This is a genomic window from Desulfobacterium sp. N47, from assembly GCF_051233685.1.
In the GTDB taxonomy this organism is placed as follows: domain Bacteria; phylum Desulfobacterota; class Desulfobacteria; order Desulfobacterales; family RPRI01; genus RPRI01.
Map to the genome: position 1 here is coordinate 1 of NZ_JBAMMY010000285.1, position 56844 is coordinate 56844.

A 56844-nucleotide genomic window follows, 5' to 3' on the forward strand; every position below is an offset into this window, starting at 1 on the left:
TAAGTTGGGCAAGGCCGTTATCGTTACCGGTTTAATGATCAGGGAGATGTTCGTAATCCCTGAACTGGCAAGACTCAGAACCGCTTGCCAATAAATTCTTTTGCCATTTTTGCAAGAACTTTACAATTAAGGGACTAAATATAAATAATGGGAAAATCATCTCAACAGGCATTGTGAATAAGGATACACCGTTTGAGGCGAAAAAGGTAATTGAGATCAATTTTGTTGGTTCGCCTCATAGTCCTGTTAAACGGCATCTTTTAGATACATTTGATGATGCGAATCTTCCGAATTGGGATAAAGACACCCAGATAGGCACACATGAAGTTTCCCCTGACAATGCGTTGCATGTGAAAACTTCAGCTTCTGCTTTTGGTTCAGGGACATGGGGTTTTCTGCAATTAAATACGGATTCCGGTGCTGTAAACATAGACCTCACTTCAGCCTGGAAGAATGCCGGGTACTGTCTCGCTTATGATTTGCAGGTAAAGATCAGTAATAGTGAGCCGCTTTATATGGCAGGATTGACTTTCAAAGTTGCAGGTAGTGGGGATGATAGAGAATTTTACGGGATATCATACTTAAAGACAAAGCAGAGAAAGTTGGGTGTGTTAGGACCATGGGAGCAAGCAGATGGTATCCCATCGGGGGTAGTGCCCGATAATGTGTTTATGGATCCGCCAATATGGGAAGGTTCCTGGCCGATATTATATCAGGTTCAATATTCGAAACCAGCGATTGTACTGTGGAAAAGATATCTTGACACTAATACGGGTGTATATGCTTTTACATGGCTTGCCTATAAACTTCTTGCAAGTACTGATTTTATAGTTGGCGAATCTGGGAATCTTATCCCATGGTCCAATCTTCAGATTCGTCTTATTGAAGCATATCCTCTTAATTTCACTACCGCAGGCACTTCAAACACCTCTCCTTTGTTGAGTGGCGCAATCGTTGTTGGACCCAACGGAAGTGCACGGATTAGCGGGACACCTGTCATAACATCCGGTAGCTGGGCAAGCAGTAATGTTATTGGAATTCTGACTTTAACAAATATCAGTGGAACATTTTCAAGCGGTGAAAATCTGAAGGTTAACGGAACAGTTCTTGCCAAAGCATCCGGGACTTTGGGAGGGAAGTCGAATTTTATAAGAGCTTATTATGGAGATGCGAACGCGACTAATCCTGACACATCAGATATTATTCCTAATATTCCTACGGATAACAACAGGAAAAGAAGCCTTCGCACTGAAATTCACTGGCCTGTGGACAATGTTAGTGACTGGAAGGCTGAAAATGACTATATGACTCTTGTGCAGTGGGACGGTGTGCAAGCGCCAGCTTTAAGGCTCGGAGGCAGTGGCGGTGATGCAAAAGAGGGTAGGGCCATAATTGAAGACGGCTCTCTGCTGACTCCAGACAGTGGTGTAATTGACTATTCAGGAATTGCACTCCACGCAACAGGCAGCTCAGCCGATTCCACGTATTTCGATGATTTTGCTGTTCAGTACTAAACAAACACTTTAAATGTGATTTTCGAATTGTTAAGCGTCTATTTACCCATCAATTGTTAATGATTCTATATAGTTAATAAATTCTCCCGGGCCGAATACCGGAAGTTTCGATTCTTTAAAATCTGATAAATTTCTAGTCACAATATATTTAGCTCCGGCATGACAAGCTGCTTCATGGAGGACAGCATCTTCGAAATCTTTAAATTTTGAGGCTACAGCATTTTCAAGCACCAGACGATTTACAGGAGCTATGACGAAAAGGGAGAGAGAGATCGTATATGACCGGAAGCAGCTTGAGCGCCAAGTGCTTTGGCGGCAAGATAATGAATAGTAGTAATAGTGGTAGCGCAGATATACCCTATAATTTCAGAATTTTCTACTTTGGATAACAAAAAAGACGCATCGTCGGAAAACGGCTCTCTGTCCAAAAGAACATCCAGAATGACGTTAGTGTCAAATAGGGTTTTCATAAATATTTTTCTTCTAAATATTTTTTATATTCTTTCTCCTCTACTTGCTTTCCCTTAAGCGAACCTTTGAGAGTTCTTACAGTTGGCGTGAGCGGATATTCCCTTTTTAGTTTTTCATTTTTGATGATTTCAAATAAATCGGCAACGATACGTGAAACGGATTTACCTGTTTTTGCGGAGTATTCTTTTGCTGACTCAATTAAGTTATCATCCATTCGCAGTGTCAATTTTGTATTCATAATCACCTCCTGAAACATTGACGTATTGTATATAAATATCAATACGCCACCAATACAGGAATGTCAACCCTTGCATAATAAATTTTAACTATGAACGTCTATAATACGCCGACAACATTATAGATAGAACCTTCCCCTTCCATGCTTTTAATATTCAAGCCTTCTATCAATTCAAACTTAAATGAATCTTTAACGGCTTGATATGTTTCATGGCAGATAAGAATTTGATCCTCTTTGGCGGTATGTTCAAGGTGTGCAGCAAAATTTACTGTTTGCCCTAGTGCGGTATATTCTTTCCTGATGGTCGATCCGAAAATTCCAACCATAGTTTCACCGGTGCTGATTCCGTAGCCAACAGGTATTCTCAGATTTTTATTATTTATTTTATTATTTATTTCAGCCATTTTATCCCGCATCTTAATTGCGCAGGAAACAGCTCTGTAGGCGTCATCTTCGTGAGATATCGGCGCTCCGAATATTCCCATAATACTGTCTCCGATGTGCTTATCAAGAGTGCCGTTATATTCGAAAATGATATTATCAAGAGGGTGAAAATAATGCATATTTAAGAGCTCAGATAGCTCAAGCGTGCTTATTCTTTTGGATAATCCGGAGAAATCCCTGATATCGGTAAAAATAACAGATACTTTCCGGTTTTGAGGGTTTAAGCCGTTGCCATACTTCTGAAGTTCTTCAAGCACTTGAAATGGCACAAATTGTTTTAATCTTTTTTTTATGTGGAATTCCTTGATTTTCATCTTGAGTATATTATTGTCAAAAGGTTTTGTCAGAAACCCGTCTATATCGGAATTAACGCTTTCAATAGCCCGCTCCAGAGTGGCATATCCGGTTAGGATTATTCTGGTAATCTCAGGATTTATTCTGCCGATTTGCTGAAGAGTCTCCAGGCCGTCTAATCCGGGCATTTTAAAATCCGATATTACAGTTTCTATTTCGTTGATTTGTTTTTTGACAATATCAATTCCTTCTGCTCCGCTTTCTGCCAAAAAAACTTCATAGCCATCTTTTTTCAGGACTTTCTGCAAAGCGATTCTTATACCCTCTTCATCATCAACGACCAAAATATTAATCATCTTTTCTTTCTCCTCTGGCCGGAAGTGCTATTACAAAGGTTGAGCCTTTACCTTTATTGCTGCTTACGGAGATAAGGCCCCCATGTTTTTTAATAATTTCGTGGGATATGTATAATCCTAACCCCGATCCCTTACCAACATCCTTTGTCGTAAAAAACGGTTTGAATATATCTTTGATAATTTCATTTGGAATTCCTTCTCCGGTATCACGGCACTCTATCTCGATACAATTTGTTTCTTTGTTATATCGTGTTTTCAGGTATATGAATCCTTTATCATCCGGCAGCGCCTGAAGGGCATTTTTTATTACATTAATAAATACCTGCCCAAGGTTTGCAAAATTGCCGTTAATTTCCGGTAAATTTTCATCAAAATCTTTTACAATTTCTATATTGCTTGAACTGTATTGATTGTGCAGAACTCTTAATGCATCATCAAGTATTTTATTGATATTGACATTTTCAGCATATGTCTGAGTCTGGCGGGACAGTCCTAAAACGCTTTTAACTATTGTTTCGGCCCGGTTCATCTCCCTGAGCGAAAATCTGAGGTCAGCAAGTATTTCATGATCAATATCTCTTTTATCTTTTATTTCATTAATTAGTTCGATATCGCTTTGAATAAGGCTTGCCGTACTTGAGAGGGGATTATTTAACTCATGCGCAATGCCTGCCACAAGCTGGCCGATTGCCGCAAGGCTTTCTGACTGTATCAATTGCTGCTGACTTTTTTCTTTTTCTTCAAGAGCTGCTTTACGGGTATTAATCAATGTCTGTGTAAAAAAACCGTATATAATAACAAAACTTACTATAAGTATTCGTGTAAATAAAAGACCGGATGCAAGAGAGTCAATAACCCAGTATAAAATTACCATCGCAAATGCAATTAATACCAATCCGTTTTTTTCTATTTGCGGAGATATGGTGTTTTTAAAATTCATTTTATTCATCTGCGATTAGATTAAAACTATGGTTACAGTAATGAATTACTGCAATCAATAGAATGGAAGGTACCAATGATATTCTCTATTTCTTATAAATGTTATAATTTCGAATAGCAACATAAAAAAATAATGTCACTTCCAATTCCCGGATTTTCAGGAATTCCTGATAAATTACTTCTTGATAATGTTTCCGGTATCTGATAAGTAACACAGTTAATAAATTAAAATGTAATTATCTATAATTTGTTTCTATCTTTAGTCTGCTATATATCTCATGAAATAGTTAAATTCGTTCGATTATAGCAGATAACTATATATTAATTTTATAAAAGGAATGGTATCAGTATCTACAACTAACTCAGCTTAACGAAGGACTCTTATCTAATAAAAACGTCTAATCAAACAAACATTTATCTGCCACCAGTTTGACCCGGCTTTTGATATACACGGTGTTTCTCAGTTCGTTTAATTTGGGGCTTCAGTGTTTTGGTTTTAATTCGTTCTGGCATTATGAAAAACAGCTTGAAATACTGATTTATGATATTACCTATAGATTTTGAAGTGTGAAATAGATTCATAGCTGATTACAAAATAATGTGTAAAACTCATAGCGCTGACTGTATTGACTACAGTTCAAATTAGGAAATGTGAAAGATATTTATGACTATAGCAGTTTCTCAAACCGGCAGAAAACAGACAATAAATACAAAATGGGCCGCAGCATTTATCTCTCTTTTGCTTATAGGTATTGTCAATTCCGGGTATCTTACATACCATCATCATTATATTAATATTATACAACCTACCACTAAAAGTTTCTGTGCAATAAATGAGACTTTTGACTGTGATAAGGTCGCCAAAAGCGATGCATCCCGATTTATGGGTATACCCGTTGCTACACTGGGTCTTTTTGCGCATCTGTTTGTTTTATTGTTTTTGCTTAATGCCCATATTTTTCGTATTAAGGCCTTAAAAGCAGCATATACATATATATCGCTTATGCTATTTATTATGGCTTTGTTTTGTGCCTATGAAGCTATTATATCGTTTGTGGTGCTCAAAGCTATATGCATAATGTGCTCAATATTATATATTATTGATGCTATTGTCCTGTATTTATGTGTTTATATTCTAAAAAAAAATAACGTTTTGATACTTAAAGAATTTTTTGGGAAAACCTCTCCGTTATTAGCCTGGAGAGTTTTAAAAACCTGGATAGTAGCGATATTTATGTCACTCTTTATAGCAGCTTATACTTCATTCGCTTTTGATTTCGGTACGCAAAAAAGATTCACAAATATGCGAAATAAGCAGATTATGGAGCGGATGATAAATGAAGATACGACAGATACATCATCTCACAGGATAGATTAATGATTGACGGTTTTTACAAAACTCCCAAGTCTGTCATTTTCTCAACATGTCCGGGTAAAAATCCGGTTTATAACTGCATTAAATCATAGTTCAATAGCTGCTATCGTATTTCGCTGTTTGATAAACGGCCTGTAAAATTTCGCTGTCTGAATACTTCATACATTGCCACAGCTCCGGCGGCAGAAGCATTAAGCGAACTGACTTCGCCCTTCTGTGGAATTGAGACCAGAAAATCACAATTTGCTTTAACCAGCTGGCGGATGCCTTTGCCTTCGCTTCCTATTACCAAAGCAATCGGGCCTTTCAGATCACAGCTAAAAACAGGCATATCCGCCATAGCATCCATTCCCACAACCCAGATGCCCCTGTCCTTCATTTCTTTTATAGAGCTGACCATATTTGTAACTTTTGAAAGAAAAATATGCTCAAGCGCACCTGCTGATGCTTTGGATACGGCCGGAGTAGGGGAGGCGGATCTGTCTTTTGTGATTACAATTCCGGATACTCCTGCGCATAAAGCGGTTCTTGCAAGAGCACCGAGATTTTGGGGATCAACCACTGTATCAAGCAATAAAAGAAAATCATAATTTTTCTGTGTTATGCTGTTTAAAATATCCTCAAACGCAATAAGGGGGTATTCGCTTACCTTAGCTGCGATATTCTGCTGGAAATCTGATCCTGTAATTTTTGTCAGATGGTCGGGTTTAACGGATATTAAGGGGATTTTTGCCGGTTCTGCAAGTTTGGATATATTTCTTAACAGTGTTGAATCTTTTTGCTTTGCAATATAGATTTCATATACTTTTCTTCTGCCTGCCCTGACGGCTTCAAATACAGGATGAATTCCATATAGAATTTCGCTTTTGTCCATTTCCAATCGGCTCTTCTCTAAACTCTTAAAGTTGCGATCAATCTTTTAGGATGCAAAAGAAGCTCAAGCGCTGATATTACGGATTTGCAGATAATATCGGCTGCTAAAACAGTTTGAGTGCATACTCCTTCTTCCTGAGCTACAGCTATACCCAAACCGGCTTCTTTTAACATCAGTTTATCATTTCTTCCGTTTCCTATACAGATGCAATTTTCTTTTCCAAGCTTTATAACATATTCCAGCTTTTGTTTATCCTGTTGATCAGAAGTAAGTATATGAAGATTTACGGGCAGATCTTTTATCTGTTGCTTTACGTTTCCGAATGTATCCGCAGTTAGAACATGAATTTTTATCAGATCGGATAATTCCGGCAAAACCGTTTTAACACTGTCATATAAGATGCCGTCAAAAGCAATGGTGCCGTTATAATCCAGAACGAGATGTTTTAATATTAAATCTTCAGAACCTGGAATTGATATCCGGATCAAACATACCTCCAAAACAATTTAAATATTTTTATATGAGCTTCAGCTCTCTTATTATATTTATAACCTCGGCGGGTTTTTCAGCAGTTCTCACAGCTTCTTTGTCAGCGTTTTGCCCTGCTCCTACCCCTACGATAAACCTGCGCATAAAAATTTACTCCGGCTTTTGATATATTCCATTGAGCCTGTTTATTTTATTGACTCATGCCTGACGGATTATGCATGAAAGAACTTCTTTTTCAATCACATCTTTTATCTGTGAAACAGGCGCAAGCAAAGTGCTTTTTGCTGCATCTGCAAGAAAACGTTTAAATAATTCTACCAGATAATCGTTTGTTTTAACAAGCTCGATATTTCTTGCGCCTTCTTTTTCGCATAAACGCCAATAAATGGAAGAATCCGGTCTCTCCATATTTTCCAGCACAAAAAGGCAAGCATGAACCATAAGATCGGACACCCATTTGACCCTTATATCCTGATAAGCTACTTCACCTTCAAAACCAAGCACCCCTGCTTTTTTCAGTCTGCCCTGTTTTTCAAACATCTGGTAGCCCGATGTCCCCATCAGCACCAACTGGCGATGCGAAAGCAGGTTTGCTGTTCTTTCCAGGCGATCAAGCAGATTATTTTTTTGCAGAAATTCAAAATTGTGTCTAAGGTCCTCAAGAGTGCTGTCCGGCACGAACATAAGAAATCCTACTTCAGGTTCAATTCCTGCATCACGGCATAATTTTATTGCCTTTTCGCCTGAATTGATGGATGCGCCCTTGTTTAGGTTTGTCAGCACAGAGCTTGAACCGCTTTCAATGCCGAGAAGAAGCGTCTTAAACCCGGAAGAAACCAGGCTTTCAAGTATATTCGGGTCAAGATCATTCGGCCTTGTTTCCATACCGAAACTTATATTTAAAGGCCGGATAAGCTCCATCAGCTTATTAATGCGCTCTTTTCCTTTCTTTCCGGGACCGATAAAATTAGGATCAACAAAATAAAAATCTCTGCATCCTTTGTCTGCAAGTGCGGATATTTCCTGATAAATATTTTCCGGATATCTTCCTCTCCACAACGCTCCGTCATTATAAAACGACGGCACAAGACAAAAGGCGCAGTGATTGTAGCATCCCCGGCTTGCAAGTATAGGGACGGTCTGATCATCCGTATTTGTTCTTTCAGGAAAATAAAATTTATCTATATTCTGTTCCGGGATGCGTTGCTTTGAAATTGTAATGCCGTGTTCAGTCCTAAGACAAAGCCCTGCTATACCGGCAAGGTTTTTATCTTTTGAAAGTGAGTCTGCAAGTTCTGTAAGAGTATTTTCACATTCACAGACTACCACAGAATCCACGGAAGCAATATTTTCAAGAATGGCTGCATGCGCCAGCGTTGGAAAAAAGCCGAACAGGGTAATATGGCCACAAAAACCGTCTTTCTTGAGATTAGCCAAAAGATCAAAAACCAGGCCTGTGTTTTCCCAGAAATATACGGCATTCACACAAAGCATATCAAAAGAAAGTTTTAGAATTTCCAGCCTTGTTTTTTCAAAATCCCACCCTGTTACGGTAGTATCCATTAAAACCACATCGTGTCCGGCTTTTCTTAAGCCGGAAGCAGCGTAGCCCCCCATAAGACATGACCACAAAGGAGTGCTGGCAATATCGTTAAATCTTTCTTTTGAACGGACTCTTGGATGCTCAAGAACGCATATATTCATTAAAACAATACCTTTTTTTTATCAATCTTTAATCTCGATAAAACACCTGCCTCATGGCATTTTGCTTCAAGCTCATGAAGCACATAGGAAGTATTTTGAGGGTTATGGTAAACAGGATACAAAAGGTCGATATCAGGATCAAGGAGACCGCTTTCTATAAGTTTGTTTGTCAGCCTTGCTCCGGGATATAAGCGTATAGTATTTAAAATCACGGCTCCAAGATTTTCGCAACCGGCATGTATATCAAGAATCTCATCCATCATTTCTTCCGCTTCCTCAATATGCTCTTTTGTCTCAAAAGGAAGGTTTACAAGAAAATGGCACATTGCAAGGATATTGTATTTTACTGTAATTTTTGATGCCCGAAGTATATCATCTTTTGTAAGCGCCTTTCCCAGAAGAGTTAAACCGTGAGATGTAAGTGCATCTGCTGAAAAATAACAGGCAACAAGTCCGGCTTTTTGCGCAAGATCTGCATTGTATTCGGTAAATGTGTCTTCTCTGAAAAAGCCGGTCCAGCTCGCGTCAAGGTTTCGCTTAATAACTTCTTTGCAGATGGCCTCAAAATGATCTGCCGGCCGGTTTAAAACAGGATCCGTGAAATGAAAAAGATTTATTCCAAATTCCTTATTAAGTCTTTCCATTTCATCTGCAATTATATCAGGACTGCGCAGCCTCATCCTGACCCCGCCTAAACGCGGATACAGGCAATAGCCGCATTTTAAGTCGCAGCCACGTTTGCCTTCAATCCCCATGGCCGCAACATAAAGATTGCCTTTTGTATAATCATTGGGGCAAAAACTTTTTGCATCAATATGAGGAATTTCATCCATTGATATAAAAGGCCCGTTCGGGTTTTGTATGATTTCTATTCCGTTTCGCCGGACAATTCCAGGTACGGATTGAATATCAGGAAAGCCTGACAATATTTTTGCAAAAGAAAGCTCACCTTCACCGCATAAACCAAAATCGATCTCAGGTATTTCTTCCATCAGGCGCTTTGCAAAAAGTGTGAAAGCAGGACCGCCTGCAATGATAACGGCACCTGGCACAATCAAACGGGCAAGTATGGCGGAAGTTTTAAGAGAAGAAAGATAAGATGTTTGCTGGCCTGCAAGAGGATCAATGTTTCTGAAAGACAAGGCAACGATATCAGGCTGTATTTTTTCAAGTTTTTCTTTTAATTCGGGCCAGGGATCGGCATACAGATTCATATCAAGGGCCGATTTATCAAAACCGGAAGGCACAAGGGCGGCCAGTCTTGAAATGCCAAGAGGATAAACACGTTCCTTTGCGCCAAGATGTGAAGTGGGAACCTGTACGAATAGTATTTTCACTGTAATTACTCCAGAAGCAAAAGGCCGATATATTTTACATAACGCCCTTTTTCCGATACCGGTTTAAGACGGATTCCTGCTGCTTTGCAAATTTCATATACATCTATTCCGGAAGCTTCCATGGAAGGGCGGGCCTTATCAGGATGACGGCAGATATTATCTTCGGGGCATTTTTTACAAACAGTACAAGGGCCTGCTCCGAATGAAAAAGCTTTATGGAATCCCGCCAGAAAAAGCCTTTTTTCAAGATTTAATAGTTTTTTATGAAATTTATTTCCGGGCGGCATATCTTCCACCAGCATGCACCATGAATAAGATTTAAGCATTTCTTCCGTTTCACTATAGTTGATACTATACGGCGGGCATTGCAGTTTTTTCCCGTATTCACTGCATCCGAACCTGCATTTTTGTCTTACCCATGAACCTGTTGCAATCTCTACTGCAGGAAGAATAACAGCGTTTTTAAATCCTTCATCAAAAGCTGCATATACCCATTCATTATGATTTGTCTTCTCATTTATATCAATGGCCGAATTGTATTGAAATTGATCTTGTGCAGCTAAAATAACTGAAGTATCTGTGCCAAGATCAATAACCTTAACATTGCAGAAACCGGCTTCTTCAAGCCAAACCTTTATGGTTGAGCTTTCATGGCAGGTTCCATTATAAGTGTTTAACATCATATTAAGATCATATAATGTCCCTTTTTGTGGGGAGCGTCCGCGCCGATCCGGAAAATAATCATGAATAAGTATAATACCTTCTGCTTCAAGAAGGCTTGCGGCTTTTTGGAATACTTCATGAGCCTCTTTATGACCATAAGCATGAAGAAAATTGCTCATCACAATAAGGCCAAATTTCTTGTCTCTGTCTAATTCATGAAGCCTGAAATCTCCCTCCATGGTTTCAAAATACTGCCAACTATCCTTACCGGGATAAAGTTTTCCTGCTGCTTTGATAACTTCAGGCAAATCAAATAGCACCGAAACCGGAAATTCATCCGGTTGCTTTTTTTTATCATTAATTTTTGAGTTAATTAATGCGCGACCCAGCGAACCTGCGCCGCCTCCGATATCAAGAAGAGGCAGACGCCACGAATAAGGATTAAGAAGACTTACGATTTCCTTGCTTTTTTGCTGTATCAACACATCGGCAGTCATAACATAATTAAGATTTCTTAATTCATACTCATCTTCTTCGGAAATAATCTCATTATCGTTTCCGATATTTTCACAATCTTTATTAACTGAAACTTTTTTCACAAGAGACTGCCACTGCGGCTGCATATATTTTCTATACAGAAAATAATCTCCCATATAGGAAGGTTTCCCTGGCACAAGAAACATACTTGCTGTCTGACTGTTAAACCATAAGCTCTTATCATGACATACAAGCGCCAGCTTTTCCATGGCTTTTAGCAAGCGTCGCAGTTCTTCTTTGCCACACGATGCGGCCATGGCAAGATTATCAAGAGATGAAATTCCTTTTTCAAGAAAATCAAACAGACCAAGCTTTATTGCCGCAAAAAGTATTTCGGAATACCAGTAGGCAGTAGACAGATCTTCAAGATACTGAAAATCCTCATAAGCAAAGTCGGCATTTAAAAACGGCAAATCAGGCTTTTTTTCAGAACTTTTATATCTGGGCATTTTTTATTGCAACTTCTTCAAAGGTCTTTATATCTGCCAGAATGCGGGTTGAAGCATCGAGTAATTCCATTGCAGCAGCAGCGCCGGTTCCTTCACCCAGACGAAATTTTAAATCAAGCAAAGGTTCTATGCCAAGGATTTCATGCATATAACCATGCCCTGCCTCAACAGAACGGTGGCTTGCAAAAAGATATTCTTTTGCCAAAGGAGCAAGACTGCATGCAATCAAAGCTCCGGCTGTTGATATTAAACCGTCACACACTATAGGTATGCCCCTGGCGGCAGCACCAAGAACAAGACCGGCAAGACCGCCGATTTCAAAACCGCCCACTTTACAAAGTATATCAATGGCGTCTTTGGGATCAGGCTTGTTTACTTTTATTGCTCTTTTGATGACTTCTATCTTGTTTTTAAGAGCCTTATCATCAATTCCGGTTCCCCGGCCTGTAAGCTTTTCCACATCAATACCTGAAATAGCAGCAATAACGGCAGTAGAAGGAGTGGTATTTCCTATGCCCATATCGCCGGTACCCAGAATATCAACAGTGCCTTCTTTGAAAAGCTCATCTACCATATCAATACCGGCTTCAATGGAACTAACTGCCTCCTGTCTTGACATTGCAGGGCCAACAGCTATGTTCGATGTGCCTTTTCGGATTTTTTTATGAAAAATGGGAAGGTCACTCTCAAAATCATGGTTAACTCCAAGATCAGCAACCTTTACCTCTGCGCCGGCATGACGGGCCAAAACATTGATTGAAGCGCCTCCGTTAACAAAATTATACACCATCTGAGGTGTAACTTCCTGAGGAAAAAGGCTAACACCTTCCGCCACAACTCCATGATCTCCGGCACATGTAACTATTACTTTTCTTTTCAATCTTACATCAATTGTCTTTGCAATGCCTGCAAGCCTTGCCGATAAATTTTCCAGAACACCAAGACTTCCTGCCGGACGGGCCTGTTGAGCCAGGCGCTCAAGAGCAGTTTCGTAAAATGGTGCGTCCGGAGGAAAAATAGCGTTTATTGTTTTATCGAGTTTGTCCATAGCATTATGCCTTTTGGTTGTTTCGAAAAAGGGTTCAAGGGTTCAAGGACTCCAGGGTTCAAGTGTTTATTAAGAATCTTGCTTGAATCCTCTAACCATCATACAATGTTAAACTAATTTGTATATTATTCCAAAATTATTTTCCTGCGCATGAAATCTTATCGCCGCCGATATCACCTGAAAAAACTTCCATACCCTTTTTCATGGCGCAGAAATCTCCGCACATGGAGCAGGTTTGTGTATTTTCAGGCGCTCTGCTCTGACGGACCTCTCTTGCCTTATCGGGAAACATAAGCAATTTTTCAAGATCATCCCAGCGCATATCACGTCTGGCCATCGCGGCTTCTTTTTCTCTTTCGCGCCTGTCGGGATATTTGGATATATCGCCGATACGAACAGCAAGCCGTGTTGCCCTGACACCTTCCCGCACATCTTGTTCATTGGGAAGCGCAAGGTGTTCGGCAGGTGTGATGTAGCATACCAGATCAGCACCGAAACGGGCTGAATTGGCGGCTCCGATAGCTGATACGATATGATCATATCCTGCACCTGTATCCAATGGAAGAGGTCCTAAAACATAGTAAGGTGCATTTCCGCTCATTCTCTTTTCCAGCATTATGTTTCCTTCGATTTCATCCAGGGGCACATGCCCGGGACCTTCCACCATCATCTGGCATCCCATTTCACGCCCCAACTCGGCGAGTTCGCAGTTTATGATCATTTCCGCCATCTGCGCCCTGTCATGGCTGTCGTGAATGGCTCCGGCTCTGATGCCGTTTCCAAGAGAAAGTACTGCGTCATATTTTTTCATCAAAGCGCAGACGCGATCAAATTGCTCGTATAACGGGTTTTCCTTTTTGTTTATATCCATCCATGCAACCATGTACGTCCCACCCTTTGAAACAAGACCCCCGTAACGGTAACCCTGTTTTCTTAAGCGTTCTATGGTATACCGGTTTATACCGCAATGGATAGCCATAAAACTGATTCCGTCATCAAGCTGTTTTTCTATAAGGTCAAACAGGTATTCGGGATCAAGTTTTCCCGGATTTGCATATTTTGCCGTGGTTTCCTTGAATGCCTGATACAAGGGCACATTTCCAACCGGCAAAGCAGTATTTGCAAGCACGGCCCGGCGGATTGCATCAAGATCTCCTCCTGCAGAAAGCTCCATAAGCGTATCAGCGCCTTCTTCCCCTGCTGCCATAGCCTTTCTGACTTCAGCATCAATATCACATATGTCCGAAGATGTTCCGATTGAAGCGTTGACCTTTGTTCTCAAGCCTTTGCCTATTCCTACTATTTTCTGATCTTTACGTTTCGGGTGGCTTGAAATTACTATTTCTCCCAAAGCCACTCTTTGTCTTACGATTTCATCGGACAAACCTTCATTCAATGCAACCTTTTTAATTTCTTCAGTAATAATTCCTTCTCTTGCTTTTTCAATCTGGGTCTTCATATCCTCACCTTTATACAATGAATTTACCCCGCCGGAAATAAAAAAAGGGCTCCGACAGGCGATATTGCCTACCAGAACCCTTTGCCATCAAGCTCTTTGGATCATAAGATATTCAGCTCGTCTTCTGACTCCCCCGCCCTTGAAGCCGCCTTCCCATCATGATAAACCTCTCCGGTCTGTCAAAACAGTGGCATAGCAATGCTAAAAGGGTTCCGCTAATGCAGCGGCAGGGTTACAGCGGCGGGACCGTTACGGATTCAAACCGTATTCCGTGCGCCGAACATCCTCAAATACAATTTTTTATAGAACATATCTAAATTGCAACGGAAATGTCAATAGGAAAAAAACGGTTTATCAATATTTTCCATTTTTTTCCAGAATTTTTTATTATAGCGTAAGTACCCATACCCAATCGGAACAGATTTATGACAATTGCTTAAGCTATAAAAACATCTCTTATGCTTTCTTCTTCTTGCCAAAGGTTTCGATCAGGTTGAGATATAAAAATAATTGCATGATCAAGACCTTGAAAACCAAAAGAGGGCTAACCCAGTTTTGGGTTAACCCTCTTCTTATTATAGATGGTGCCGAAGGCGGGATTTGAACCCGCACGCCCGTGGGACACTACCCCCTCAATGTAAAGTAAGAGCATTTTAGAGGGTCATAGGGATATGCCGGGTAAGATGGATTGTCTTTTGATTGTAGATACTTATATTAATCAGGAAGCAAAGGGCCGTTAGGGGAAACAGAAGGCTATTTTCTGCAATGTGTTGACCAAGTGTTGACCAAAAAATCATATTTTTTAGCAAAGCAATTATTTTCTATTTTAATCTTTGTCTCGAACAAGATGGCGGGGACAGTTAAAGCTGAACCCCGCTGTTTCCTATCTTAACCCGATATCGATAATATAACAATATAATAATAACAGTATATTATCATACCATAATACCGAAATCCTGCTTTAATTATCCATATCCGCTTCTTTCCACTTTATTTTCAAATTTAATCAACAATTCGTAAGACACTCAAAAATTAATAAATTGGCATAGTATGGGTGCCTGTAAAAGACGGGGTACTTGTATGCTAACATATTAAATATATTAATAATATTATTTTAGGCATCATTTATTGGACTGTTTTCTTGTATAAATCCCAATCGATATTTTGTGTCAATGTCTCAGGATATTCGTCCCATATCATTCCTTCTAAAAATGCTTCCTTTATATTATGCGTTTTACCTGGCCAATGTTTAAACATAAAAGGAAGTCCTGCTTTTTTAACTTGTTCTCTTATATCTACAACCCACTCTTCTTTAATTTCTCTGAATTTCATTTTGCTGTTGGTTTCGCCACCGACAACAACCCAATCAATTCCTTTCAAATCCAGTTTTGGCATTGGACTTAAAAGTGGTTCAAGCATTAAAAATTTGTTAACATCTGATGGAAGTTTTTTTAGATGGTCTATTCTATCAATATATTTATCTGCCTCAACCGTTACTCCCGCCCAAATCCAAGGTTTCCAAGGCAAAAGAGGACCAAGCTCACCAAGACGTTCGGCTCTTTTGGTAAGTACATAGAAGCGATGTTGCGGAACCTTTAGCATCGTTTCAAATACCTTGAAAATAAAATCGTCTGGCACTTTCTTATGAAAGAGGTCTCCCATATCTGTAACAAAACTTTTTACTGGTTTTTTAGGTTTTTTTGCCATCTTGTTTATCGGCGTGTACAATCTATCATAATGTATTGTTAAGTTAAAGCCATTATCCTTATACACCTGCTGTCCCATTCCTTTAAGCCATTCAACTAAATCTTCTGCATAGCAATTCTGACATCCGTCGCTGTATTTGTCGCAACCTGTAACGACATTCCAGTTTTCACCTCCATCACTCATTTCAGGATTTTTGAATTCCTTTTTCATTCTTTGTACCCCTCTATAATAAATAATTGATGTCTATTGGTGTTCTCTTTTAATGCTATCTGCTTTCCATGTCATATTTACTTATTTCATTATCGGAAGGAAAGAACATGACTTTAGTAAAAAGAAGAAATTATGAAAATGTATTAGTCTGAAACATACTTTCATACATTTAGGCTATTCGATATTCGTTTTTATGATTTAGTTAAAATTAAAACAATTAGGAGGCATACATGAAATTTATTAAGTTTATATTGTTAGCTGTAGGCGCATTCGTGGTGCTCGTAGGCATGCTGTGGGTAGTAATCAATTTATGGTGGCTCGTTCTTGCTGGAGTGGCACTTTTTATTGCTTATGAGATTACGTGTGAGGCTAAGGAGGAAGAGACTATATCCGAACAGCCTGAGAAAAAACCTAATACATCTAACAATCGATAACTAAGACTACACAGAAAAGACATTTTTATTTATTCCTTAAAAAAGTATTAAAGTCTTGCCAGAACTTGCCGATAAAAATAAAGACATACGATAATTATCCATTATTTTATCAACATAGACAAATCGTTTGTCTTATTTCATCACAGCACCACCATGCATTTTAAGAAGTCATAATAGCATTTTAACTACAACATATTGCTATAATATATCATATCAAACACAATATGTTGTAGTAATTATGTGTTAAGTATTTCGGCGATATCTGTCTAATTAACTTATTACTTTTATACAGCGAGGTGTTATGCCACAACAAAAAAAGAAATTAAAAGAAAAAGATATTGAAGTGCTTAAGGGCGACAAAAATCCAAACATTATTCTCATTGCTCCGCACGGCGTAGATGGGGATGATGACAACGCTGGAAAATTAGCGAGAGCGGTCAGGAAAAAGCTTGGATGCCACGCCATAATCAATGAGGCTTTCAAAAGACCCATTGAGGACGAAAAAACAAAGAAAATTCAGGAGAGTAATATTGAAGAAAGGATAGCGGATTTAAATTCAAAGACCGACGCAGAAAAACATCCTACCTTCATCAAAATGATAAAAGACAATATCGCTGACCCTGGAAAAACATATGTTTTCTGGCTTCACGGCATTGATGATGACAATCTGAAAAAAGAAGTCAATAAATTAAAAAAACCAGAAGTCAAATGCCTTATTGGTTATGGTCAGCCCGATGAAGCAAGTTATTCTATGCCGAAAGAGCAAGCCTTAGACCTCGCTAAGTTTTTGAGTGATAATGGACTTTCTGCCGAACCAGCCCATAAATCAAGCGACTATCGGGGTGTATCACCAGAAAAGATGAACCAGTATTTCAAACAAACTGGCGGCGATTTCTCCGCTGTTAAATCGGTACAACTCGAATTTGGGAAAGAAGGTATTAGAGATGGAAAGAATATAGCCAAATCAGGCAACAAAATAGCATTGGCAATATCCGAATTAACTGGATGTGAAACCTTCGATACCAAAGAAGAAACAGTAGATGAGGCGTTGGTGAAAGAAGCAACCGAAAAGGTTATCGAATTTATTAAGGCAAATCATACAAACAGTATCGCTGTAGGTCGATATCTTATTGAAAAATTCTACGACAATAATTATGACAATGCTCGTGCGGGTAAGAACCACAAAGGGAAATCATTGAATGCGATGTATGATAAGTTGGAAAAAACGAGCGATGCTCCTTCGAGGTCATGGTTTTACAATGCGTTAAATCTGGCTGTTGATGACAAAGATTTTGAGAATGATGCAGATTACGAGAAATTGAACCTCAGCCAGAAAATCTATCTGACATACTTAAACAAGAATGCTGAATATCGCACTGCCAAATTAGGGTTGATAAAGGAAATAGCCACTGCTAAGGATGGAATGCGGATAGGTGATTTGCTGAAAAAAATAGCAAAGATAAAAGGAAAGCCTATAATTCAAAAGATAGAACAAACAGACGATGAAATGCCATCCATAGATGAACTTCCAAAATTGGAACTTCAAAAAGTTGAGGAATTCAAGAAAACTGCTGAAGATAAAGCAGAGGCAATTAAACGAGACATTGAAGACCTTCAAAATAAGTTAAAAGAGCATGAGGTTTTTATTGAAGCTGCTAAGAAACGTTTGGAGCCCCCTCCCAAGATGGCAGCGTAAAAGTATATTTTCAAATTTCCAAAATTTGGAAATTTGTTTCAACAGGAAAAAACAAGGGTGGCATCAATGTGAATTCGGAAGCTGATTTTTGTCTGGCCAAAAAATCATTACACCGCTAACTTGTAAAACGAAGATACCCGGCACATTGTATAATTACACAAAACGCAAAAAAGTGTCATAATGGCAAAGCAAACTCCGTGTGTGAGTGTAATTTCCACCCTTGGGCACTGTAAAAGTACAATAACAATAATGTCATGATAGTATTCCGATATCCTGCCTTAGCATATAACTTGCTTTTTGTCCTACTCTCCCCTATCTCTTTTCAAAATAGTAATAAAGCACAAAGAAAATACGATAAAAGGCAGTATAGCAGGGAAGGAATTGTATTAATAAAGGTGAGATGATTGGAGATAATAGGGAAAGACGGGATAGTGGTATGATAACAGATTAAAGATAATAGTATTACAATTATTATACAAAGTCTGGACAGTGAATACTTTTTGCAATATGTGTACTTTCCGTAAGAAGCATCCTTACATATGCCTTCGTTCTTCAAGACTACATTTAGTAATTAACACAAATGAAACCGATTGTACAAAATTCTGTATTATACGGAATACGTGTTACCAGATAATAATAAGTAATTGAAGAATATTTTACTAAAATTTTGACAAAAACACTAAATTCCTTTATAAATTAATAACTTTTTATACAGATTTTATACCAAACATATAGTAAAATGTATTACGTGTATTTATTGTTATAGTAAATAATATTTATAGATGCCAGAAAGGGAGGCGCTCAAGCTTCCCCATCACCCTTTTGCCATTCGTAACGTGGCAAGAAAGGAGGTTTGTTATGCGTAAGCTTATAGCTTACCTACTGATGGGGAGGCGTTCATTTGAACGGAAAAATAAACCGGTTAATATATAATGCTGGAATTGTTGGGCTCGTCACTCATCACTCCACCAATGAACCCGCTTTATTTGGAAAATTCAAATGGCTTCTGAAAGGAGGTCACACAATATCAAACTGACTATTTGCTCTACTGTGTGGCGCCTCCCTCTCTGGTATTTATAAAGAACAATTGATAAAAAAAACTATAACCAGCGGGTGAAGACGGATGCTAAACAGCGCACCGCTTACCCTTGTGGGTTAGGAAGTGAAAAATGACCACATTGAAAAACGGGCAAGAAGAACAAGATTTTCGTTCACGTTCATATTATGACATACCATCTCAAGAAATAATTGAAAGCATGTCTGATATTGAATTGGCAGAGTTGCAATTAAAATATCAACCAGATAACCCAGGGGCTATAGTCGTCCAAAACGAATGGCGAAGACGAGAAAAAATTGAACAACACAAACTCAGTAAAAATCTTGTAAAATCGCAAAACAAGACAGCTATAGTTGCAAGTGCTTTTGGTATCATTGGTACAATTGTTGGTGCTATTCTCACAGTTATTTTAACCAAAATACTGAAGTAGTATATGCCAAAATAAATTTTTTGCTAACCCAGCGCTCGTGCGGATGCAAAACCGCCGCGTCGCCCAGCTTTTCCGTTATTTGTCTACAGATGAATAAAAATTGATAAGGAGTTGAGAGGTTATTTTGTATTAAAAAAAGAAATGGGGGGTGCTATGAAAACATATGTCTTTCTTTTTCTCATATTGAGTTTAATATCAAACGCTTTCGGACAAGAAACCAAAGACTTTATTGGAGAGGGCTATAGCATAGCCATTCCTAACTCATGGAAACAGCAACCAATCAAAGCACCGAATGGCGAAATCGCAACTCTTTTTGTTGGTAATAAAGAATTTGGTAGCATTATTGAGAGCACATTAATAGACAAAAAACTGATGCCTACCTTAGCGAGATCGTCCGCCAAACAAAAGCGGCAGTTCATTATGCACGAATGGGATTTGCAGACTTGGTTAAAACTATATCCAAATCTTGCCTCACTGAAGGATTTTCGGGTACTTGTGAATACTAAAACAATCCTTGGCAAAGATCTCCCTGCTTCTATGATTGAATACATTTGGGTAAGCCACGAGAACGTCTGTTATCATACGCGGATGATCTATTCCCTGTCTTCAAAACGGCAGTTTTCTTTTTCTTTCAGTGGGTTCGGATGTTCAACCGAAAAAGCTCGTCTTGCTTTCGAGAAAAATGTAGGTGCTTTGCAGAAAGTGCAGTACAGCTTTAGGACAGTCAGGTAAGATATAGACTTATTCACATAACAACATTATTTCACCGGTGCGCTGCCACATCTGATAAATTTTTCGTTATTATTTTTCAACCTATAATCTTTAATTCTTATAAGTATCTATCATTAAATATTTGTAGGTACCCTGACCAACACTTGCAACTGAACTTTGCCAGCACCTCAGATATTTCTAAGAGTGTTTTATTCAAAAAATCTCATAATGGTCATTTCTTTAATATACTGCCGATTATGTTCATGAAAAGCATTCCTAATCAACAAAAGAAAAAGTGTGTGTGTCAGGCACCCAGGACACCGTAATTACACTTAAAGACACTGAGTGTCATAAAATTTAGTAATGATATAATAATATTGTAATTACAGTACCATATAGGCATTGCCAGTATCCCGTCTCACACCCCATTCCGTTGTTTTTCAGCATAAAAGAAAAAGCCGTAATAAACATCGGAAACAGCATCGCAATACCGTTAAAACAACGTCGACTTCTACATTATCCAATCTATATTCTGTTAAAGTAGTTTCTCTTCTCTTATACCACTGTTGTTATGCTTAGAGCCTTTAACAACAAGTTGATAGTCTTAGCCCGCCGGTGAAAATTCCCACCTCAATCATCTTCCTTGGTAATCTTCCGAATGCTTTCCGTGTTTGTATTCTTTGCCCGTGTAATTCTTTGCTAAACCCTTATTCCTGATTTTCAAAACAATAAATAAAATATAAAGGAGGTGTATCATGGCAGATTTAATAATAAAGTTGTTCGTTGGAATATTTACATTAATCTATTTTGCTGGAATTGCGATAATTTTTATTACCGATGTGATTTTTGCTATTTTCTGTGGCATTGTCGGACTTGTAGTAGTTATTATTATTTGGTTATGCAGTTTAGTGTCGAATAAAAACCAAAATAAATGAGGCATTATCTGACAATAGCATTGAAACACAATTCATAAACAAACATATCTATGGTGATGAACCGTTCAGGTTCTAATCTTTTATTTGAAAGGAGGTAAAATCAATATGGCATATACGCCGGAACTTTCCCGTCAAGCATCCTGTACTTTGCGTCGCATTGCGTGGGCGCTTAATATTCCGATGACCAAGGCAATTGAAAAAGTGTTTGAACATATGCCCTTCATTCTAGACAACAAAAAAGTCTGTCAAGGTTGTAGAGACAAATCAAAATGCGCCGAGTGCTCGTTCCATCATACCCAATCAAACAAATCATCTCTCGATACATAAGCACACAATCATAGGTCTTACATGACGTGCCATTTACCCACCTGTCATGATACTTGCTTTTTTTCTTACATAATCAGACCTCAATTATCCGACAGCAAAGTCTTTCTTTATCAAATCAATAACAAGCCATAGTATCTACACTTCCGATAAAACTCTTTTCTTCCGCCCCGTTTGCCATCCGATAATTCAGATTATGTAATCAGCGCAAGTATCCCGCCAGGCTCTGCCAGTGCTATATCCACAATGTCGTCAAAATGGCGAAATCCTTTTTGTTAAAGCGGAATAATTCTTTCTTATTGTATTTTTTTATCTTCTTTCACCGTGGTCATCTTATTTGCTGACTTCAAATTGTGGGTATGCGGGACATACTGACAGAGGAGGTAATAGACACATATAAAATTATTTATCGGGGGGGGTATCATAAGCAAAAGCATTATAGATTAACCTGCTGGAAGTAGATATATAAACTATTAACCAAACGAAGAGGGCAGTTGCCGGTTTTATCGCCGGTGATTGCCCTTTTTGCGTTTAAGGAGGTTCAAATGACGAAAGAGAAGAAACAGCATTACAAGGAGCCAGACGAACTAAGACAAATACTAGAAGAGGTTCTGAAAGGTAAAAAATACAGGCTGGATTGTGGACACCATTTTACCTACGGAACATATCTTGGAAATGACATCACAATCCGCAACGGCAAACACCTGACAATAACTTGCAGTCAATGCGGATATTAGAAAGAAAGGAGTGAAATTATGAAATCAAAAGTAAAAGAAACACTAGACAAGATTTTAGAGCGTTTTGAAAGCGGTGATATTCCACAAGCCATTGCCTATTCTATGTTTCCAATTCCTAATTTGCCTTGCTCAAGCTGGAGCCTGCTTAACCGCACCCTGGTATTCATTTCAGGCTCGATGGATGCACGGGGTATTCGTCAATGGAATTCTGCCAATCGCTATGTGAAGAAGGGAACAAAGGCTATCTATATTTTAGTTCCATTTATCAGAAGCATAGAGGATGACCTGGGAGAGAAAAATTACAAACTATTAGGGTTCGGTGTTTCCCCTGTTTTCAGGGCTGAAGACACAGATGGGGAAGCATTAGAATACGAAAACATTGAACTGCCTGATTTACCGCTGATGGACAGGGCTTACGAATGGGGCATATCTATAAAGGCAGTTCCTGGCAATTACAAATATTACGGATATTATTCAGCGGGTCGAAAGGAAATAGCACTGGCGACAAGCCAGGAGTGCGTATTTTTCCATGAATTGGCGCATGCCGGACACCATATAGTCCTTGGTAGTCTTAAGCACGGACAAGACCCGTTGCAAGAAATAGTCGCTGAACTGTCCGCTTCTGCTTTGGCGTTGATGGTTGGAAAAACAATCGAGGACACGATTGGCAATAGTTATCGGTATATTCACAAATACGCAGAGCAATTGAAAATGGGGGCTCATTCTGCCTGTCTGAAAGTTCTATCTGATACGGAAAAGGTGCTCAATCTCATCATACACAATAATCTAAACGGAGAAGAAAGTACTTCTCAAAAGGTGGCATAGAACGCATTGTGAGGCATTGTAAGACAAGTTCTATCTAAATCTATATACATTCTATCAATAAAGGAAAAGGGGCGTTTTAATGGCTCGTATGGGCTTTTGACGCCCTTTTTTTTATTCGGAGGACAAGATGATTTACAGGATAGTTTGCGCTTGGTGTGGCAAGGATATCGGGGAAAAAGAATTTCCTGGCTCAAATAATACGGACGAAATTATTACACATTCTATTTGTGAAGGCTGTAAGGCAAACACATTAGCAGAAATTGAACTTTTGAAAAAGGGGGATGAATATGAGCGATGATTTCTATGATGATTACGACGATAGAGACGACTTCACGGACGATGTGCCGGAAGAAGAATATACAAGCGAGGAACCATTAGAACCAGAAATCGAATGGATTGGATTAAATGGATGTGATGTCCCAAGTTGGAAGGATATCGCTTTTTTTGGGGTGATGTCGGAAGAAATTGCCGAGGAACAAAGAAAAATAGAAATGCTTCGGAAACAATTTGAAGATGAAGAAGATATTTACTGAAAATAATAAAATTTTTTATTTTCATAAAAACTTATTGTCCTTCAACCTGCCTGATTAAGCATAACCCTTTATTTTAATTATTTACACAAAATATCCGAAATCCTACTTTTATCCATACACAATAGATATGATAATAACTATGTTAATAGAATATAACTTGTTTATATTGACAAACGCAAGTTAATGCTTATATTCGTAGTGTTGAGAATATTTGACAATTAAATTGAAAGGATTATGAAAAATGAAAAAAGACACAAGCAATAAACCATTTCAGGTAATTATGGATGAACAAGTACATCAGAATTTGAAAGAAAGAGCTAAACAGCTAAATATGAGCAAGGGAGATTTCGTTCAGAATTTATATGCTTCGATAGAATACCGGCTTGCGAGATACAGGGATAAAATAGGGTTCACAGCATCTGCCAGAAGTGATGAACTAGATGTTAAGCTAATTAAATTTATATTGTACAAAGATAAAATCGGATTAACGGCTGAAGAAATTGAAACTAAATTAGAAAAAATTAAAGGGGATTTTGAATATCTGAAGAATAGACCAGATATTACTTTCGAAAACAATGAGTTCTAAAAAACAACGGAGGATGATGAATTAAATATGTTTATTCCAAGGTATCCAGTACACAGCGATTTAGATTTTAAGGACGGCAACTTCACATGGACAGATGAAGCAAAGGCATTTCACAATCAGGGCGAATGGCTGACAAACGCTATGGAACTCGATGTTTTTAATTCAAAAGATAAAAATCTCAGGACACTGACAAATAATATATTTGAAGAAATTGAAGAAACATTAGTCAAAAAATTCAAATCACCGGACAGGGCGAAACAATCTTTGAAAATGGTTTTGATAAATCTCTGGATTGCCAATTTAATGGGCATGCCTGTAAGGTATTCACGAAGCAGAAGCGATTATGTCCACGACGCGAGATACGGTCAATTGTTTTTCAGATTTGATACGCTTATTCCTGTCATCGATAGCATAGAGTTCTTGGAATATATTGAGCAAAAAATAGGAAGGTCGCGATATGAGGATAAAAGTTCGGGCTTTCAAACACGGATGTGGGCTACACATAAACTGATAAAGTTATTTATAGAATACCAAATGATTGCCCCTTCCTTTTTCAATAAGCCTGAGCCTGAAGAATTAATCATATTAAATAAAGAAGTAAAAGTTAATACAAAGAACAAATCAAAAAAGATTAAGACAAAAAAAGTTGAAGTTAAATATCTAGACAGTAAACATACAAAACAAATGCGTGAAGACCTGGAGAAGTACAGAGCATTTGTTAAAAAGCATCATATCAATGTTTCGATAACAGAAGAACAAGTTATCACTTACGGCTTTCTGTTCGATTTATATAAAAGAATTCTGAAAAAAAGAAATACAGTAGAATTTGTAGAATATAATCAGAAAGGAATAAGAAACAGTCTATCTGAAATATTCAGAAATAGAAATATAAAAGAACTGTATACCGATAACTATATCAGTAAACCAATCACTATATTAAATACCATAAATAAGACTTTACCCATTACCTGTATGTTTCCTTGTAATGACACTACTGATAAGGATTTACATCGATTAAAATCTTTTCATTGGATATGGGATTTTGTCTGGTTTTTATCTCAAAAATATCGAGAAATGACCATGGCAAGAAGTAATAATGATGACATACTGAATGAAGAATTTCAATTAAACGACATCGGAATTAAGCGATTACAGTTCAGTTTAAATCAGGAAATACTTTATCGAGTGTTCAACAGGAAATCATTTGAAAAGGGAGGCAGAGCCTTTGGAGCGACATATCAGAGGCTACCGAAACATATGCGGAAGGGTATTTTCATCAATAACGAGCCAACAGTTGAAATTGATTATTCGGCATATCATATCAGGATGCTGTATCATCTGAACGGAATTGATTACACGGAAGACCCATATATTGTTTGCGGTGGAGAAAAATATCGTAAGGCATTTAAGTGCGCTTCCCTGGTTATTATCAATGCGAAAAATGAAGCAGAAGCAAAGTCCGCTATCAGAGATGAATTAATAGACAGCAGAATTCCATTTCCTGATTTAGAACACCCTCTGAACTGGATGGTCGATAGGTTTAAAGAAGCACATCAGCCCATCGCAGAGTTTATATGTTCTGATTATGGCGTAAAACTACAGAACATTGACAGCCATATAATGAACGCAATTTTGATGGGTTTGATGGAAAGAGGGATATTAGGATTATCGCTATATGACAGTGTGATAGTCGCTGAACAGTATGAAGAAGTATTACAGGAAATGATGGTATCAGAGTATAAAAAAGTAATGGGGTTCGAGCCCATGCTTAAAAGGGAAGATTAACCGGAATAATAGAAGCCAGGGTATTAACAAAAAACAATCAGAACGCCAAGGACGCGCCATGTTGTGCGATAAGACCGGGCGGAAAGGAGAGCAAACAGTTCTCAAGGAGAGGAGTATGAGACAAGAAAAAGTAAAGAAAGAAATCATGCCGAGAATGTTGTCAGTCGATGAAACTGCCCGATATATCGGGATTGCCCCTAAGACAATCAGAAACAGAATAGGACTAAAGGCAAAGATTGTATTCCCGATCAAACCGAAGCGTATCGGTGGACGGGTTCTTTTCGATGTTAAAGATTTGGACGCTTATATTGACAGCCTGCCCACTACATAGACATTGTAGCATATCACATTAATAACATATGATTATAGTAAGTTGCAAATGACTGGTCAACGTTAAGTCAACGGTTGCGTTCAAGCAAAACTGTTTTTGAAATAGACAACCAGTGAAAAAACTAAAATAAAAGGAGGAAATGAAAATGGCAGTATTAGCGGAGTGCCCAATTTGCCACAAGAAACAAAGTTTGCGTAATCGACTTTGCGCTTGCGGAGAAGACATTGTCAAAGCCAAAAAGTCAGGGCGGGTCCGGTATTGGGTTTCATACCGTCTTCCCGGAGGGAGACAAGTCCGCAGGATAGAGGGAGGCGGATATTCCTTAAAGGACACTTTGGCGGCGGAAGGAAAGACAAAAGGGTTGAAGGTTGAAAATCGAATTCTTGATATCAAGCCTGAAGCAAAGATGACTTTCAATCAATTGACAAAGTGGTATCTCGATCTAGAGCGAGTAAAGATGCTAGCAAGGTATCCTATATTGAAAATCAATTTGAATAGCTTCAATCAGGTTTTCGGAGATACTATTGTCAATCAACTAAAACCCGCTGACCTGGAAAACTATCAGGCCAAGAGGAAAGCTCAGGGTCAGGCTGATGCATATGTTGACCAACAGATTGCAATGGCAAGGGCCATGATAAACAAGGCGTTTGATAACGACATCGTAAGTGGTGATACCATAAAGGTTTTCAAGCGGGTCAAGAAACTTCTGAAAGGTAGTTCAAATACAAGAGACCGTGTTCTTTCTGCTGAAGAATTTGACAAGCTTATGAATGCCCTGCCTTCTCACGCAAAGGCTATTGTTGCAACGGGCTATTATGGAGGTATGAGAAAGGGAGAGGTCGTAAATCTGACCTGGGATAAAGTTGATATGAAAGGCCGGGTCATTAGACTTGGCGCTAATGATACAAAAGATCGGGAAGCACGGCAGGTTCCAATTTGTGATGCGCTATATGATATACTGGAAGAAATTCCTAGAGCAATCAATGACAACCATGTTTTCCTGTTTAAAGGAAAGCCCATAAAGAACCTCAGAACTGCTTTAAGGAAGGCTTGTCGTGTTGCCGGGATACCATACGGCAGGGGTACTAAAGATGGGTTTGTTTTCCATGACACCCGGCATTGCTTCAATACGAACATGAGAAAGTCTGGTGTACCAGAGTCCGTTATTATGAAAATCACGGGTCATTCCACAAGGGAAATGTTTCTCAGGTATGACACAGTTGATGCTACGGATACCAGGAAAGCTGTTGACCAAATGGAAGGCTTTTTGAAAAGTGTTGACCAAACCGTTGACCAAGCACCCCTCAAAGTGAAAGAGGGTTAACCGATAAATCGGCTAACCCCCTGTTTTTATTATTGGTGCCGAAGGCGGGATTTGAACCCGCACGCCCGTAGGACACTACCCCCTCAAGATAGCGTGTCTACCAAGTTCCACCACTTCGGCTTTCTATTTCTTTTCACCTGTATCCGGCAATGCTGCCGGAGCTGTCTGTTCTCCGGAAGGTATTGCAATAGCATTGCTATCCGGTGCTGCTTTTTGCTCTACAGGTATTTTAACCTTTTCCATGATCGAACTTTTATTTCTGTTTCCTGACATATAAGCCAAAGAAAGAGATGTGATCATGAATATAATGGCTACAACGGTAGTTGCCTTGCTCAAAAAAGTGGAAGCTCCCGTACTTCCGAAAAGAGTCTGGCTGCTTCCTCCGAAGGCCGCACCCATATCAGCTCCTTTTCCTGTCTGAAGAAGCACTACCATTATTATCGCTATACATGCAATAACATGTATTATTATTAATAGTATTGACATATAAAAGTTTACCCAACCGTTTTGAATTTTACAATGCGCATAAATTTGTCGGCATCGAGACTCGCCCCCCCGACAAGGGCGCCATCAACATCGGGCATCGTCATCAGTTCTGCGATATTTTCCGGTTTTACGCTTCCACCATACAGTATTCTTATCGATTCGGCAATGTTTTCCCCAAAAAGTTTTTCAATGAGATTACGCAAAAATAAATGCACTTCCTGAGCCTGCTCACTTGATGCGGTTTTTCCGGTTCCTATGGCCCAGACCGGTTCGTATGCCAAAGTTACATTTTGCATATTATCTTGCGAAAGGCCTTCTAATCCTATTTTTACCTGTTTGTCAAGAACATTAAATGTGTCGTTTGCTTCGCGCTCTTTTTCCGATTCACCTATACAAAAAACAGGTTTAAGATTATAGCTGATTGCGGCTTTGATTTTTTTATTAACGGTTTCATTGGTTTCACCGAAATACTGCCTGCGTTCCGAATGCCCGATAATAATATATGTGCATCCAGCCGAAACAATCATTTCCGGGGATATTTCTCCTGTGTAGGCTCCTTTTTTTTCCCAGAAAAGATTTTGTGCTCCAAGCATAACACAACTGCCTTTCACAGCCTCATGGACTTGTGCAAGCGCTATGTAAGCCGGTGCTATCATAATATCAACATCACTTGTTTGTGATAGAAGTTTTACTAATTTTCCGGCAGTTTCAACAGCCTCGGAGCAGGTTTTGTACATCTTCCAGTTGCCTGCAATAAATGGCTTACGGCTATTCATGATAATCTCCTTGTAAATAATAGCTCTTTGTTGATAACCTCTTCATATAACATGAACTATGAGGTTAATTTTTTCATTAAAACAAGAGCATCTTCTCCTGCTTCAGTGTAATAGTTTGGTCTTTTGCCTATATTTGCAAATCCTGACTTATTATAAAGAGCTAAGGCTGCATTGTTAGAGCTTTTTACCTCGAGAAATACCGATACCACACCTTTAGAAACAGCAATTTCAAAAAGTTTATCCAACAACCAGGAAGCAACACCGATACCTCGCCATTCTTTCGAAACCGCAATCCTTAAGATATTCATCTCACTGTATATAATACGGGTACATATATATGCTATAACAGTTTCGGTTTCTTTGGCTCCATAAATTTTAATCACATAATCAAAAGCGTCTTTACATATAAGTTCTTCAAGAAACAGAGTGAGTGACCACGGCTCTGCGAAAGACATTTCTTCAATTTCAAGAATATGTTCTATATCGGGCCGGGTAAGCTCAATAAGATGCCACTGCAATAAATTATGTCCTTTTATTTCCTTTCAAAATACCACTTGCGAGCGAAATGCTTTTTTTGCCATAGACCTCGATGCATTGAGCAAGCTTTGCTACATCCATATCTTTTCGTGAATTTATAGCTTTTAACAGTATAGGAAGGTTTACTCCCGATATGACTTCTGTACGGCCTTCTTCAAGAAATGAATAACTTAAATTTGAAGGCGTTCCTCCGAACATATCCGTAAAAATAACCACTCCTTCATTATCATTTACTTTTTTAATACCTTCGGATATTTTTTCTCTGAGCTTATCGGCAGATTCATTAATATTTATGGAAACAGAGGCTACTTTGTCAGGATGCTTTCCCAGTATAAATTCAGCAGCATCTATCAACGCATCTCCAAGTTGTTGATGAGTTACGATAACGATTCCAATCATAAAGCTCCTGTGTGTAATTTATGGCAAATTGTGAACAAACATAAAAGGTATGTAATTAACGGCTGATATCGCGATGCGAGATACTGATGCGTATTCCGGATTTTTCTAAATGCTTATAAATATTTCCGGCAATAGCTACAGATCGATGTCTGCCTCCTGTACATCCGATAGAAATAGTTAAATATGCCTTTCCTTCCTTTTCATATAAAGGTATTAAATAGTCAAGTAACTCAAGATATTTTTTTAAAAAAGTTTTTGTCTGCCTGTTTTTGAGAACAAAATTTTCAACTTTTTGATTCTCTCCGTCAAGGTCTCTCAACTCAGGTTTAAAATAGGGATTTGCAAGAAAACGTACATCAATAATCAGGTCTGAATCTATAGGTATGCCATATTTATAACCAAATGAAAGTATGTGAACATTCATTGGAGAAGTATTTTTGCTTTTGTATGCAATATCTGAAATTATGGCTTTGAGTTCATGAACACTGTGGCGTGATGTATTTATTACCCTGTCGGAAACTGTTTTTAAATCCTTTAACTGTTCTTTTTCGATTCTGATGTTTTCGATAAGTGTTTTTCCACGGGAAAGAGGATGGTGCCTTCTTGTCTGGCTGAAGCGCTGCAAAAGAACTTCTTCATCAGCCTCAAGAAACATGATTTCAAAATAATAATTATTTTGCTTTATTGAATCAAAAACCGATTTGTATTTAGTTAAAAAATCTTTTTCACGCAAATCCATTACAAAAGCAAGACCTGCAATCTCTTCTGAGCTTTTTATGGGAAGTTTAAGAAAACTTGTGAGAAGAGCAACAGGCATATTGTCAACGCAATAAAACCCGGCATCTTCAAATGCCGCAATTGCGGTGCTTTTGCCCGATCCGGAGAGTCCCGTAATTATAAATATTTTTAAATTATTCACTTCAAAAGGGATTGTTTTTAAAAATCTTCATCAATTTCTTTAATTATGGAATAAACCTCATTACTACCGGTTGCTTTCAAAAGCTTCTTTTTAAAAGAATCATTTTTTAAAATTCTTGAAATCCGTGCAAGAAGTTTTAAATGCAGACCGGTAGATTTTTCAGGTGTTAAAATCAGGAAAAAAAGGTGAGTTGGCCGCCCGTCCATTGATTCAAAATCTACACCTTTTCGGCTTAAACCAAAACCTAATACAAGCGATTCAAGATTTTTTAATTTTCCATGTGGAATCCCAATGCCTCCCCCAATTCCGGTGCTTCCGAGCCGTTCTCTTTCCATAATAACATTTACAAGCTCTTCGCTGTCTTTGCCCGTTATTTTGGAAACAGAATCAACTAGTTCCTGTATAATCCCATTCTTATCCGTCGATTTGAGATCGGTATTGATAGTATCTTTTTGTAATACTTCAAGAATTTTCATTTTATTCCATCATGCCTGCAAGTAAGCATATCGCCGGTATCAAAGCTGTTTATTAACTGATGGGTTGAATCAGGCCGTAATTTCCATCTTTTCTTCTATAAAGTACGTTGATCTTCTCTGATCGTGAGTTTGTAAATACAAGAAAATTATCATTAACAAGATCCATCTGCATAGCAGCTTCTTCAATATCCATGGGTTTGTATTCTATATTCCGTATCTCTATTTGCCCCACGCTTGATTCTTCATCAGATAAACTAATTTCATGGTCTCCGGTTATAGATTTATCTTTGTGGTTTACTCTGCGTTTGCGTATTTTTTGTTTATTTTTCTTTATCTGTATCTCAAGCTTGTCAGCAACCATGTCGACAGCCGAATACATATCGTTTGTCTCTTCTTTACCATATATACTCAATCGGTCGCCTGTGATATTTACTTCTGCGATATGGCGAAATTTTTCTATTAAAAGAACAACAGTTGCTTCCGCCGGGTTGTCCAAATATTTATCAAGCTTGTCCAGCTTCTCACAAATGTAGTCTTTAAGATTGTCAGAAGGATCGAGATTTTTAAAAGTAACGGATGTTTGCATATTAAATCCTCCTCATGGTTGTTTGCGTTTATTAGAAGAAAGTATTCTTAACATCTCTCTGTATTTAGCAACAGTTCTTCTTGCAATATTTACGTTATTTTTAACAAGTATTTCGGTTAGTTTATCATCACTGTAGGGTTTTTTGGGATCTTCGGATTCAATAATCTTTTTTATCATTTCCTGAACTCCGGAAGATGCAATAGTTTCACCATTTGAACGATTTATAGAACTATTGAAGAAATATTTCAATTCATAAATTCCCTGCGGAGTAAATGCATATTTATTCGTTGTGACTCTGCTTATTGTCGATTCGTGCATTTCGATATCCTGTGCGATATCTCTTAAAACCATGGGTTTCATGTAAGTTATACCTTTTTCAAAAAATTCCCTCTGGAATTTGAGTATGCTTTCCATGACCCTGTATATCGTTTTCTGGCGTTGCTGGATGCTTTTTATGAGCCAGGCGGCTGAACGAATTTTATCATTTATGTATTCCTTGGCATCTTTATTTATTTTTCCACCACTGCTGATTGTATTTTTGTAATAGGAATTAATTTTAAGTTTCGGCATTCCATCGTCATTTAATACTATTACAAAATCATTTTCCAGCTTATGTACATATATGTCCGGGGTTATATACTGAGGTTCTTCATCCGAAAATTTTCTTCCGGGCCTTGGCTCAAGGCCTTTTATGATATTTATTGCCACCAAAATTTCGTTGGGATCGGCTTTGAGTTCCTTTGATATGGCTTTATAGTTTCTGTTTTGAAGGTAATTAAGATGATGCTCAATAATTTCAGTTACTAAGGTATTGTCAAGATTAAGCTGCCTTGCCTGGATTAAGAGAGACTCTTTAAGATCTCTTGCACAAACACCCGGGGGATCAAAAGTCTGCAGCAGGGTCAAAACACTTTCAATCCTGTCGATTGAATAATTACTGTTAATAAATATTTCTTCAATGGAATTGTCAAGATATCCGTCTGAGTTTAAATTGCCGATAATCAAACTCCCGATTTCTTCATCTTCTTTTGTTGTGCAGGCCATAAGAAGCTGCCATAGCAGATGGTCGTTTAAAGATTCCTTAGCGGAAATAAAGGTTTCATAGCTTGGGGTTTCTTTCCTTTCAGTCTCGAAATGAGTTTTCCCCGGAGTATTATATTCGTCAATATAATTGCTCCAGTCAACATCGTAATTAATTTTTTCTTCTATTTTAATTTCTTTGTCTGCAGGGAGTTCCTGCTGAATCGGGTTTTCACTTCGTTCAACAGGTGAATCATCCGGATGTGAATCAAAAGACTCTTCCAGTAAGGGATTTGTCTCAAGCTCCTGACGTATTGTTTCCACAAGCTCAAGACGGGAAAGCTGCAAAAGCTTTATAGCCATCTGAAGCTGTGGGGTCATTACCAGTTGCTGGGATAATTTGAGCTGTTGTCTGAATTCAAGAGCCATATTAAAGTTTAAACTCGTCCCCTAAATAGATGCGGCGCGCAATTTCGCTGGAAGCGATCTTTTCGGGATTGCCCGCTTCAATTATTCTCCCGTCGCTGATGATATAAGCCATATCGCATACATCAAGAGTTTCTCTGACATTATGATCTGAAACCAGTACGCCAATGCCGCGATTTTTTAGATGCACAATAATATTTTTTATGTCAAGCACAGCCAGCGGATCTATTCCTGCAAAGGGTTCATCAAGAAGAATAAAGATCGGCTCTGTTGCCAGAGTGCGTGAAATTTCAAGACGTCTTTTTTCTCCCCCTGAAAGAAGTAATGCTCTTTGGTGCGAAAGATGACTAATGCCAAGCTCATCAAGAAGTCTGTCAGCGCGTTCATTCTGTTCCTTTGATGAGATAGGCTGCATTTCTAAAATTGCCATTATATTTTCTCTTACCGTAAGCTTTCTGAAAATTGACGGTTCCTGGGGAAGATAACCCAATCCTTTGCGGGCCCTAATGTGCATCGGGCAGCTGGTAATATCTTCATCATCAATTGAAATTTTACCTTCATCCGGTTTTACCATTCCAACGGCCATATAAAATATAGTGGTTTTACCTGCTCCGTTAGGACCAAGCAGTCCGAATACTTTGCCGCTTTCGACATTAAGTTCAACTGAATTTACAACTTTTCTTCTCTTGTAAATTTTAACAAGTTTATCAAGAAGCAATTTTGACATTTATATTCCTTTTCCATCAGATTCAAAGACAGCTTCAACACGATTGCTCCTGCTGCTTTCTATCTTAACATGTCCGTCATCTCTGAAAAAGGTAATTTTTGATCCGGTTATCGAATTATTTCCACTTGTAATTTTAGATCCGACTCCGGTTAATGTAAAAACTCTGGTACTTGTTGCATAAACAGCATGTTGGGTTATTGCAATTTTATCATCAAACAATATTTTAACATTTCCGGTTGCTATTATTTCTTTTATTGATTCTTTTTCTTTTGGGTTATCTTTAGCGGCTGTATCGACTTTTTGGTAGAAAATATTCAATCTGTCTGAAGTAATAACGGTTGTTCCCTGAACGGCTTTCACTTTTCCGATGAATTCGGCTTTATCTGAATTTCCGTCAACAATCAGCATATCTGCAGTTATACGGGTTTTCTCAACACTCCCGTCTTTTTTAGGCTTTATTGTCTTGTCTGCTGCAAGTACGTCTCCCGAATGAATTAAAAATAACAAAAAAACTGCAACAAACAGCAAATGCAAGTAATATCTATTTTTATAATGATAAGTTATCACCAAATATCCCGTCCACTTTACCAATTAACTCAGCTTTATTTGTGTTTAAATCTATAGCCATGGAGCTTGCAATAAGATTTGAAGACTTGCCGGTTAGTTCAACCGGTGCTTTTGATTGTATAATACGTTTTTTATTATCATAATTTATTTTTCCTGTTTTTAACATATAATCATTGTTTTTAATTACCACATTGCCATTAATTTCTATATTGCCGGATTCGGTTTTTAAGGTTCCTTTGTCAGCGGAAAGATATACTTCCTGGTTGTCTTTTGTAAAAAAAGTAACAGTCAGATCTTTAAAAAAGGCCTCTTTTTTGTCTTCGCTGTAAATTGCCGAACGTGCTTCAAGACTCCACTCCATAATACCGTTTTTTGAAGAGATCTGGCTTATCCTTTCTAAGGATATGCTTGATCCGTCAAGAACGGCAGGAAGCATTCTCTCAGGCTTTTTTGAAAAATACCGGTAGCCGATAATAACGCCGAAAATCACAGTTATTGTAATGACAATGGATGTAATTAAGGCAATTTTTATTTTTTTATTGCTGAATATATTTGACAGTTTCATTATTAAAATCTTTCTATAACAGAATCCCAGAGCATTTGCGCTTTTAGTATGGCTTCACATATTTCCCGGATAGCCCCCGCCCCGCCTTTGGCTGACGTTACAATATGTGATATTTCAATTATTATCTCATGGGCATTCGCAACAGCTATCGGTATCCCTACTTCCTTCATAATTGAAATATCCGGAAGGTCATCACCCATGTATGCAATATCATCGGCATTTATTCCGGTTTTTGCAATTATTTCATGAAGTATTTCAACCTTATTTTTAACGTTATCATAAATATACCCGATATGAAGGTTTTTGCATCTGTGATGCAGCGCTTCTGATTTTCTGCCGGTAATCACTCCGACTTCTATTCCTGCAAGCATAAGAAGCCTGATTCCGAGCCCGTCTCTGACATGAAAAGTCTGAGTTTGTATATTATTGTCATCATAAATAATAGTACCATCAGTCATTACACCGTCAACGTCAAGAAGCAATAACCTTACATGTTTAAGCCTGGTTTTGGCATCAGGCACTTTAAATATCATGGTAATCCAGTTTTATTTATTATAAAGCCAATCACATTGGGTGTGTCTAAATAACAACCTGACGTATTGCTTTAAGTCTTTTAATTAAATCATAAAGGCTGTCAAGAACCAGCGAGTTGGGCCCATCGCAGAGCGCTTTATCCGGATCAGGATGAACTTCCATAAATATACCGTCAGCCCCTGCCGCAACAGCTGCTTTTGCAAGTATTGGCGCAAATTTTCGTTCACCGCCGGAACTCTTTCCTGCACCACCCGGGAGCTGTATGCTGTGAGTTGCATCAAAAATAACGGGATATCCTGATCCCTGCATTATTTCAATACCTCTGAAATCAACCACAAGATTGTTATATCCAAACGTAGTACCACGTTCTGTAATGAGTATCTTTTTGTTGCCGGTAGAAGCAATTTTTTCAACTACATTTATAATATCCCATGGAGCAAGGAACTGACCTTTTTTAATATTTACAGGCTTTCCCGTTTTTGCAATTTCCAATATGAAATCAGTCTGCCTGCAGAGAAATGCCGGTATTTGAATTATATCTAGTATATCGGCTGCTTTATCAATTTCATTAATTGAATGAACATCAGACAGAATTGTAAGACCCAGCTCTTTTTTTATCTGTTTCAGGATATTAAGTCCGTTTAACAGTCCGGGCCCTCTGAAGGAACTTAATGAAGTCCTATTTGCCTTATCGTACGAAGCCTTAAATATCAGAGGAATATCAAGTTGTTCAGATAGTTCTTTAAGATAATAAGCTATCTGTAAAGTAATATCTTTATTTTCAATAACACACGGGCCGGCAATAATTACTAGCGGATGATTGTCCCCTATGGATATTTTGCCGATATTAACAGTGCTTGCCATATTTCCCCGGTAAATTGTAGTATATTGAGTCACTTTCAAAACGTTTCAGTTTGGTCAAGGTCAAAGCGGACGAAAATATTAACCACAGGAATACATTTAGTATTTCTATGATTAAAATTTGAGCCCAACGCAGAGATCAGCCTGAATGGGACGTTTTGGAACTGGCTCTATTAAAAACTCATTAATCATTTTCTTAGAGTATCTATAGTCTGAAGGCTTAAATGTCAAGAAACGAAAAAGAATAATGCCATCAAGCCCTGTTTGAAGCCAAAGAGTATTTATGAAAAAATATCAGGATGATAACCGAAAACAGTGTAAATGATCTATCTGAGTCTTTTAAAGACAGAAAGGATAAATTAATTCGATATTAATTTCATAATCCCGCTTCTTACCATCTTAACCGCAAAGGCTGCTAATATGAGTGAAGCAACTTTGGCAAAAGCTCTGGAACCGCTTATTCCGAAAAAATTTATGATACGTTCTGATTGGCTGAATATGAGCCATGCAAATAAAAGGTTTACTATCAGCGAAAATATTACAGGGATATAGCCGCTTGTTCCAACAAGAACAAGAGCAGAGGTTAGTGTGCCCGGGCCTGCAATAAGAGGTGTGCCGAATGGAACTACGCCGAATTCCGGACTTCGCTCAATTTTTTTTTCACCGGCGCGCACAACATCGGAAACGGCTATGATCAACAGCACACCGCCCCCTGCAATCATGAAATCCTCAACAAGTATTCCCAGGGCATTAAATATCATCTGACCCAGAAGAATGAAACCGACTGTAACTATAAAGGCTGTGATGATTGATTGACGGACAATTTTTTTACGTTCCGGTTTATTAATTCCTTCCGTCATGCCTATATAAAGCGGAAGAATTCCCGGAGCGTCCATAGCAACCATAATGGGAATAAGGGTTGGTACGAAAGATTGAATTATATCCATTTAGTATTTCCAAAAAGTCCCGGTTGAGTCAATTGTAATCACAACTAAGGGATTTGCTTACATTATAATTAATCAGCGCACTCAATAAAGCCGGTATTTTTCTCTTAGCATAGCTGATATCGATTTTATTGTTTCAAACGCTTTTTCAACCGTTTTTTCCTTATCCGGATTCACCAGGCAGCAAGTTGCAGGAGAAAGAAGGCTTTTACTTAATAAATATTTTATGTCGATTCCTTTTTTTTCCAGAATCTGCCATGTTTCTTCAAGACGGTTAATCAGAGACGCAATATTTTCTTTTTCAAAATTTTCAAAACCGGTAGGCACAATTCCCCAGACAATAACACCGCCCCGTCCTATAAAGCGCTTTATAGATGATGCATAAGAAGAAAATATTTCGGCATTGGTATATACATCCAAAGACAGTATATCCAGATTCAGGTTCAACAGAAAATCCCAGTCCGGATTCCCACAAAGGTGTACGCCGCATGGACGATCAAGCATTGAGAAAAAAAGATCCAGCTCGCCTTTGGCTTTCATATCCCCGAAGCCTGACATGGCTGAAAAAAGAAACTGAAGTCCGGGTTCGTCTATAAACATAAACGCATTTTTATTCAGTTTTTTTAATCGGGAAAGCTGAATATTTATTCGCTTTGTCATAAATTCGAGCATAAAAGGGCGAACGGTATCATCGAAAAGGATAGGGCGCTTATTTTCATCCATAATATTGAAACCGAAACTAATGGGGCCTTCAAGCTGACCACGGATTGCCGGTCGGTCGGAGAAATTGCGGGAAAGAAACTTATGATAGACTTCGGAATATGTTTTGCTGATATCGAAATATTCAGGCTCATCAAAATGGCTCATGGTCTCTTCTAATTCGCCGATGAATTTTTCGAGTGAAAACCGGAGGGTTTTATTTTCTATATCAAGAAGAATGCCCGGAAAATGCTCCGCAGCCTGAACATACATATCTTCATAATAGCTATAATTCGGAAGTTGCGGCCAGAACGGAATATCAAGAGATAAAGCTATCTCAAGAGCTCGGTCCACATCCGTATGAGGCATAACCGCCATCGCGGTTGTCAGAAGATTTCCCGGGATTGGCATTGGTATTAATCCACTTTAACAAAAGCTTTTGCTTTTGAATTACATACAGGGCATGAATCCGGCGGCTCATTTTCACAGGTATACCCGCATACTGTGCATATATAATAATCAACTGGTTCTTTTTTATCCATATTATCAAGAGCTTTTTTATAAAGAGCCGCATGAACCTTCTCGACTTCATTTGCGTAAGAAAATGTTCTGACTGCCGCTTTATTTCCTTCCTCTTCGGCTGTCTTTATCATATCCGGGTACATTGAACTGAATTCATGGGTTTCGCCTTCTATGGCTTCCTTAAGGTTTTCTGCAGTACTATTTATACCACCCACTACCTTCAAATGAGCGTGAGCATGTATGGTTTCGGCTTCTGCTGCAGCTCTAAAAAGTTTTGCTATTCGGGGATACCCATCTTTTTCAGCCTGTTTTGCAAAGGCCAGATACTTACGATTAGCCTGAGATTCACCTGCGAAAGCTTCCCGCAAATTCTTTTCCGTCTTACTCATATCTTGTTCTCCTTTCATTGTTTAGATATTATAAAACCACGCACAATGTTTTTAGCAACGGCGGCATCTGTATTCTAAATAATATAATCATGAAATCCGGATATCAAATCATTCAGACTCAAATTTATTTAAACCCACCAAAAGATGACCGGGAAATCTTCCCCGGTCATCTTTTGAAATATGTTTTATTTCCGCTTTTGAATATTCAATGGGATCCGATTCTTTCAAAGGATAGAATTGCATGTTCAATACTTCTCCAACGTGCAGATGCTCTATTATTTTGGAATCTTCACGAACAAGAATACACATTCCTTTTTTAGAAAAATTCCTTATCCTGAAGTGATAGGATAGCTCAAATTCCCGCTTTGAAATCAGAACACTATGGTATAAATTGATAAAAGTCCTGTTTTCTGTTCTTCTTTCAGATTCCGTTTCATTTTCGTTCATATCAATCCCTTGAAAAATTTGATTCTATTTTTCAGGTTCTTTATATAGTTTGTCTTTATTACCCAAAATATCAGGCATATATACTTTTTCAGCCCAATCTTCGGGGCTTACCTCTTCAATCGCAACTGATACGGTTTTTGCTTCACAATTTGCAATTGATACAACATTTTTTACTATTGCATCCGTAAGCTTTTGCTTCTGCTCATTTGATCTGCCCGGATATAGCTTTATGATGATATGTGGCATTTCTTCTCCTGGCTGTTATACAATTTCTTCAGTTTCTGGTTTGCCATGAACATTTTACCCTAAAATGGCTTTAAGATCCTCATCAGCAGTAGAAAAAGGATAGCCTTGCCTTTCCTGTAACCCAGCGGAACTTTTGTCGGTACCGGATTTCCGTAAGTTATAGTATTCCCGGTATCAAGAAGTTCCATCGCCTTGAATGCCGCTTCACCACACCAATGCTTAATGATGATTTTTTATTTTTAGCCTGACGCTGCAACCAATCACATTGCATTATTTTTCTGCTTTATACAAAATTGCAATTTCAGTAAGTGCGATTATTTTTTGAATACTATCAGAAACATATTCAAATGTCAATTAGTTAGAAGAATGCGCTGACTTGTTACAAGCCCGGAAAATATTAAGTCCGACAAAGACCGGCTCTATCCTTTCAAGCGCCAGGCTAAATCATAACATAAAATCGGCTTGCGGTATTTTCTGATACAAACTATATGATATAGAAAATTTTGTATAGCTCATTATTGCCGCGGCGTTTAAAAAAAGTGAGTCAGGGATCAATTCTAAAGGGAAAACAGACAGAATGAATATATTTAATGACTTAATGATAAGACTTGTAAAAGCATTTGATGTTCCGGATATAAATATTCCGGTTGCCGGAGTAAGAATATTTAAAAAACATGAAAACATTCCGGAAGAAATTATGAAATATCAGCCCGATGGAATTGCCATAACTTCCTGTCATTCAATCAGGACCACAATGATGGGGGATGCCGTATATCTGACAGTTCAGAGCATAGGCTGTATTGCTGCCGCAATTAGTCTTGGTTTAGTTGATAAGTATCAATCTTCTCCTTTAAAAGGACAGAGAGAATATATTGAAATCATGAAAAGAAGCAGCGGTAAAGGAGATTCTTTTATCCCGCCGTCGCCGCTTGAGTTTGCCGATGGTACGGTTTATGCGTTTAAGGATTCAAAAAAAGATCATTTTGCTTTATTCGGCAAAGATGATTCGGGAAGATACGTAACAAAAAGCATAGCCCGCAAGGCCTTATCCGATATGCTGTCTTTACAACCGCCAACTACTCAGGGAGTATTCTATTTTTCTCCTGATTTCGAAGAGATAGAAATTATCCCCGATGTAGTAATACTATCATTACGGCCTGTTGAGCTATGCAGACTGATACAAGGCTACCAGTATTTAACCGGAAACCGGGTTAAGGCGAATGTTGGAGGACTTCGGGCCGGATGCTCCGATTTAATTGTAAGGCCATATTTGTTGAAAGAAATTAACTTCTCTCCATATTGTTTGGGCGCAAGGCTTATTGCGAAATTTGAGGGCGACAGGTTAGGAATGGGGTTTCCTTTTTCACTTCTTGAAATTATAGTAAAAGGAACGGAAGCATCAAAAACCGGATTTCCGTTTCCCGAATATCCCGACGCCTGTTTATAGCTCAGCTGTTTATAAAAACACTTGCCAAGAACATTTTACATAGGCTTTCTTATTCCGGGACGGAATTGGAACCTGTATTTCCGGATAGAACCATAGGTTTCCATTATTGGAAGCATCACAAAAGCTATGCAGATAAGTTCAGCAAGCTTATAGCACAGGAACGGAATATGACAATCAATCATCAGAAAAAATCATTACCCTGACAGCGGGACAAACGGATAATTCTGTAATCGCCGATATTTTCCCTACCAGCTTATAAACTTACCAACTGACGGGCTATCTTTTCCTTGTACCTGCAACATAAATCTTAGTTGCTGCCTTTCTGTACTTTCTTAAGCTCTTTATCTATAGCCTTTATGAATTCTGTCATTGACAGGTTTTTAAGCAGTTTCCCGTTTATAAAAACCGAAGGAGTACCTCTGACATCCGCATTGATTCCTTCAATAGTATCTTTTTTGACTTTTTGTATGGTCTGTGGATCATGCATCTTTTTATCAAATTCCTGCTTATTTAATCCTGCCATCTTTATTATCTCTTCAAGTTTTTTGTCATTTAGCTGATTATAGTTTTTAAACAGAAGATCATGGAATTCCCAGAATTTTCCCTGGCTTTCAGCTGCCAGCGCTGCTATTGCAGCATTCATCGCATATCTATGGCTTTGAAGAGGAAAGTTTTTGAAAACCAATTTAACTTCTTTAGGATATTTCTTGAGAACCTGGTCGAGTACCGGCACAAGCTGTGCGCAGTATGGGCATTCAAAATCGGTAAAAAGCACCAAAACAACCGGTGCATTCGAAGGCCCTTTAAAAGGTGAACCGGCTGTACTGATTTTGTATGTGAAATCAAGTTCAATTATCTCAACGGTTTTGTTTTTACTGCTGCCAAGAAAAAGAAGATTATCTCTTGGTCCTACCCTGATTTGATTAAATTGATTTCCAACCTGAATTTTTTCTTTCAAGCTGCCGTCTTTCGAAAAACAAAGGATCTCGCCTTTATCATTTAATACGAAAATCCACTTGTCATACAAAGAAACAGCAATGTCTATTGGCGTTGTATCCATCTGCAGCCGGCTTTGAACGCTCCATTCAACTTCAGCAAAAGAGGGTGAAACAACAGCGAAAACAGATATTGTTATAACAAGCATCAAAATTTTATATTTCATAAAAGGCTCCTGTTTATATTTGATTTGGTATGTCCACAACTATCGCTATTATTTAAGAATACTAAATAATAGCCTATTATATGTCAAGGAATATGTTGTTAAAGTTCAGCGCTTTTATAGCTCAGTTATAATTTTTGATATAAAAAGTTTAGGTTTTATTGCTTCTATATTATCTCCCGAAAACGGTGCATTATTTTTTTCACTTTGCAGGTTTCATAAGAAACTATATTATTTTACCACTGAAGGAAGTTTTGTTGTATTATATATATTATATTTCCCTTTCTCCTAAATAATTGGGAGTAAAACCATCAATATAAATAGATAGTTACAATACTATCCACAAGAGAAGATAAGGAGGCATATAGTGAAAATATTTGAACTCGCAAAGCAGGTAGAAAAAAACGGAGAAAAATTTTATTTGGATTTAGCCATAAAAACCACTGATATCGGATTAAAAAATATTTTCACCTTGCTGGCACAGGATGAAAAAAAACACTATGCAGTTTTAGAAAGTATGGAACAAGAAAACGATTTTGAATTAACCGATACAAATATTTTAAAAGAAGCCAAAGAAATTTTCCAAAACATAAAGGACAGGGCAGTACAAATTAATGGCAGTACTTCTCATCAGGAAGTATATGAGGTTGCCTTAAAAAATGAAGAAAAAAGTATCGAAATCTATGGGCAACTGCTTGGGAGTACTATCTTTGAGAACCGTAGAGAAGTTATCATAAAAATAATTGAAGAAGAAAAAAAACATAAATATCTTATAGAACAGTTGATTGAATTTATAAGAAGACCGGAGTTCTGGCTGGAAAATGCCGAATTTAACCATCTGGATGAATATTGAGCTAATACGGCAGGCAAAGCTCCCCGTTATTTAGTGCTGTTATTGTAAAAAATATCTTTATTCGATTTCAAAGAATCAATATCAGTAATAAATAACGAGGAGACTAAAAAGCTATTACCCTGTTATCAACCGGGAGGAAGACCGGGAAGCATAGTGCTGCCAATTCCGCCATCAACACAGAAGGTGGCTCCGGTAGCATACTTGAATCATCTGATGCCAAGAAAACTATAATACCATTATAATCTTTTGGATCTGCAAGTCTTTTAATCGGAACCGCTTGTCCCATAAAAGCCATCACTTCGGGAGGCATTGCTGACTTGGCATGTTCAGTCAAAGTCAAACCCGGTGCAATACAATTAACATTTATTCCTGCGGGGCTAATTCCGTAGCCATTTCTCTGGTCAGAGCTATAACTGCGCCTTTTACCGCTGTATACGGAGCAGTAAGAGGAATACCAAGAATACCTTGAGTTGATGCAATATTGATTATCTTGCCATAGCCCTTCTTTACCATTTCTCTTGCAACAATCTGGCTGCAAAGAAATGTACCGTACAATCCGACTTCAAGAGTTTTGTTCCAAAGTTCATCAGTACATTCCAAAAAAGGAGAGAAAGGATAAACAGCTGCGTTATTTACAAGAATATCAATTTTCCCCAATTCAGCTATAGCCTTGTCAACTGCTGCCTGGATATCAGCCCTTTTCGAAATGTCTGCTTTTATAGTCATACATTTACGGCCTGCTGCCTTAACAGCAGTGCTAACTTCATTCATATTATCGGCAACATCGATTACTACGATATCAGCACCTTCATTAGCCATTGTGACAGACATTTCCCTGCCTATACCAACAGCCCCACCGGTTACAATGGCAACTTTGTCTTTTAATCTCATACACTCCTCCTTTTTATCTATATAAAGAAATAGTTAAATATTTTTAAAAATAGACCCGGTTATTTTTTATCTTTATTTTTTGCTAAAAAGCCCTTAACCATCATTACCGGCACATAACTTATTACTGGCCAGGATAACAGGCTTAAAGAATCCCATAGATCTTTAGGTTTACAATATACGGAAGTTACCATTGCACCCATCATTCTTCCCTTAACGACTATGTTATCCCCATCACGAGCGATAGGCATAGTGTCCATCATTTCAACTCCCTCTTTACTGTACATCTTCATGACTGTTCTACTCCCTATTAAGGCCGGTTAAAAAGGCCTGTAAGCCTGTATGTAAAAATGCATTACGGCTATATACCAATAATATATGCCATGCAGGAAATATTATTTCCCGCATGGCTTGTTTAAAGTTTGATGCGGATTTTAACAAACCGCATATTTAAGATTTCTTTGCTGCTACCTTCTCAAAATCAATTCCAAGATATTCCATTACCGCCTGAACTGCTGCACGACCGCCGCCGATAACTCCGGTTCCGGGGTGTCCGCTGGCGCTGCTCAGATACAGTTTCTTCAAAGGCATTCTGTAGTTCCAGCCCGGAAGAGGACGGTTGCCGGCAGACTGCCAGTTAAACTGGCCGATATGTCCGATGTCTGCGCGAACATATGCAGGATTGTGTGTCTCAAAATCAAGAGGCGTCCAGAAAGATCTTCCCAGAATATTATCATCACCCATGTTTGATGTTCTTTCGCGGAAATGTCCGAGAATGCCGTCTGCTACTTCCTGACACTTTTCTTTCCAGGCCTAGGCTCCGCCGTCAGCAAGATCATAAGGACAGAAACCATAAAGATAAAGTGTATGCTTGCCGGCGGGAGCTCTTGTCTTATCCCATTTGCTGTATGTGATGGCAAGATAAAGATCGTCTCTGGGATGACCAAGATCAAGAGCATGAAATGCATTCCAGTATTCTTCCTTATCGCATGTCGAAAACTCAACCCAGAAAGCATTTTTTACATCTTCGTTATCACATTTGTAGGCAGGAAGCTCATTTAATGCAATGTGCTGATGTATAGGCGCAAAGTTCGCCGGGGACAGATTCTTTACATTTTGTGCAAAACCCTCGGGGAGCGCATACCCACCGGTCATGCCGGGAAACATCTGTTTAATGTTCATACCTGATACAACCGCTTTGCCGGCCAGTATCTCTTCTCCTGAAGCTAAAATAACACCTGTTGCCTCATCACCGGAGATATTGAACTCTTTTACCGTGCTGTTTAATTTGATGGTTCCGCCATTGGCTTTTATCATTCTGCCCATGGACTCGCTTAATTCTCCGGAACCGCCTTCGGGAAACATTCCGCCATATTTGTGGGTAAGAGGAATGAATAACGAACAGAGCAAAACCGGTGCCTTTTACAAAGGGGTTAATCATAGCTTCAGATGCATATCTGGAAAGAGCTATCTTGATCCTGTCGTTCTCAAATATCTCATCAACAACATCCCAGGCGCTGATCATCTGTGCTCTTATCAACTGGCGGCCTTCAGGGCTCTGGTCCATCATCGCCATCTGTGCTCCAAAAGGCGGCGGAGGATTGAACATACCCATTGTAAGCATGTCAAGCATCCTTATAGACCAATCATGAAACTGCCTGTAAGCATCGGCATCATGCTGGGAAATCTTTGCTATGGACTGACATGTTCTGTCCAGATCTTTGTGAAGTACGAAAACGGAATCATCATCAAAAACTACTCCGGTCATAATTTCGGGCCTGATGTACTTTAATCCGTATTTTGCCTGCAATTCAAGCTCATCCCTTAATACCGGGTTCGGGCAAATAAAGCCATGCCACGTCGAGCATACATCGTATCGTGTTTGAAACCGGGCAGCGTCATCTCTCTGGTCTGAACTCCGCCGCCAATTTGATCCTGATGCTCTACAACACATACGTTAAGACCAGCTTTTGCAAGATAACATCCGGCCTAATCCATTATGACCTGCACCTGCTATTATTACATCATACTTTGACATAATTTTTTCCTCTCCTTTCAGGTTGTTTTTTTCTAACTAAACTGCTGCTTTATTAATATTATGAGAAGATAAAACGCTAACCAAAACTTTTGATATAAAGGTTTAGCCCTGGATTATTTCAGATATACTCTTTTCACGCGTTCGGAAATCAATGTAACAATTTCATAGTTTATTGTATTTATTAAAGTTGCAATTTCATCAACTGTTACACAAGATCCATTCTGCTTACCAAAAACCACAACTTCATCACCCTGTTTGACTTCCGTTATACTTCCAACATCAAGCATGGTCAGATCCATGCATACTCGTCCTGCTATCGGAGCTTTTTGTCCATGGACAAGCATGTGTCCGCGTGAAGAAAGAAGCCTGCTGTAGCCGTCTGCATATCCAACAGGAACTGTAGCAATTGTTGTAGGTGCGGTTGTTTTATAAGTTGCTCCGTAACTGACATTAAAACCGCAGGAAACATTTTTCACTTGCGTAACTATAGCTTTAAGAGACATGGCGGGTAAAAGAGAAACTCTGTCTTTGTTCACTTCTTCTGATGGGTACAGGCCGTACATTGAAATACCGGCTCTGACCATATCAAGATGTGTTTTGGGTATATCAATGATTGCTGCGCTGTTCGCTGCATGTTTCAGCTTAAATTCAATACCTTTTAATTTAAGATTGCTGATAAATTCCATAAATATTTCAAACTGTTTTGTTGTAAAAGATTTATCATAACTATCCGCCATGGAAAAGTGCGTATATATTCCTTCTGCCTCAATGCCGGAAAGGCTGGCTATTGATTCAACTTCGGCTAAAGCGCTGACTGGCTTTATCCCGTTTTTGTTATAATTTCTGAAACAATCAGGCAATACACCAATTCTTCCCATACCTGTATCTATCTTAATATGGACTTTGATTTTTTGGTTTTTTGATATTGCAAAAGAAGAAAGAGATTCTGCAAAAGCATAGGAACAGACCGTTTGAACAAGGTTGTATTTTAAAATGTTTTCATAAGAATCCGGCTGAGTAAAACCAAAAATTAAAATCGGAGCATCAATGTTGTTTTTTCTTAACAGCATTGCTTCTTCTATACGCGCAACACCTAAATATTCGGCCCCGTTATCAAGAGCACAGCGGGCAACTTCCACAGAACCATGACCGTATGCATTTGCTTTCACGACAGCCATAAGACGCGAATCTGGATTTATAATACGTCTCAATTCACTCAAATTATGAGCAATTGCTTTAAGATCAATCTCAGCCCAAATAATATTATCCGCCAATATAACCTCTTAATCTTTGAGTAATATAAAATATCTACAGTTCGGAATATTTCAGACCGAATGCATCCGCCACTGCCTTGCAGGTTACCTTTCCGGAAACCACATTTGCACCGGATCTTATTTCATTATTTTCTTTGAATGCTCTTTTCCACCCTTTATTTGCAATCTTTATAGCATATGGAAGCGTTGCGTTTGTCAATGCAAGTGTTGATGTTTTCGGCACGGCGCCCGGCATATTTGAAACACAATAATGAACTATGCCGTCAACAATATAAATTGGGTTGCTATGCGTAGTGGGTTTTGAAGTTTCAAAACACCCCCCCTGATCAACAGCCACATCAACTAAAACAGAGCCCTTTTTCATGGTCGCCAGCATTTCCCTTGTTACCAGCTTAGGCGCTTTTGCTCCGGGAATAAGAACAGAGCCGATTACCACATCTGCTTCTTTAACCAGTTTACGTATGATTGCAGGAGTAGACATAATCAGAAAACAATTTTTTGGCATGACATCACTAAGATAACGGAGACGATCCAGATTTCTGTCAAGCAGATACACTTTTGCTCCTATTCCACACGCCATTTTAGCAGCATTGGTTCCTGCAACCCCGGCTCCGATTATAAGAACCGTTCCGGGATCAACCCCCGGAACACCACCCAGAAGAACCCCTTGACCACCATTTTCCATTTCAAGATATTTGGCTCCCTGCTGAATCGCCATTCTTCCTGCCACTTCACTCATAGGAGTAAGCAAGGGAAGCGATCCATCGGACTTCTGTATAGTTTCATAGGCAATATTTACAGAGCGTTTTTTAATAAGAACTTTTGTCAGTTCTTCCGAAGCAGCGAGATGAAGATAAGTAAAAATTATCTGATTTTTTTTTATCAGATCATATTCAGCCGGCATGGGTTCTTTCACATGCATAATCATATCTGAGCGATTAAAAATCTCATCAGGTGTTTCAACTATTTGAGCCCCTGCTTTTATATAAGCCGCATCTTTAAAACCGCTCTCAATTCCGGCTCCTTTTTCAATAAGAACATCATGCCCGTTTTGCTTCATCAATTCCACTCCGGCAGGAGTCATCGCCACACGGTGCTCTTCTTCCTTTATTTCCCCTGGTATGCCCCGACTATCATATTTCATCCTTACCTTTTGTCTGTTTTAATATTGTTTTTTCTCTTATTCGTCTATGTCTGGACTGATATTCAGGATATATTTCGCGATGAAACTTTTTCCATCTTTTGTGCATCCAAAGCCATTGATCCGGATATTCTCTTATTATCTTTTCGACTACATCGTTTATAGCCTGGGTATTGGTTATCAAATCATCGCGTAAACTTTTTGTTCTCGTTATTTTTACCGGAGGTTCAAAAATTATTCCAAGTTGATTATTTTTTTCTCTGATACAAAAAGCAGGAATAACCGGGCTGTTACACCTTATAGCGACCATTGCGGCAGCTGGAGTTGCTGTTACTTTTTTGCCGAAAAAATTAATTACTACGCCTTCAGAAGCTGTTGTATTCTGGTCGATAAGGATTGCCAGGATATTACCGCTTCGTACAGTCCGGGTCATTTCAGGTAAAGCCCCTTCCTTATTTATTATTGAATTTCCAAAGCGGGTTCTCATTTTTAATGCTACTTTATTGATAATCGCAGAGTCTATCTTTCTTGCAACAGATACCACTGATTTTCCGTAATAACAGGGAACAAATAAAGCAGCTGACTCCCAGTTGCCTATATGGGCGGAAGCCAGTACAACCCCATTCGACCCGTCAATAGCTTTGCGCAAATACTCTTCACCTCTTATTATATGTATATTCGAAAGGATATTTTTCTTTTTCAGAAAATACATCTGTATAATTTCAAAAACAGTGATTCCGAAATTCTGAAAAACCTGCTTTGAAATTGTTCTTATCTTTTCATCTTTCCATTCAGGATATATAAACTTTAAATTTCTCTTTACCGTTCGCCTGTGCGACACATCGAAATAATATAATACAGCTCCGAGAATTTTGCCGAGAACATGTACAAGAATCTTGACTATTGCTCCGGTAAAAGGTTTTTTTATATTTTTTATCTTATCTTTTTTCATTCAATATTTTTTAAAGAATCATCATCAGGCATGAATTATTGCGTTTTAATTGATCGCCAATATACTTTATTTCCATTAAAATGTATATATTCCATTAAAATGTTGACATATAATCGCTGCCTTTAGTAATCATTAAATAATATTCTAATCAGAAAAACGGGTTGTTATCAATATAGAAGTATCTATTGATATTCAATCTAACAAAAAATTTTTTGAAGGACAACCAATTATAAGATATGAAATTAGCCTTTTGTTTATTTAATTATTTTCCTTTCGGAGGATTAGAACAAAACTTTCTGAAAATCAGCACAGAATGCCTTGGCAGAGGGCATAACATTGATATTTACACAATGAAATGGGAAGGAGCCTGTCCGGCAGGAGCAAAGCTTATTAATGTTTCCTTCCGGGGAAAAAGCAATCACGACAAAATTGCCTCATTCGCAGGAAATCTTGCAACAATTTTAGAGCAAAAACAATATAATCTTATAATTGGCTTTAACAAAATACCAGGGCTTGATATTTATTATGCTGCAGATGTCTGTTATAAGGCCAGGATAAAAAAGCAACGTTTGTTTTTATCACGTTTCACACCCCGCTACCGTTTGTTTTCCGCATTTGAAAAGGCTGTTTTTGGCAAAAACTTAAAAACAGAAATTATTATTATTTCCGAAAAGGAAAAAATAAATTATCAATCCGAATATGATACGGAAGAGAAAAGGTTGCATATTGTACCCCCAGGGGTAGATAAAGATTATATACGTTCTTCTCTTAGCCTTATCAACCGTAATAATATAAGGGATAAACTTGGTCTTGGCAAAAATGATATTTTTCTGTTAATGATAGGTTCACATTTTCATACCAAGGGAGTTGACCGGTCAATAAATGCTTTGGCTTGTCTGCCTTTAGCCATGCAAAAATCAACATACCTTTTTATTATCGGAAAGGGTAAACAAAAGCCATATGCCGGACTGGCTAAAAAGCTGGGATTACAAAATAATGTTCGCTTTCTTGGTTCAAGAAGCGATATTCCCTTATTTTTAGCAGGCGCTGATTTTGTTCTTCAGCCTTCACGCGTAGAAAACACCGGCAATGTAATAGTTGAGGCTCTCACAGCAGGCGTTCCTGTAATGGCTACGGAAACCTGCGGTTATGCCGTTCATATTGAACGTGCAAAAGCCGGTATGATTTTGCCTTCATCGAAATTTTCACAGAAAACGATGAATATCATGCTGAAAGAAATGCTGCTATCAGAGGAAAAAGATAATTGGAAAAAAAATGCTTTATCATACTCCGACAGTACCGATCTTTACAATCGGGTCATGGTTGTAGCCGATCTTATTGAAGAAATTGGAGCTAAAAAGAAAACTACGGCAATAAACACATGAATTGCAGCAACTACTGTGAACCTGTTTCATGCATTGAAAAACCGGGCAATTCCGGTGAATTTCTGATAATCAACCAAAGCTATCAGGATGTTTTGTCCGGCATTGGTTTTACAAGCTTTGATTCTGTCTGGTCCAATGTGAATGCAGAATTAATTGAACAAAAAAAAGACAGGAGCATCCTCAGGGTAAAATTTCCTCTTATAAAAAAATATGAAATAAGCGATTGCAACACGGTAGACAAACACACTTATTTTTATATAAAGAAATTCAGGCAGAAATTATCTTCATGGCAAAAAACCATGCGATTACTGATGCCAAAAAATTTTGCACCCGAAGGATTAAAGGAATTTAATAACTACTGCCTTTTTCGCCAAAATGCCTTGGCTACAGCATCTCCGGTTGCCGCAGGCAGCAAGTTTATATCCTGTGCCTGCGTTGATTCATTCTTTATTACACAGGATTTTTCCCCGTTTATTGAACTGGAAAACCTTATTCTTAATCAATCCGAAACTCTTTACGGTAAGGATAATGATATAAAAAGAAGAAACATACTGAGCGAAATAGCTGTTTATGCGAAAAAAATGCATGAGTGCGGCATGAATCATAAAGACTTTAATGCAACACATATTCTTCTTCAAAAACAGGATGCATCAAAACCTCTGGTTGCGCTTTTTGATCTGCAACGGGTTGATTTGAATCCGTTTAATCGCATTCGTTGGCAGATAAAAGCGTTTGCCGAATTAAACTATACACTGCCGGCATCAATTTTCAGTGAAAAAGACAGGTTATTTCTTTACTCGACTTATAAAAGAAAAGAACATCTATCTGCTTTCAATCGGCTGCAATATAACTGTATCCGAAGAAAAACCGAAAAGATCGCAAGACACAGCAAAAAGAGACATCTTGCGCCTAAGGCAGGCAACATATAGAAATATCCGGGTGCTGTTTTGATGAGAGCTGCATATTCCAGATTCTTTCCGGCTTGACCGTGATGAAATCCTTAGCGTTTCCGCAGCTAAAACTTAAATTGGAGCTTATGAGCCGTAATTAAAAACTTTTACAATTCTTATTCTATCTCTTTTCTTTGCTTCAAAATAATCTTCAGCACTTCCCCGGTTTACTGCAATTTCAAGGAATCCGCGACTTCCTATTATTGCAAGAGGATTATTTTGGCCTGCATGTTCATATGCTAAAGACAATTTATCTATTTTTTTATTGCCGACAATTATATGAAAATTTTTTTCACCTGCGATTAAAAAAAATTCATCAAGTTTTTTTGTATCAATATTAGTTATAAGATTTCCAAAACGATCAATTGACACAATCTCACCCGTTAGTTCACCATTATCTGATATTTCAGGTTTTACTATATTAATGGTTACAAGAGTATTCCTGCTTGCCTCGGTTCCGAATTCTTCCATACCTACACCATTGGAAAGGTGCGCCGCTACCGGTGAAAAAATATCACGGCCGTGGAAAGTATTGCTTACAGGCTTTAAAAACCATTTACTTCTGAGAAGTTTTATAATCTTCTCTGGTTCACCATCTTCACATAAAAGTGTTAAAACACCATTATCAGGCGCTATAAAATAATGCCCATTGTGTAAAACGGCAAGAATAGTCCTGTTGCTTCCTACACCGGGATCAACCACAATAACGTGTATCGATCCTTTTGGAAAATATTTATAATAATATTCAATAAGATATGCTGCGTTGACTATATCATAAGGAGAAAGGCAATGACTGATGTCAACAATAGAAGCTGCGGGATTTATGGAAAGAATAACTCCTTTCATTATGCCCGCATATTCGTCTTGCATGCCAAAATCTGTAAGAAGGGTTATTACCGGCATGGCTGATACAAGTTTAATCTCTTTTAAGGTCGTCTGTCACAATTTTTATAAAGATGTTTATATGCCTCTTCAGACGCTTTTCTTCCGGAAGAGGTTCTCATTATTAAACCGATTTTTAAAAGAAACGGCTCAACAACATCTACCAGAGTATCCGATTCTTCCTGAAGGGTTGCTGCAATCGCCTCAACTCCCACTGGCCCGCCGTTGTAAAATTCTATCACTGTTTTAAGGTAACGGCAGTCAAGATTTGTAAGTCCTTTCTCATCAACTCCTTCAAGAGCAAGGGCTTCCTGTACCGTTTTTTTTGTTATTATACCGTCTCCTCTGACCTGGGCATAGTCTCTTACACGCTTTAAGAGTCTGTTGACAATTCTTGGTGTACCTCTCGAACGTCGGGAAAGCTCATAAGCTGCATCTTCTTCAATTTTGATTTTAAGCAGGTCTGCCGAACGTGAAACAATTATCATGAGATCCGATTCGGTATAGAAATCCAGAGTTCTGAATATGCCGAAACGGTCCCTTAAGGGTGAGGAAAGCAACCCGACTCTTGTTGTAGCTCCGACCAATACAAAATGCTTTAAGCGGTATTTGTGACTGCGAGCATTGACTCCTTTATCAAACACAAAATCTATGGCAAAATCTTCCATTGCCGGATACATAAATTCTTCAACCACTTTCGGGATTCGGTGGATCTCGTCTATAAACAGGATATCCCCTTCTTCAAGATGAGTAAGAATCCCTACCAGGTCTCCTCCCTTTTCAAGGGCCGGCCCGGAAGTAACAGTAAGATTAGCGCCTGTCTCATTCGCAATAATGTGTGCAAGAGTTGTTTTGCCAAGACCGGGCGGACCATGCAAAAGAACATGGTCAATGGGCTCACCGCGCTGTTTTGCGGCTTGGATGGCAATTTTAAGTGTTTCAACAACCTCTTTTTGGCCTATATAATCGGACATTGATTCAGGCCTGAGGGAAAGTATTTCAGGTTCCGTGTCGACAGAAAGGCAGGAACCGGAAAGTATTTCGTTATCTCCGGAAGAATATGTCAGAATATCATCGCTCATCAGGTTCTTTCTCCACGGTATACTTCTTCCAACAGATCTTCAGGGCTGGTAATAAATTTGTTTCTTTTCAAAGCCTGCACAACCATTGTCTTTGCTTCGCCAGGTTTATAACCAAGTTGTGAAACAAGAAGATCGATTACCTTCTGTCCGATGTCTTCCGAAACAGAATCATATGTTTGTTCCGATTTTCTGATTAAAGCAAACTTGTTCATCTTTCCTTCAAGCGTGGCTATAATTTTTTGGGCCGTTCTGTTTCCGATCCCTTTAAGCTGCTTTAAAGCTGCGGCATCTTTTGATTCTATAGCTCTTGAAATATCCCGTACGGACATGGTGAGGGCTTTTACAGCTTTTAACGGTCCTATGTCTTCAACAGAAATGAAATATTGAAAGAATTCCTTTTCAACTTCAAGGTTAAAACCTATCAATACCGGTTTTGGCTGTTTTTCGGATTGATGATAATAAATATACAGGGTTATTTCGTCCCCAACCGATCTCGTATTTAAAGTCTCCATCACTATTGCCGGAAGCAGGATTTCATATCCCACATGATTTACAAGCAAAAGTATGCGCTCGCTATCTTTTTTTAATAATTTTCCTTCTAAATATCCTATCACTTAAATTTTCTCACAAAATTCTTCAAATTTAAATCCTTACTTGTTGTTATTATGACGGAAAAGGCCTAAAAGAGCCAGAGCAATCGCATCGGAAGCATGATAGGGCTTTATGGGCGTATTTAATTTCAACAAATGTCTTACCGTAAGTTCCAGCTGTTCTTTGTTTGCATTACCATTTCCTGTCAGGACATGCTTGACTTCCCTTACAGCAACCTCGCTCGTCCGGACACCGGCATGGCATGCCGACAGAAGAATAACACCGGTAACTTTGCCAAGATTTATTCCTGATTTAGGATAGGTATCAAGGGAAAACACATCTTCCAGTACCATCAGATCAGGCTTTTCATCTTTTAAGAGCAAGAGAAGTTTTGAATAAATATGGTCAAGACGCTCGGCAAGAACCTGGTTTTTCGAAGTGTTTATGCTGCCAAAAGAAAATCTTTGAATTTTTAGCCCTGCTCCACAGATTATCCCCACACCTGTTGAAGCCAGACCCGGATCTATACCGATGACCTTTATCATCTTTTGCTCTTTAAGGATTAAAAATCAATCCTGTATTTTAAAATCCTTTCAGCTTGCTTTCGGCGATCTTGGCTTCATTCGAATTCGGAAATTTTTGAATAAGTTCGTTCAGGACAAGCTTCGAATTTTTCTTGTCTCCAAGATTATAAAAGGAAAGCCCCTGCTTGAGTAATGAAGCCTTCATTTTATTGCCTTTCGGATATTTTTCTATGACCTTCTGATATTCAACAATAGCTTTTTCATACCATTTTTCCTGATAATAGCTTTCACCTATCCAGAACTGGCAGTTATCAGCTTTATCGGAATTTGGATATTTGCTAAGTATTTCCTGCAGCTTCTGACGGGCTGCCGCATATTTCTCTCCATCATACAACTTGAGGGCTGAAGCATAAATCTCATCTTCAGAAACATCTTTCTTTTCCACCGGCAAAGCGGCCGGTACCGTTGCTGCTGTTTTTTCTTTTCCTTCAAGACTCAGATATTGTTCAAGACGCGCAATTTTATTTTTATATTCTTTCAAAGTTTCTTCCATACCGGCAAGCCTGTCTTCAGTTCTTTTGCTGGTATCTTCGTTGTCTTTTGACTTTTGCTTTGAAAGGTGTTCAAGCTCCTCGATTCTTCCGTTTAACATCCGGATTTCTTCTTTACGCTTTTCAATTTCAGCATATTGACCGGCAGTTTGTCCTCTTATGTTTTTGTCTTTTTCATCCTCAATAGATTTTATTTCTTCCGTTTTTTTCTTTATTACGTCTGTCTTGGCTTTAAGATGGGAAGTCTGATTTTCTAAAGTAACAACCCGCAGCCTTAATTCTCCGATACGGTTATCAAGTGTTATAACATCTTTATGTAAAGCACAGCCGAAATTAAGAAATAAAAACGGAATAAGAATGAAAAAAAATATGGATTTATTAATTTTCCTCTCACCGGCATGGGACAAGAGGGCAATTATACGAGGAATAAAGGGGCTTTTTTTCAAAGGATTTGTTGAGACTTTTAACATCCTATCACTCTCCTGAAGATTTTTTTAAAAATAAGACATATAAACAGGTTCCCCCGGTACCTGCTCCGTTTCATAGTCAGGGACAGGTACCGGAAACGGCTTATTGCAAAACCGCCACACTTTTTTAAAAACATTGCTGTAACTGTAATTTTATACGAGCAGTTGCCAATCCAACCCGGGCATCTAACCTAAGATAAAGTGAGCCCTTCTGTTCTTTGCCCATGCTACTTCATTGTTGGCCGGATCAAGCGGTTTTTCTTCTCCATAGCTGATTGTTTTTATACGTGATGAGGAAATACCGAGATTGATGAGAAAATTTCTTGCGCTTTGAGCACGCTTCTCTCCAAGAGCAAGGTTATATTCATTAGTTCCACGGTCATCACAATGGCCCTCAATAGTCACTAAAATTGCTGAATATTTCTCAAGATACGCCGCTTTCTTTTTAAGAATTTCCTGAGCACTTTGAGAGAGAACTGCACTGTCATAATCAAAGTGTACATCCTCATTAACAAGCTTTTGCATCGCCTCGGATTTTTCCATTGCCATTTTTTCCTGTGCACTGGGCCCGGCTTTAAGAGAGTCGGCATCGGTAAGAGATTCAGATGCTATATCCGACGCAGAAGAATCGGAAGCAGACCCGGAACCGGTACCAGTTCCGGAAGAAAGAGAGTCTTGATCCGAGAGTGTATCTTTTACTTCCCCAACATCAGCCTTC

65 protein-coding genes, 1 tRNA gene, 2 pseudogenes and 1 riboswitch (1 of these 69 only partly in view) are annotated in these 56844 nt (G+C 38.5%); of the genes and pseudogenes, 20 read left to right on the top strand and 48 right to left on the bottom strand.

What is annotated here, in order from left to right:
• Window positions 1–173 precede the first annotated feature (173 nt).
• Window positions 174–1514, top strand: a complete 1341-nt coding sequence (locus VXK47_RS18070; protein WP_435550183.1) for a hypothetical protein — start codon at window positions 174–176, stop codon at window positions 1512–1514.
• 42 nt (window positions 1515–1556) lie between these two features.
• Here VXK47_RS18070 and VXK47_RS18075 read toward each other — a convergent pair whose 3' ends face one another.
• From VXK47_RS18075 to VXK47_RS18095, 5 genes are all read right to left on the bottom strand, one after another.
• Complete coding sequence (locus VXK47_RS18075; RefSeq protein ID WP_435550184.1) at window positions 1557–1745, bottom strand: PIN domain-containing protein; 189 nt, start codon at window positions 1743–1745, stop codon at window positions 1557–1559.
• 17 nt (window positions 1746–1762) lie between these two features.
• Window positions 1763–1984 carry a PIN domain-containing protein gene (locus tag VXK47_RS18080; protein WP_435550185.1) on the bottom strand — a complete coding sequence of 74 codons (222 nt, stop codon included), beginning with the start codon at window positions 1982–1984 and terminating at the stop codon, window positions 1763–1765.
• Complete coding sequence (locus VXK47_RS18085; protein ID WP_435550186.1) at window positions 1981–2223, bottom strand: DUF6364 family protein; 243 nt, start codon at window positions 2221–2223, stop codon at window positions 1981–1983. The genes VXK47_RS18080 and VXK47_RS18085 overlap by 4 nt, the downstream gene beginning before the upstream one ends.
• A 98-nt stretch (window positions 2224–2321) precedes the next feature.
• Complete coding sequence (locus VXK47_RS18090; RefSeq protein WP_435550187.1) at window positions 2322–3317, bottom strand: adenylate/guanylate cyclase domain-containing protein; 996 nt, start codon at window positions 3315–3317, stop codon at window positions 2322–2324.
• Entirely contained in the window at window positions 3310–4257 is a 948-nt protein-coding gene (locus VXK47_RS18095; RefSeq protein ID WP_435550188.1) for a sensor histidine kinase, read from the bottom strand. Before VXK47_RS18095 ends, VXK47_RS18090 begins: the two co-directional genes overlap by 8 nt.
• A 663-nt stretch (window positions 4258–4920) precedes the next feature.
• Between VXK47_RS18095 and VXK47_RS18100 the strand changes: the two genes are divergently transcribed.
• Complete coding sequence (locus VXK47_RS18100) at window positions 4921–5634, top strand: vitamin K epoxide reductase family protein (protein WP_435550189.1); 714 nt, start codon at window positions 4921–4923, stop codon at window positions 5632–5634.
• 100 nt (window positions 5635–5734) lie between these two features.
• Here VXK47_RS18100 and rlmB read toward each other — a convergent pair whose 3' ends face one another.
• The 8 genes from rlmB to VXK47_RS18140 form a co-directional block, all read right to left on the bottom strand.
• Complete coding sequence (gene rlmB / locus VXK47_RS18105) at window positions 5735–6505, bottom strand: 23S rRNA (guanosine(2251)-2'-O)-methyltransferase RlmB (protein ID WP_435550190.1); 771 nt, start codon at window positions 6503–6505, stop codon at window positions 5735–5737.
• 17 nt (window positions 6506–6522) lie between these two features.
• Entirely contained in the window at window positions 6523–6993 is a 471-nt protein-coding gene (locus VXK47_RS18110; RefSeq protein ID WP_435550191.1) for an HAD family hydrolase, read from the bottom strand.
• A gap of 199 nt (window positions 6994–7192) precedes the next feature.
• Window positions 7193–8698, bottom strand: a complete 1506-nt coding sequence (locus VXK47_RS18115) for a B12-binding domain-containing radical SAM protein (protein ID WP_435550192.1) — start codon at window positions 8696–8698, stop codon at window positions 7193–7195.
• On the bottom strand, window positions 8698–10035 hold the full coding sequence (locus tag VXK47_RS18120) for a radical SAM protein (protein ID WP_435550193.1): 1338 nt from the start codon (window positions 10033–10035) through the stop codon (window positions 8698–8700). Before VXK47_RS18120 ends, VXK47_RS18115 begins: the two co-directional genes overlap by 1 nt.
• Window positions 10036–10040: 5 nt before the next feature.
• Window positions 10041–11684, bottom strand: coding sequence for a DUF2284 domain-containing protein (locus tag VXK47_RS18125; RefSeq protein WP_435550194.1), 1644 nt, complete (start codon window positions 11682–11684; stop codon window positions 10041–10043).
• Window positions 11671–12732, bottom strand: a complete 1062-nt coding sequence (cobT, locus tag VXK47_RS18130; protein ID WP_435550195.1) for a nicotinate-nucleotide--dimethylbenzimidazole phosphoribosyltransferase — start codon at window positions 12730–12732, stop codon at window positions 11671–11673. The genes VXK47_RS18125 and cobT overlap by 14 nt, the downstream gene beginning before the upstream one ends.
• Before the next feature lie 136 nt (window positions 12733–12868).
• The gene (thiC, locus tag VXK47_RS18135; protein ID WP_435550196.1) at window positions 12869–14191 is read right to left on the bottom strand and encodes a phosphomethylpyrimidine synthase ThiC; all 1323 of its coding nucleotides are present in this window, start codon (window positions 14189–14191) and stop codon (window positions 12869–12871) included.
• A gap of 97 nt (window positions 14192–14288) precedes the next feature.
• Window positions 14289–14487: riboswitch (cobalamin riboswitch) on the bottom strand.
• Window positions 14488–15316: 829 nt separating this feature from the next.
• On the bottom strand, window positions 15317–16108 hold the full coding sequence (locus VXK47_RS18140; RefSeq protein ID WP_435550197.1) for a DUF5131 family protein: 792 nt from the start codon (window positions 16106–16108) through the stop codon (window positions 15317–15319).
• Between the two features lie 230 nt (window positions 16109–16338).
• Between VXK47_RS18140 and VXK47_RS18145 the strand changes: the two genes are divergently transcribed.
• The 13 genes from VXK47_RS18145 (at window position 16339) to VXK47_RS18205 (ending at window position 27816) form a co-directional block, all read left to right on the top strand.
• On the top strand, window positions 16339–16542 hold the full coding sequence (locus VXK47_RS18145) for a hypothetical protein (protein WP_435550198.1): 204 nt from the start codon (window positions 16339–16341) through the stop codon (window positions 16540–16542).
• A 301-nt stretch (window positions 16543–16843) separates the two neighbouring features.
• The gene (locus tag VXK47_RS18150; protein ID WP_435550199.1) at window positions 16844–18238 is read left to right on the top strand and encodes a hypothetical protein; all 1395 of its coding nucleotides are present in this window, start codon (window positions 16844–16846) and stop codon (window positions 18236–18238) included.
• A 1169-nt stretch (window positions 18239–19407) separates the two neighbouring features.
• On the top strand, window positions 19408–19725 hold the full coding sequence (locus tag VXK47_RS18155; protein ID WP_435550200.1) for a hypothetical protein: 318 nt from the start codon (window positions 19408–19410) through the stop codon (window positions 19723–19725).
• 153 nt (window positions 19726–19878) lie between these two features.
• The gene (locus tag VXK47_RS18160) at window positions 19879–20457 is read left to right on the top strand and encodes a hypothetical protein (RefSeq protein WP_435550201.1); all 579 of its coding nucleotides are present in this window, start codon (window positions 19879–19881) and stop codon (window positions 20455–20457) included.
• 734 nt (window positions 20458–21191) lie between these two features.
• A complete protein-coding gene (locus tag VXK47_RS18165; protein WP_435550202.1) occupies window positions 21192–21371 on the top strand; it encodes a hypothetical protein in 180 nt (59 codons plus the stop codon).
• Window positions 21372–22240: 869 nt separating this feature from the next.
• Window positions 22241–22432 (top strand): hypothetical protein, encoded by a 192-nt coding sequence (locus VXK47_RS18170; protein WP_435550203.1) that lies wholly within the window; start codon window positions 22241–22243, stop codon window positions 22430–22432.
• Between the two features lie 18 nt (window positions 22433–22450).
• Complete coding sequence (locus tag VXK47_RS18175; protein ID WP_435550204.1) at window positions 22451–23257, top strand: ArdC-like ssDNA-binding domain-containing protein; 807 nt, start codon at window positions 22451–22453, stop codon at window positions 23255–23257.
• A gap of 127 nt (window positions 23258–23384) precedes the next feature.
• Window positions 23385–23555 carry a hypothetical protein gene (locus VXK47_RS18180; RefSeq protein ID WP_435550205.1) on the top strand — a complete coding sequence of 57 codons (171 nt, stop codon included), beginning with the start codon at window positions 23385–23387 and terminating at the stop codon, window positions 23553–23555.
• The gene (locus VXK47_RS18185; RefSeq protein WP_435550206.1) at window positions 23545–23790 is read left to right on the top strand and encodes a hypothetical protein; all 246 of its coding nucleotides are present in this window, start codon (window positions 23545–23547) and stop codon (window positions 23788–23790) included. Before VXK47_RS18180 ends, VXK47_RS18185 begins: the two co-directional genes overlap by 11 nt.
• Before the next feature lie 241 nt (window positions 23791–24031).
• Entirely contained in the window at window positions 24032–24376 is a 345-nt protein-coding gene (locus VXK47_RS18190; RefSeq protein ID WP_435550207.1) for a hypothetical protein, read from the top strand.
• 27 nt (window positions 24377–24403) lie between these two features.
• Entirely contained in the window at window positions 24404–26161 is a 1758-nt protein-coding gene (locus tag VXK47_RS18195) for a hypothetical protein (RefSeq protein WP_435550208.1), read from the top strand.
• A 115-nt stretch (window positions 26162–26276) separates the two neighbouring features.
• The gene (locus tag VXK47_RS18200) at window positions 26277–26492 is read left to right on the top strand and encodes a helix-turn-helix domain-containing protein (RefSeq protein WP_435550209.1); all 216 of its coding nucleotides are present in this window, start codon (window positions 26277–26279) and stop codon (window positions 26490–26492) included.
• 145 nt (window positions 26493–26637) lie between these two features.
• Window positions 26638–27816 carry an integrase gene (locus VXK47_RS18205; RefSeq protein ID WP_435550210.1) on the top strand — a complete coding sequence of 393 codons (1179 nt, stop codon included), beginning with the start codon at window positions 26638–26640 and terminating at the stop codon, window positions 27814–27816.
• A gap of 33 nt (window positions 27817–27849) precedes the next feature.
• On the opposite strand, the gene VXK47_RS18210 is transcribed toward VXK47_RS18205, so the two are convergent.
• The 20 genes from VXK47_RS18210 to VXK47_RS18305 all read right to left on the bottom strand — a co-directional run bounded on the left by VXK47_RS18210 (window position 27850) and on the right by VXK47_RS18305 (window position 40172).
• Window positions 27850–27936, bottom strand: a tRNA-Leu gene (locus tag VXK47_RS18210).
• A gap of 3 nt (window positions 27937–27939) precedes the next feature.
• Window positions 27940–28302 carry a preprotein translocase subunit SecG gene (secG, locus tag VXK47_RS18215; RefSeq protein ID WP_435550211.1) on the bottom strand — a complete coding sequence of 121 codons (363 nt, stop codon included), beginning with the start codon at window positions 28300–28302 and terminating at the stop codon, window positions 27940–27942.
• Between the two features lie 8 nt (window positions 28303–28310).
• Complete coding sequence (tpiA, locus tag VXK47_RS18220) at window positions 28311–29078, bottom strand: triose-phosphate isomerase (RefSeq protein WP_435550212.1); 768 nt, start codon at window positions 29076–29078, stop codon at window positions 28311–28313.
• 56 nt (window positions 29079–29134) lie between these two features.
• Window positions 29135–29596, bottom strand: a complete 462-nt coding sequence (gene rimI, locus VXK47_RS18225) for a ribosomal protein S18-alanine N-acetyltransferase (protein ID WP_435550213.1) — start codon at window positions 29594–29596, stop codon at window positions 29135–29137.
• 4 nt (window positions 29597–29600) lie between these two features.
• On the bottom strand, window positions 29601–30014 hold the full coding sequence (locus VXK47_RS18230) for a PTS sugar transporter subunit IIA (protein ID WP_435550214.1): 414 nt from the start codon (window positions 30012–30014) through the stop codon (window positions 29601–29603).
• A 55-nt stretch (window positions 30015–30069) separates the two neighbouring features.
• Window positions 30070–30933: an RNase adapter RapZ gene (gene rapZ / locus VXK47_RS18235; RefSeq protein WP_435550215.1), complete on the bottom strand. Its 864-nt coding sequence runs from the start codon at window positions 30931–30933 to the stop codon at window positions 30070–30072.
• Window positions 30934–30950: 17 nt separating this feature from the next.
• Window positions 30951–31409: a PTS sugar transporter subunit IIA gene (locus tag VXK47_RS18240; protein WP_435550216.1), complete on the bottom strand. Its 459-nt coding sequence runs from the start codon at window positions 31407–31409 to the stop codon at window positions 30951–30953.
• Window positions 31410–31461: 52 nt separating this feature from the next.
• Window positions 31462–31995: a ribosome hibernation promotion factor gene (gene hpf, locus VXK47_RS18245; protein WP_435550217.1), complete on the bottom strand. Its 534-nt coding sequence runs from the start codon at window positions 31993–31995 to the stop codon at window positions 31462–31464.
• 12 nt (window positions 31996–32007) lie between these two features.
• Complete coding sequence (gene rpoN, locus VXK47_RS18250; protein WP_435550218.1) at window positions 32008–33444, bottom strand: RNA polymerase factor sigma-54; 1437 nt, start codon at window positions 33442–33444, stop codon at window positions 32008–32010.
• Window position 33445: 1 nt separating this feature from the next.
• On the bottom strand, window positions 33446–34168 hold the full coding sequence (gene lptB, locus VXK47_RS18255; RefSeq protein ID WP_435550219.1) for an LPS export ABC transporter ATP-binding protein: 723 nt from the start codon (window positions 34166–34168) through the stop codon (window positions 33446–33448).
• Window positions 34169–34675: an LptA/OstA family protein gene (locus VXK47_RS18260; RefSeq protein ID WP_435550220.1), complete on the bottom strand. Its 507-nt coding sequence runs from the start codon at window positions 34673–34675 to the stop codon at window positions 34169–34171.
• Window positions 34676–34715: 40 nt separating this feature from the next.
• Entirely contained in the window at window positions 34716–35300 is a 585-nt protein-coding gene (gene lptC / locus VXK47_RS18265; protein WP_435550221.1) for an LPS export ABC transporter periplasmic protein LptC, read from the bottom strand.
• Window positions 35301–35302: 2 nt separating this feature from the next.
• Window positions 35303–35833, bottom strand: a complete 531-nt coding sequence (locus tag VXK47_RS18270) for a KdsC family phosphatase (protein WP_435550222.1) — start codon at window positions 35831–35833, stop codon at window positions 35303–35305.
• A gap of 46 nt (window positions 35834–35879) precedes the next feature.
• Window positions 35880–36698 carry a 3-deoxy-8-phosphooctulonate synthase gene (kdsA, locus tag VXK47_RS18275; protein WP_435550223.1) on the bottom strand — a complete coding sequence of 273 codons (819 nt, stop codon included), beginning with the start codon at window positions 36696–36698 and terminating at the stop codon, window positions 35880–35882.
• Window positions 36699–37054: 356 nt separating this feature from the next.
• Window positions 37055–37642 (bottom strand): MarC family protein, encoded by a 588-nt coding sequence (locus VXK47_RS18280; RefSeq protein ID WP_435550224.1) that lies wholly within the window; start codon window positions 37640–37642, stop codon window positions 37055–37057.
• A gap of 81 nt (window positions 37643–37723) precedes the next feature.
• Window positions 37724–38749, bottom strand: coding sequence for a hypothetical protein (locus tag VXK47_RS18285; RefSeq protein WP_435550225.1), 1026 nt, complete (start codon window positions 38747–38749; stop codon window positions 37724–37726).
• A 5-nt stretch (window positions 38750–38754) separates the two neighbouring features.
• Window positions 38755–39249 carry a rubrerythrin family protein gene (locus tag VXK47_RS18290; protein WP_435550226.1) on the bottom strand — a complete coding sequence of 165 codons (495 nt, stop codon included), beginning with the start codon at window positions 39247–39249 and terminating at the stop codon, window positions 38755–38757.
• A gap of 108 nt (window positions 39250–39357) precedes the next feature.
• Complete coding sequence (locus VXK47_RS18295; protein ID WP_435550227.1) at window positions 39358–39696, bottom strand: PilZ domain-containing protein; 339 nt, start codon at window positions 39694–39696, stop codon at window positions 39358–39360.
• A gap of 24 nt (window positions 39697–39720) precedes the next feature.
• A complete protein-coding gene (locus VXK47_RS18300) occupies window positions 39721–39942 on the bottom strand; it encodes a tautomerase family protein (RefSeq protein WP_435550228.1) in 222 nt (73 codons plus the stop codon).
• 59 nt (window positions 39943–40001) lie between these two features.
• Window positions 40002–40172, bottom strand: coding sequence for a hypothetical protein (locus tag VXK47_RS18305; protein ID WP_435550250.1), 171 nt, complete (start codon window positions 40170–40172; stop codon window positions 40002–40004).
• A 347-nt stretch (window positions 40173–40519) separates the two neighbouring features.
• Here VXK47_RS18305 and VXK47_RS18310 point away from each other — a divergent pair, with 347 nt between their 5' ends.
• Window positions 40520–41389, top strand: a complete 870-nt coding sequence (locus VXK47_RS18310) for a DUF169 domain-containing protein (RefSeq protein WP_435550229.1) — start codon at window positions 40520–40522, stop codon at window positions 41387–41389.
• A 32-nt stretch (window positions 41390–41421) separates the two neighbouring features.
• Window positions 41422–41592, top strand: coding sequence for a hypothetical protein (locus VXK47_RS18315; RefSeq protein WP_435550251.1), 171 nt, complete (start codon window positions 41422–41424; stop codon window positions 41590–41592).
• A gap of 104 nt (window positions 41593–41696) precedes the next feature.
• On the opposite strand, the gene VXK47_RS18320 is transcribed toward VXK47_RS18315, so the two are convergent.
• Window positions 41697–42551, bottom strand: a complete 855-nt coding sequence (locus VXK47_RS18320; RefSeq protein WP_435550230.1) for a thioredoxin domain-containing protein — start codon at window positions 42549–42551, stop codon at window positions 41697–41699.
• Window positions 42552–42915: 364 nt separating this feature from the next.
• Between VXK47_RS18320 and VXK47_RS18325 the strand changes: the two genes are divergently transcribed.
• Window positions 42916–43401 carry a ferritin family protein gene (locus tag VXK47_RS18325; protein ID WP_435550231.1) on the top strand — a complete coding sequence of 162 codons (486 nt, stop codon included), beginning with the start codon at window positions 42916–42918 and terminating at the stop codon, window positions 43399–43401.
• A gap of 103 nt (window positions 43402–43504) precedes the next feature.
• Here the strand turns inward: VXK47_RS18325 and VXK47_RS18330 are convergent.
• The 8 genes and pseudogenes from VXK47_RS18330 to VXK47_RS18365 form a co-directional block, all read right to left on the bottom strand.
• Window positions 43505–44292: pseudogene (locus VXK47_RS18330) on the bottom strand (SDR family NAD(P)-dependent oxidoreductase).
• A 59-nt stretch (window positions 44293–44351) separates the two neighbouring features.
• Complete coding sequence (locus VXK47_RS18335; RefSeq protein ID WP_435550232.1) at window positions 44352–44582, bottom strand: hypothetical protein; 231 nt, start codon at window positions 44580–44582, stop codon at window positions 44352–44354.
• Between the two features lie 157 nt (window positions 44583–44739).
• Window positions 44740–45033, bottom strand: a complete 294-nt coding sequence (locus VXK47_RS18340; RefSeq protein ID WP_435550233.1) for a hypothetical protein — start codon at window positions 45031–45033, stop codon at window positions 44740–44742.
• Window positions 45034–45102: 69 nt separating this feature from the next.
• Window positions 45103–45615, bottom strand: coding sequence for a phytoene desaturase family protein (locus VXK47_RS18345; protein ID WP_435550234.1), 513 nt, complete (start codon window positions 45613–45615; stop codon window positions 45103–45105).
• A 498-nt stretch (window positions 45616–46113) separates the two neighbouring features.
• Window positions 46114–46227, bottom strand: a pseudogene (locus VXK47_RS18350) (hypothetical protein); the annotation flags it as partial.
• Window positions 46228–46440: 213 nt separating this feature from the next.
• Window positions 46441–47601, bottom strand: a complete 1161-nt coding sequence (gene alr / locus VXK47_RS18355; RefSeq protein ID WP_435550235.1) for an alanine racemase — start codon at window positions 47599–47601, stop codon at window positions 46441–46443.
• 34 nt (window positions 47602–47635) lie between these two features.
• Window positions 47636–48745: an alanine dehydrogenase gene (gene ald / locus VXK47_RS18360; protein WP_435550236.1), complete on the bottom strand. Its 1110-nt coding sequence runs from the start codon at window positions 48743–48745 to the stop codon at window positions 47636–47638.
• Window positions 48735–49694, bottom strand: coding sequence for a lysophospholipid acyltransferase family protein (locus VXK47_RS18365; RefSeq protein WP_435550237.1), 960 nt, complete (start codon window positions 49692–49694; stop codon window positions 48735–48737). Before VXK47_RS18365 ends, ald begins: the two co-directional genes overlap by 11 nt.
• A gap of 236 nt (window positions 49695–49930) precedes the next feature.
• On the opposite strand from VXK47_RS18365, the gene VXK47_RS18370 reads away from it, so the two are divergent.
• Together VXK47_RS18370 and VXK47_RS18375 are read left to right on the top strand one after the other, a co-directional pair.
• Window positions 49931–51079, top strand: coding sequence for a glycosyltransferase family 4 protein (locus tag VXK47_RS18370; protein WP_435550238.1), 1149 nt, complete (start codon window positions 49931–49933; stop codon window positions 51077–51079).
• Window positions 51076–52008: a lipopolysaccharide kinase InaA family protein gene (locus VXK47_RS18375; protein ID WP_435550239.1), complete on the top strand. Its 933-nt coding sequence runs from the start codon at window positions 51076–51078 to the stop codon at window positions 52006–52008. Before VXK47_RS18370 ends, VXK47_RS18375 begins: the two co-directional genes overlap by 4 nt.
• 105 nt (window positions 52009–52113) lie before the next feature.
• On the opposite strand, the gene VXK47_RS18380 is transcribed toward VXK47_RS18375, so the two are convergent.
• The 6 genes from VXK47_RS18380 to pal all read right to left on the bottom strand — a co-directional run.
• Window positions 52114–52932: an SAM hydrolase/SAM-dependent halogenase family protein gene (locus VXK47_RS18380; RefSeq protein WP_435550240.1), complete on the bottom strand. Its 819-nt coding sequence runs from the start codon at window positions 52930–52932 to the stop codon at window positions 52114–52116.
• A 23-nt stretch (window positions 52933–52955) separates the two neighbouring features.
• Entirely contained in the window at window positions 52956–53993 is a 1038-nt protein-coding gene (ruvB, locus tag VXK47_RS18385; RefSeq protein WP_435550241.1) for a Holliday junction branch migration DNA helicase RuvB, read from the bottom strand.
• Complete coding sequence (gene ruvA / locus VXK47_RS18390; RefSeq protein ID WP_435550242.1) at window positions 53993–54607, bottom strand: Holliday junction branch migration protein RuvA; 615 nt, start codon at window positions 54605–54607, stop codon at window positions 53993–53995. The genes ruvB and ruvA overlap by 1 nt, the downstream gene beginning before the upstream one ends.
• A gap of 36 nt (window positions 54608–54643) precedes the next feature.
• Entirely contained in the window at window positions 54644–55129 is a 486-nt protein-coding gene (locus tag VXK47_RS18395; protein WP_435550243.1) for a crossover junction endodeoxyribonuclease RuvC, read from the bottom strand.
• Window positions 55130–55166: 37 nt separating this feature from the next.
• Window positions 55167–56129: a tol-pal system protein YbgF gene (gene ybgF / locus VXK47_RS18400; RefSeq protein WP_435550244.1), complete on the bottom strand. Its 963-nt coding sequence runs from the start codon at window positions 56127–56129 to the stop codon at window positions 55167–55169.
• 183 nt (window positions 56130–56312) lie between these two features.
• Window positions 56313–56844, bottom strand: the 3' portion of a protein-coding gene (gene pal / locus VXK47_RS18405) for a peptidoglycan-associated lipoprotein Pal (protein ID WP_435550245.1). The gene runs 86 nt beyond the window's last position; the window shows 532 of its 618 coding nt (coding positions 87–618); the start codon falls outside the window, past its right edge — the gene reads right to left on this strand; the stop codon is at window positions 56313–56315.

What these genes read in the sequence shown, in the direction of transcription:
- VXK47_RS18080 (WP_435550185.1), bottom strand. Translation starts at nt 1,984, where the DNA reads ATGAAAACCCTATTTGACACTAACGTCATTCTGGATGTTCTTTTGGAC.
- VXK47_RS18085 (WP_435550186.1), bottom strand. Translation starts at nt 2,223, where the DNA reads ATGAATACAAAATTGACACTGCGAATGGATGATAACTTAATTGAGTCA.
- VXK47_RS18090 (WP_435550187.1), bottom strand. Translation starts at nt 3,317, where the DNA reads ATGATTAATATTTTGGTCGTTGATGATGAAGAGGGTATAAGAATCGCT.
- VXK47_RS18095 (WP_435550188.1), bottom strand. Translation starts at nt 4,257, where the DNA reads ATGAATTTTAAAAACACCATATCTCCGCAAATAGAAAAAAACGGATTG.
- VXK47_RS18100 (WP_435550189.1), top strand. Translation starts at nt 4,921, where the DNA reads ATGACTATAGCAGTTTCTCAAACCGGCAGAAAACAGACAATAAATACA.
- rlmB (WP_435550190.1), bottom strand. Translation starts at nt 6,505, where the DNA reads ATGGACAAAAGCGAAATTCTATATGGAATTCATCCTGTATTTGAAGCC.
- VXK47_RS18115 (WP_435550192.1), bottom strand. Translation starts at nt 8,698, where the DNA reads ATGAATATATGCGTTCTTGAGCATCCAAGAGTCCGTTCAAAAGAAAGA.
- VXK47_RS18125 (WP_435550194.1), bottom strand. Translation starts at nt 11,684, where the DNA reads ATGCCCAGATATAAAAGTTCTGAAAAAAAGCCTGATTTGCCGTTTTTA.
- cobT (WP_435550195.1), bottom strand. Translation starts at nt 12,732, where the DNA reads ATGGACAAACTCGATAAAACAATAAACGCTATTTTTCCTCCGGACGCA.
- thiC (WP_435550196.1), bottom strand. Translation starts at nt 14,191, where the DNA reads ATGAAGACCCAGATTGAAAAAGCAAGAGAAGGAATTATTACTGAAGAA.
- VXK47_RS18140 (WP_435550197.1), bottom strand. Translation starts at nt 16,108, where the DNA reads ATGAAAAAGGAATTCAAAAATCCTGAAATGAGTGATGGAGGTGAAAAC.
- VXK47_RS18145 (WP_435550198.1), top strand. Translation starts at nt 16,339, where the DNA reads ATGAAATTTATTAAGTTTATATTGTTAGCTGTAGGCGCATTCGTGGTG.
- VXK47_RS18150 (WP_435550199.1), top strand. Translation starts at nt 16,844, where the DNA reads ATGCCACAACAAAAAAAGAAATTAAAAGAAAAAGATATTGAAGTGCTT.
- VXK47_RS18155 (WP_435550200.1), top strand. Translation starts at nt 19,408, where the DNA reads ATGACCACATTGAAAAACGGGCAAGAAGAACAAGATTTTCGTTCACGT.
- VXK47_RS18160 (WP_435550201.1), top strand. Translation starts at nt 19,879, where the DNA reads ATGAAAACATATGTCTTTCTTTTTCTCATATTGAGTTTAATATCAAAC.
- VXK47_RS18165 (WP_435550202.1), top strand. Translation starts at nt 21,192, where the DNA reads ATGGCAGATTTAATAATAAAGTTGTTCGTTGGAATATTTACATTAATC.
- VXK47_RS18170 (WP_435550203.1), top strand. Translation starts at nt 22,241, where the DNA reads ATGACGAAAGAGAAGAAACAGCATTACAAGGAGCCAGACGAACTAAGA.
- VXK47_RS18175 (WP_435550204.1), top strand. Translation starts at nt 22,451, where the DNA reads ATGAAATCAAAAGTAAAAGAAACACTAGACAAGATTTTAGAGCGTTTT.
- VXK47_RS18180 (WP_435550205.1), top strand. Translation starts at nt 23,385, where the DNA reads ATGATTTACAGGATAGTTTGCGCTTGGTGTGGCAAGGATATCGGGGAA.
- VXK47_RS18185 (WP_435550206.1), top strand. Translation starts at nt 23,545, where the DNA reads ATGAGCGATGATTTCTATGATGATTACGACGATAGAGACGACTTCACG.
- VXK47_RS18190 (WP_435550207.1), top strand. Translation starts at nt 24,032, where the DNA reads ATGAAAAAAGACACAAGCAATAAACCATTTCAGGTAATTATGGATGAA.
- VXK47_RS18195 (WP_435550208.1), top strand. Translation starts at nt 24,404, where the DNA reads ATGTTTATTCCAAGGTATCCAGTACACAGCGATTTAGATTTTAAGGAC.
- VXK47_RS18200 (WP_435550209.1), top strand. Translation starts at nt 26,277, where the DNA reads ATGAGACAAGAAAAAGTAAAGAAAGAAATCATGCCGAGAATGTTGTCA.
- VXK47_RS18205 (WP_435550210.1), top strand. Translation starts at nt 26,638, where the DNA reads ATGGCAGTATTAGCGGAGTGCCCAATTTGCCACAAGAAACAAAGTTTG.
- secG (WP_435550211.1), bottom strand. Translation starts at nt 28,302, where the DNA reads ATGTCAATACTATTAATAATAATACATGTTATTGCATGTATAGCGATA.
- tpiA (WP_435550212.1), bottom strand. Translation starts at nt 29,078, where the DNA reads ATGAATAGCCGTAAGCCATTTATTGCAGGCAACTGGAAGATGTACAAA.
- VXK47_RS18230 (WP_435550214.1), bottom strand. Translation starts at nt 30,014, where the DNA reads ATGATTGGAATCGTTATCGTAACTCATCAACAACTTGGAGATGCGTTG.
- VXK47_RS18240 (WP_435550216.1), bottom strand. Translation starts at nt 31,409, where the DNA reads ATGAAAATTCTTGAAGTATTACAAAAAGATACTATCAATACCGATCTC.
- hpf (WP_435550217.1), bottom strand. Translation starts at nt 31,995, where the DNA reads ATGCAAACATCCGTTACTTTTAAAAATCTCGATCCTTCTGACAATCTT.
- rpoN (WP_435550218.1), bottom strand. Translation starts at nt 33,444, where the DNA reads ATGGCTCTTGAATTCAGACAACAGCTCAAATTATCCCAGCAACTGGTA.
- lptB (WP_435550219.1), bottom strand. Translation starts at nt 34,168, where the DNA reads ATGTCAAAATTGCTTCTTGATAAACTTGTTAAAATTTACAAGAGAAGA.
- lptC (WP_435550221.1), bottom strand. Translation starts at nt 35,300, where the DNA reads ATGAAACTGTCAAATATATTCAGCAATAAAAAAATAAAAATTGCCTTA.
- VXK47_RS18270 (WP_435550222.1), bottom strand. Translation starts at nt 35,833, where the DNA reads ATGATATTTAAAGTGCCTGATGCCAAAACCAGGCTTAAACATGTAAGG.
- kdsA (WP_435550223.1), bottom strand. Translation starts at nt 36,698, where the DNA reads ATGGCAAGCACTGTTAATATCGGCAAAATATCCATAGGGGACAATCAT.
- VXK47_RS18280 (WP_435550224.1), bottom strand. Translation starts at nt 37,642, where the DNA reads ATGGATATAATTCAATCTTTCGTACCAACCCTTATTCCCATTATGGTT.
- VXK47_RS18285 (WP_435550225.1), bottom strand. Translation starts at nt 38,749, where the DNA reads ATGCCAATCCCGGGAAATCTTCTGACAACCGCGATGGCGGTTATGCCT.
- VXK47_RS18290 (WP_435550226.1), bottom strand. Translation starts at nt 39,249, where the DNA reads ATGAGTAAGACGGAAAAGAATTTGCGGGAAGCTTTCGCAGGTGAATCT.
- VXK47_RS18295 (WP_435550227.1), bottom strand. Translation starts at nt 39,696, where the DNA reads ATGAACGAAAATGAAACGGAATCTGAAAGAAGAACAGAAAACAGGACT.
- VXK47_RS18300 (WP_435550228.1), bottom strand. Translation starts at nt 39,942, where the DNA reads ATGCCACATATCATCATAAAGCTATATCCGGGCAGATCAAATGAGCAG.
- VXK47_RS18310 (WP_435550229.1), top strand. Translation starts at nt 40,520, where the DNA reads ATGAATATATTTAATGACTTAATGATAAGACTTGTAAAAGCATTTGAT.
- VXK47_RS18320 (WP_435550230.1), bottom strand. Translation starts at nt 42,551, where the DNA reads ATGAAATATAAAATTTTGATGCTTGTTATAACAATATCTGTTTTCGCT.
- VXK47_RS18335 (WP_435550232.1), bottom strand. Translation starts at nt 44,582, where the DNA reads ATGAAGATGTACAGTAAAGAGGGAGTTGAAATGATGGACACTATGCCT.
- VXK47_RS18340 (WP_435550233.1), bottom strand. Translation starts at nt 45,033, where the DNA reads ATGGGTGATGATAATATTCTGGGAAGATCTTTCTGGACGCCTCTTGAT.
- VXK47_RS18345 (WP_435550234.1), bottom strand. Translation starts at nt 45,615, where the DNA reads ATGGGCAGAATGATAAAAGCCAATGGCGGAACCATCAAATTAAACAGC.
- ald (WP_435550236.1), bottom strand. Translation starts at nt 48,745, where the DNA reads ATGAAATATGATAGTCGGGGCATACCAGGGGAAATAAAGGAAGAAGAG.
- VXK47_RS18365 (WP_435550237.1), bottom strand. Translation starts at nt 49,694, where the DNA reads ATGAAAAAAGATAAGATAAAAAATATAAAAAAACCTTTTACCGGAGCA.
- VXK47_RS18370 (WP_435550238.1), top strand. Translation starts at nt 49,931, where the DNA reads ATGAAATTAGCCTTTTGTTTATTTAATTATTTTCCTTTCGGAGGATTA.
- VXK47_RS18375 (WP_435550239.1), top strand. Translation starts at nt 51,076, where the DNA reads ATGAATTGCAGCAACTACTGTGAACCTGTTTCATGCATTGAAAAACCG.
- VXK47_RS18380 (WP_435550240.1), bottom strand. Translation starts at nt 52,932, where the DNA reads ATGCCGGTAATAACCCTTCTTACAGATTTTGGCATGCAAGACGAATAT.
- ruvB (WP_435550241.1), bottom strand. Translation starts at nt 53,993, where the DNA reads ATGAGCGATGATATTCTGACATATTCTTCCGGAGATAACGAAATACTT.
- VXK47_RS18395 (WP_435550243.1), bottom strand. Translation starts at nt 55,129, where the DNA reads ATGATAAAGGTCATCGGTATAGATCCGGGTCTGGCTTCAACAGGTGTG.
- ybgF (WP_435550244.1), bottom strand. Translation starts at nt 56,129, where the DNA reads ATGTTAAAAGTCTCAACAAATCCTTTGAAAAAAAGCCCCTTTATTCCT.